The organism is Bacillus paralicheniformis (assembly GCF_002993925.1).
Classification (GTDB): Bacteria; Bacillota; Bacilli; order Bacillales; family Bacillaceae; genus Bacillus; species Bacillus paralicheniformis.
Window position 1 is genome coordinate 4,283,423 of the sequence record NZ_CP023665.1, and the last position, 57,671, is coordinate 4,341,093.

The following is a 57,671-nucleotide window of genomic DNA, read 5'->3' on the forward strand; positions in this document are numbered from 1 at the left end:
TTCCATTTTCAACAGTCATCGTCTCGTCGATAGAACGGTCATCTGTGTAGACGCGCTGAAATACAAAGCCTTGCTGTGGGTCAAGTTCATGGTAGTATGTTTCTTCTAAAAAGGACTCTTCAGGCAGGTTGTCTTGATCATGCTTGTGCGGCGGATAGCTGGACCAGTTTCCGCTTTCAGTGTAGACTTCGACGACTAAAAGGCTGTTCGCTGAAGGATCTGAATCCGGAAGTATGTTATGAACGGTTCGTTTATTGCTGAATTTCCCGCGGTTTTCAATACCGTTGTCTTCAGCTTTGATCAGTTTCGTCGGCAGCTGATTTTCAGAAGGGGAATAGCACAGGGCAACTCTTGCCTCTGTAACCGCGGTAATGCCGAACTTGCGGTCATTTGACACATACACGCTGTCGGTCGGCTTTCTTTCGAAAACGCTTTCTCTCGTGCCGATATTTTCAAATGTCTGTTCATGATCGGTTACGGTAATCTTTCCGGTAAGCGCGACGATGCAGCATTCTTGTTTGCTCAGCGATTCTTCATAGCTGGATCCCGGTGCGAGATCAAGGACTTTAAACTCGACATAACTGAGATCCGAATTCGATTTTTTCACTTCGTGTACAAGCTTCACGCCTTGTGACAGCTCATTCGCCTGCGGCTTGCGCAACAAATGACTCATGGATAAAGCCTCCTTTTCAAACTTGAAACATGATCCGAACAGCGCGGGAACCGCGCCGCTCGGTTTTTTCACAATTAATTGAAGTCAGGCGCCGGATATCTTGCAGTGACGACCTTTTTGCGCGTATAGAAATCGACGCTGTCTTTTCCGTTCGCATGCAATGTGCCAAAGAACGAAGACTTCCATCCTGAGAACGGGAAGAATGCCATCGGAGCCGGTACGCCCAAGTTGATGCCGAGCATTCCCGCATCAATGTTTTCACGGAAATAGCGGATCGCATTCGAATTCGATGTGAACAAACATGCGCCGTTTGCAAATTCGGATTGGTTGGCGATGTCAACCGCTTCTTTCAAGTTCTTCACACGGATGACTGACAATACGGGAGCAAAAATCTCGTCTTTCCAGATCGTCATATCAGTTGTGACATTGTCAAAGATTGTCGGGCCGACGAAATAGCCTTCATCTGTCACATTTTCACGTCCGTCGCAGACAAGTCTCGCACCCTCTTCAACTCCTTTTTGTATATAGCCGAGTGTGCGTTTCTTGTTGTCTTCGCGAATAACAGGTCCGAGGAATACACCGTCGTCTAGTCCGTTTCCGATTTTGACTTCAGATGCTTTCTGAACCAATTTCTCCATGAATTCATCTGCGATCCCTTCTTCAACCGTCACTACTGCACATGCCATACAGCGTTCGCCGGCAGATCCGAAAGCAGCGCCGATAATATTTGTTACCGTGTCTTCAAGATTGGCATCGTTCAGAACGATGGTGTGGTTTTTAGCGCCTGTCAGCGATTGAACGCGTTTCAGGTTTTCGCTTCCTTTTTTATAGACATATTCTCCGACCGGTTTTGAACCGACGAATGAAATCGCTTTAATTTCCGGGTGTTCGAGAATGCCGTTTACTACATCATGAGCACCGTATACGACATTGAAGACCCCTTTAGGAAGTCCGGCTTTTTCAAACAGTTCAACAAGCTTTTCCGTCAGGAGCGGCGTCCGCTCGGAAGGTTTCAGAATAAATGTGTTTCCTAACGCAATGGCCATCGGGAACATCCAGCACGGTACCATCATCGGGAAGTTAAATGGGGCAATTCCGCCGACGACTCCGATCGGGTAACGGTAGTTCGCCGCTTCAACATCGGTTGCAATTGAAGCAAGTGAATCTCCCATCATCAGGGATGGCGCTCCAGCTGCAAACTCGACATTCTCGATGCCGCGTCCAACTTCGCCCAACGCTTCTTTCGTGTTTTTTCCGTTTTCAATCGTGATGAGGTGGGCGAGCTCCTCTTTATGCTGAGTCAAAAGCTGCTGAAAGTTAAATAGAATTCTTGCCCGGCGCGGAACGGCCACTTTTGACCATGTCTTAAACGCTTCAGCCGCTGTTTGCGCTGCGTATTCGATATCCTCGCGCGTCGAAATCGGCACCTGGCAAAGCACTTCTTTCGTCGCAGGATTGACTACATCTTCGTATTTGTCGGTTTTGCTTTCAACCCATTCTCCATTAATATAGTTTCTTAACTTTCTGATTTCTGCCATTCTTATAACCTCCTTGAATATTAAACATCTCCTGGTACAGATGGGGCAGGTTCCAGCCATTATGTATGAATGCCGAACGGCTCTTCAGTGCATAACGGATTTTCGCAAAAAACAGGAATTAAACGCTTACAAAAGAAATTAATGAATAGAACGATGATTTTATCAAAAGAACCGCAACGCAATAAAACGTTTACACTCAGAAATTTCTCAACTTTATCACGTTTTGGTCACTTCTTGGTTATATTCTAATCCGGTCTTACCCATAAGTCAATCAAAATCATTAAATTTTTCTTTTGTAAGATTTATAGAAAACCTTAAAATGATTTAGAAAAACATTGTATAATAAAAAGAAACAGGACAAATCTTGCAAAAAATAGCCACCAATGTTATCATTTTTTAAGCAATTATTGGTTAACTTTTGGGTTTATTATATATATTTATCCAAATATACTAGAAGGAGATACTTGGTATGAAGTTAATGCGGATCAAAGAAATGGAAGAATATATTTTGACCAATGGCACCGTTTCACTTGATGAGCTTTGCCAGGTCTTTAATGTTTCCAAAAACACGGTCAGACGCGACATTAACAAGCTGACCGAGAAAGGAGTCATAAAAAAAGTCTACGGCGGCGTAACGGCGATCGAAAAAACGGCCTTAATCCCATTTGAAAACAGAACCATTCAAAACAAGGATGCCAAGATGAAAATCGCGCACTACGCTTCACGCTTTATTGAAGACCATGACCTGATCTTTATCGATTCCGGCACAACGACCCAATCCATATTGGAAACTCTTGATCCAAATAAAAATGTAACCGTTTTAACGAACAGCCTCGACATTATCAACGCTGCTGCCGCGATGCAAAATATAAACTTGATCATCATCGGCAGCAACTACAAACGGAAAACGCAGTCCTTCGTCGGCATGGATGATCCGGGAACATTGGATAAATATAATATTAATAAAGCTTTCATGTCGGCAACAGGAGCAACACTTACCCATGGACTGACAAACTCCGATCTGCTCGAATATGAAATTAAAAAGAAAATATCCGAAAAAGCAAAACAAGTATACTTGCTGGCCGACCATTCCAAATTCGGGAAGTCGACCTTGCTGACGTACGCGCCGTTTGACAGATTGCACGCGATCGTCACATCTCAGGCGCTGGATGAGGAATATCACGAGTACTGTAAAGAGCGCAACATTGAAATCCATTTGGCAAAACATGTATAGTTGAAGTGGACACCCTTGACCGGCTGTATCCAAACGGCCGGCCAAGTTTATTGATCAACATATCATTTCAGGAGGGGAATCCAATGAAAAAAGTTAAAGTTGGCAAATCAGATTTGCACGTATTCCCGATTGGTTTGGGAACCAATGCCGTCGGAGGACATAACCTTTATCCGAATCTCAATGAAGAAACGGGAAAAGAATTGGTGCGGGAAGCGATCAGAAACGGCGTCACATTTTTAGATACCGCCTACATATACGGCATCGGCCGTTCCGAAGAATTAATCGGCGAAGTCCTCAAAGAATTCAACCGCGAGGATGTCGTGATTGCGACAAAAGCCGCCCATAAGAAAGAAGGCGACGATTTTGTCTTTGACAACTCCCCTGCATTTTTGAAAAAGTCCGTTGAAGAAAGTCTGAAGCGTCTGCAAACTGACTACATCGACCTTTTCTATATCCATTTCCCTGATGAGAACACGCCGAAAGACGAAGCGGTTCAAGCGCTCCATGAACTGAAGCAGGAAGGCAAAATCAGAGCGATCGGGGTATCCAACTTTTCGCTTGAGCAGCTGAAAGAAGCGAACAAAGACGGATTGGTGGATGTGCTCCAAGGCGAATACAACTTGCTGAACAGGGAAGCTGAGACGACATTCTTCCCGTATACACAGGAGCATAACATCTCATTTGTTCCTTACTTCCCGCTTGTCTCCGGATTGCTCGCCGGAAAATACAGCGAAGATACAACGTTCCCGGAAGGCGACCTGAGAAGAGAAATGGAAAACTTCCAAGGCGAACGCTTCAAAGAAAACATTAGAAAAGTGAACCAGCTTGCGCCGATCGCGGAAAAACACAATGTTGACATCGCCCATATCGTGTTGGCCTGGTACTTGGCAAGACCTGAAATCGATGTGTTGATCCCGGGCGCCAAACGCGCTGATCAGCTGATCGACAATCTCAAAACGGCAGAAGTCAATCTGTCTCAAGAGGACATTGATTTCATCGACCGGCTGTTCGCCCGCTAAATAATCAGGAAACCTATCTTAAAAGATAGGTTTCTTTATTTTTAAAATCATATTGACAGCGCTTCCATTTTTGGTATGATAGGAAAGAAGTTAATACAAGTGACGGAGAATGGGAGATTCACAATAAGGCCCTCTTGTGCCAGGGGTTTTTTTGTGGATCTCTCTTTTTATTCGTCACATAAGGAGGCGAATAAAACCGGAAACCAACATTTTGCATACCGACTTGAAAGGGGAAATCATTTGATGAAAAAACTTGTCCGCAGCATCTTCCTTATAACAGCTGCAATCGTTGCCGCCGGTTTTGGACTCAGCGGGCATGCGGAGGCCGCAAGCCATTCCCAGCCGCAGCTCAATCCGAGTCAGCTATTAAATGTCGCACACCGCGGCGCATCGGGTCATGCTCCCGAACATACGCTTTTGGCTTATAAGCTTGGGCAAAAAATGAAAGGCGATTACATAGAAATCGATCTTCAAATGACAAAAGACGGACATTTGGTCGCCATGCACGATGAGACATTGGATCGCACGACCAATGGTACGGGTTTTGTCAAAGACTATACGCTGAAAGAAATCAAACAGCTTGATGCAGGCTCCTGGTTTAACGAAGCATATCCTGAGCGGGCAAAAACGGAGTACGTTGGGCTGAAAGTGCCTACCCTGGAAGAAATCATCCAAACATTCGGGAGAAGCGCGCGCTACTATATCGAAACAAAATCACCGGAAGACTATGATCATATGGAAGAAAAGCTCCTGGACATTCTGAAGCAATACAAACTGACCGGGGCAAACATTCATTCAAGCAAAGTCATCATTCAATCTTTTAGTCCTGAAAGCTTACAAATCATTCATAACGCTAATCCAAACATTCCGCTTGTGCAATTATTATGGTACGACAAACCGGCTGCCATTACTGACGCCGAATTAAAACAATATCAATCTTACAGCGTCGGACTCGGCATGAACTTTGACCGCATTGATCGGGCATACGTGCAAAAAATTCGAAGCACCGGCATGCTGGTCCATCCTTATACCGTGAATGAAAAAGAAGATATGAAGCGGCTGCTCGATTGGGGAGCGACCGGAATGTTCACCAACTTTCCGGACCGGCTGCGCGATGTTTTGCGTGAAAAGAAGTAAATGAATAAAGAAGGGGTATACCATGTTAAAACTGTTTAAACCAGCACCGCCGATTGAGCGGATGCCGGACGATCAAATTGATTCGGAATATAAGAAATTCAGACTGCAAGTTTTTCTCGGCATCTTCATCGGTTATGCGGCATACTATTTAATTCGCAAAAATTTCTCGCTTGCCATGCCTTATTTAATCGAAGAGGGATTTTCAAAGTCGGCGCTCGGCTTTGCCTTATCCGCTCTATCCATCTCTTACGGGCTGAGCAAGTTCGTGATGGCCACGATATCAGACCGGAGCAATCCGCGGATGTTCCTGCCCGCCGGTTTGATCCTTTCCGCTGTCATCAGCTTGTTGATGGGATTTGTTCCTTTCTTCACCTCATCAATCGCCATTATGTTTATCATGCTGTTCTTAAACGGCTGGTTCCAAGGCATGGGATGGCCGCCGTCAGGACGCGTCCTTGTCCACTGGTTCAGCGTCAGCGAAAGGGGAAATAAAACAGCCATATGGAATGTCGCCCACAATGTCGGCGGGGGACTGATGGCGCCTATAGCCGTTGCCGGCGTCGCCATCTTCTCAGGCATTACGGGATCTGCTACAGGCTATGAAGGCGTATTTATTTTGCCCGCCTTGGTCGCCATCGCCGTTGCCGTCATTTCTTACTGGCTGATCCGGGATACGCCGCAGTCTGTCGGACTGCCTCCAATCGAGGAATACCGCAACGATTATTCAAGCAAGTCGAAGAAAACATTTGAAACGGAATTATCAACGAAAGAAATCCTCTTTAAATATGTATTAAATAATAAATGGGTGTGGGCGATCGCACTTGCCAACATTTTCGTGTACTTCGTCCGCTACGGCGTTCTGGATTGGGCGCCAACCTATTTAAGCGAAGAAAAAGGCTTTGATATGAGCAAATCAAGTGTCGCTTATTTTCTGTATGAATGGGCGGGGATTCCGGGGACATTGCTTTGCGGCTGGATCTCTGACAAATGGTTTAAAGGGCGCCGCGGACCGGCAGGCTTTGTCTTTATGGTTGGTGTTTTGATCGCGGTGCTTGTATACTGGTTCAATCCAGCCGGCAATCCGATGATCGACATGGCATCATTGATCGCGATCGGATTCCTCATTTACGGTCCAGTTATGCTGATCGGTCTTCAGGCACTTGACTTTGTTCCGAAAAAAGCGGCAGGTACGGCTGCAGGATTGACGGGTCTGTTCGGATACCTGGGCGGAACCTTGACGGCAAATGCGCTGATGGGTGTTATCGTCGATGCATCCGGCTGGAATGCGGGCTTTACGCTCTTAACCGCTTCATGTGCAATCGCAGCACTCATCTTTGCGATGACATGGAATGTGCGGGGACAGGAAGTTGTGAAACATTAACATCAAAAAAAGATACATCTCGCCTAAAGCTGAGATGTATCTTTTTTATTTTTATGCCATCACTTTGCATATATCATTCGTAAATTCAACGGGGTCTTCGATTGGCAAGCCTTCTATCAGCAGCGCCTGGTTGTACAGGATGCCGGTGTACAGCTTGAATTTATCTTTGTCGTTTTCAAAAGCATCCTGCAGTGTTTTGAAGACTTCGTGATTTGTATTGATTTCCAATGCTTTATCAGCCTTTACGTGCTGGTTGTCAGGCATTGCGTTTAAGATTTTCTCCATCTCGATGGTGACTTCTCCGTCAGCGGCAAGGCATACAGAGTGTGTCTTCAGCCGTTTTGACGCCCTTACGCTTTTCACTTTTCCATCCAGGGTCTTTTTCATCTCTTCAAAAAGGTCTTTGTATTGGCTGTCGTCCCCGTCTGATTGATTTTGCTCATCATCGTTTTCGATTCCGAGGTCGCCGCTGGATACCGACTTGAATTCTTTTTCTTGATAATTCGCCAGCATTTTGATGGCGAACTCATCGATGTCCTCGGTGAAATAAAGGATTTCATACCCTTTTTCCGAAACCAGCTCGGTTTGAGGAAGCTTTTCAATTCGGTCATACGAGTCGCCTGACGCATAGTAAATGTATTTTTGATCTTCAGGCATTCTGGATACATATTCATCAAGGGTGACCAGCTTTTTCTCTTTTGATGAATAGAAAAGCAGCAGGTCTTTCAGCATATCTTTATGAGCTCCAAAATCATTGTATACCCCAAATTTAAGCTGTCTGCCAAACGATTGATAAAAAGACTCGTATTTTTCTCTGTCATTTTTCAGCAAGCTTTTCAGCTCATTCTTGATTTTTTTGCTGATGTTTTTGGCAATCAGCTTCAGCTGCCTGTCATGCTGGAGCATCTCCCTCGAAATGTTGAGCGATAAGTCTTCTGAATCGACCATTCCTTTGACAAAGCTGAAGTGGTCAGGCAGCAGGTCCGGACACTTTTCCATGATCAGCACACCGTTCGAATACAGTTCAAGACCCTTCTCAAATTCCTTCGTGTAGTAGTTGAACGGAATATTTTCAGGGATGAATAAAATCGCATGATATCTCACTGCGCCGTCCACGCTTGTATGGACGTGAGCGAGCGGCTTGTCAAAACCGTAACGCTTTTCCGTATAAAACGCCTCGTAATCTTCATCTTTCAGTTCGCTTTTGTTTTTTCGCCAAATCGGCACCATGCTGTTGACTGTCTGTTCTTCCTGAACTTCTTCAAATTCATTTTCAGCGTCTTCTTTCGGCTTGTTAACGGTGACATCCATCTTGATCGGATAGCGGATGAAATCAGAATATGTTTTGATGATCGCTTTTAAGCGATGAACATCCAAGTATTCATCATAGTTTTCGTCGTCTGTATTTTCTTTCAGCTTCAAAATGACATCGGTTCCCGCTGATTCTTTCGCAGCCGGTTCGATCGTATAGCCGTCGGCCCCCGCTGATTCCCATTGATACGCTTCATCGCTGCCATGGGCTTTTGTCATGACGGTGACGGTGTCCGCAACCATAAAAGCGGCGTAGAAACCGACGCCGAACTGGCCGATAATATCGTGCCCGTCTTTTAATTCGTTTTCTTGTTTAAACGCAAGCGAGCCGCTCTTGGCAATGGTTCCAAGATGTTCTTCAAGCTCTTCTTTCGTCATGCCGATCCCGGTGTCCGCAATCGTCAGCGTTCTGTTTTCTTTGTCTGCGGAGATTTTTATGTAGTAATCATCTTTGTTAAACGTCAGTGAATCGTCTGTCAGCGCTTTGTAGTAGATTTTATCGATGGCATCGCTCGCATTGGATATCAGCTCCCTTAAAAAGACTTCCTTTTGGGAATAAATCGAGTTGATCATGATGTCCAGCAATCTCTTGGATTCTGCTTTAAATTCTTTTTTAGCCATCTGTCTCTCTCCTCTTTTGCTCATATGATATACATATATCGTTCGATTCTGTTCACAAATTAAATAACACACTGCCTGCACGATGTCAATTCATATGGCAGCGGTTTGACAACCGGCACTCCGCTTCATATAATGTGTGGTGAAGGTAAATTTGACCAAAACGAGGTGGAAAGGAATGAAAATCTTATCAACTGTTCTTAAAAGAGAATTGGCTTAAAGACGGGAGAAGTCTGCCCTTTTTTAGACAAGCCATCTCGGGAACAGTTTGATATGATTTGACATCCTTTCTTGCTGTATTTTAAATATGTAGCGGGTAAGGTGTAGTTTGCCTTACCCGTTTTTTTTGCCGGACAGGATAGCGAGGCTTCACGCTGTTCTCTTTTGATGGCTTGTTTTTTCAAAAAAAATAAGCCTGAAGGAGAGAATCACCATGAGTATTGTTCATGTCACGAATCTGACCCATATATATGGAGACCGTATTATCTTTCAAGACGCCGGGTTCCGCCTGCTGAAAGGCGAACACGCCGGCCTTGTCGGTGCAAACGGAGCCGGAAAATCGACATTGCTGCGGATTTTGACAGGCAGCCTTCTGCCCGATCACGGAAACATTGAATGGCAGCCAAACATTCGGGCCGGCTTTCTTGAACAGCATGCCAAGCTGACGAAAGGCACAACCATCCTTCAGTACATGGAGCAAGCGTACGACCGGCTGTTTGAAATCGAAAAGCAACTGAATCGGCTTGCCGAAAAAATGGCCGACGCCGAAGACAATCTGGAGGCCATTTTGAAAAGATACGGAGAGCTCCAATCCGAACTGGAGAGTTCAGGATTTTACCAAATCGGAACGAAAATTGAGGATGCCGCTCAAGGCCTCGGCTTTACGGAAATCGGGCTTGATCAGGATGTCGCGGCTTTAAGCGGCGGGCAGCGTACGAAGCTCCTGTTGGCCAAACTGCTGCTTGAAGAACCTGATGTGCTCCTGTTGGATGAGCCGACCAACTATTTGGATGCGGCCCATATTGAGTGGCTGACGGGGTATTTGAAAAACTATAAGCACGCCTTTCTCGTGATCTCACATGACGAACACTTCTTAAATGAGATCACGACGGTGACATTCCATCTGGAGCATCAAACGATCAAACGGTACTCCGGCAGCTATCAATATTTTCTGAAGGAATATGTGCAAAGCAGGGCACAGGCTGAAGCCGCATACGCCAAACAACACAGGGAAATTAAAAAGCTAGAGGGGTTTATCGACCGGAACAGGGTCCGAAAGGCGAAGCAGGCCAAAAGCAGGGCGAAAGCATTAAGCAAAATCAAGCGAATCGAAAAACCGACAGATTCTTATGTCCCCAGCTTTTCATTTAAAACGGGGCGAAATCCGGCGATGACCGTACTCAAAACGGAAAATCTTGAGGCGGGCTACACCGTTCCATTATTTAAGCCTCTTTCTCTGACCGTAAAACGGGGCGATAAAATCGCCATTACCGGAGAAAACGGCGCCGGAAAATCGACGCTCATTAAAACGTTGCTCGGTGATCTCAAGCCTCTTAGCGGCACCGTCACAGCAGGACAGCATTTACAGGCGGCCTATTTCAGACAGGAAAGTCCGGCTTCTCATCATACACCGCTTGAAAAATTGCGGGCGTTCTTTCCTGATCTATCGGAAAAAGACATCAGGCAGACGCTCGCGATATCCGGTTTGACGCCAAAGCATATCAGCCAGCCCCTTGCTACGCTAAGCGGCGGTGAACAGGCAAAGGTCCGGCTGGCGGAACTGATGCTTTCAAACAGCAATCTGCTTGTTCTTGATGAACCGACAAACCATCTTGACACATCGGCAAAGCGTGCGTTAAAGCAAGCGCTCTGCGACTACAAGGGAACGATTTTGCTCGTTTCCCATGAACCGTCTTTTTATGAAGACTGGGTGACTCATATTTGGCGGATTGAAGCATGGCGCCGCAAATAGGTAAAAGCCGGCCTTTCGAAGGGCCGGCTTTTTCATTTGGACAATACAAGCTCATGAATGGCGTGAGCAACGCCGTTTTCGTTATTCGTACGCGTTTCATAATCGGCCGAAGCTTTTACCTCAGGGATCGCATTCCCCATGGCGACTCCGCATCCAGCCCATTCGATCATCGACATGTCGTTTCCGTTGTCTCCAATACAGATCACTTCTTCTTGCGCGATGCCTAATATGTCGGCAAGCTGCTGAACGGCATTTCCTTTACTTGCCGCAGGGTGAAGAATTTCATAAAAGAACGGCGAGCTTTTCACCATTGTATAACGTTCCTTGACGTCTTCCGGTATTGCTGCGATCGTCCGATCCAGCTTTTCCGGTTCATCAATGTACATCGCCTTTGGCGCGAGAAGGTCTTTCGGGATTTCTTCGATCGTCCGAAACCGGAGCGGCACTTTGGTGACGTATGATTCGTGAACAGTATACGGGCTGATTTCCCGGTTTGGCGTATATAAATAAGCAGAATCAAAAAAATGCATCGGCGTATCAAGCTTTTGGCTAAGCTCATATAACGATTTTACATCATGATAGCCCAGCGTCAGCTCTGACACGACTTCCTGAGTGTGCGTATTTTGAACGAGCGCTCCGTTATAGGCGATGACATAATCGCCGTCTTCATTTAGATTCAGTTCTTCCAGATAGCGGCTTACACCGCCGAGAGGACGGCCCGTGCAGAGAACGATTTTGACGCCTTGCTTTTTTGCAGCATACAGGGCATTCCGAACTTCCTCTGTTACTTCATGAAGATCATTCAACAATGTTCCATCCATATCTATCGCGATTAGTTTGTACATTTTACACTCTCCCTGATCAGAATCGAGCCCTAACATCGTACTTATGACCCATACCTTCTTTATTGTATCACAGCTTTTCCCCGTCATTTTCGTCTGATGCCCACGGAAAAAACGCCTTACAGCAAATAAGGCGTTTTTCGAGCCGTTTGGCCTGCTTAAAATATTTCCTGCAGAATCGGATCTTCATCAAGGATGCGAAGCGCTTTTTCGCGATAGCCGGCTTCATGCAAGTACGTATAGCGGTTCGGCTTGACAGTGTGCGACAAATTGATCGCTTCGCGAAACTCATCTTTGTTCAGATTCAGCGTTTTCACATATTGAAAAAAGCCTGTTCTCGTAAACACCTTTTCAATCCGCTCAGCCCGATGATCCTGTACATGAGCCATGATGTAGGTGGCTACCCCGACTTGAATGCCGTGCATCTGCGGTTTTTCCGCAATTTTGTCCAACGCATGGGAAATCAGGTGCTCAGAACCGCTGATCGGCGCGCTGTTTCCGCTGATTTCCGTGGCGATGCCTCCCATTGTCAAAGAGCTGACAAGCTCTTTTAAAAAGATCGGCTGTTTAATATCCTGCATCGGTGTACGGACAAAGCTGTTGACCGCTTTCTTGCTGAGCATCGACGCAAACGCATTTACATCGCTGGCCCCTTGCCGCTCTTCAAACTCCCAATCATAAAGTGCCGTAATATTGGACATCAAATCGCCGATCCCCGCCAAAATAAAGTGCTCCGGCGCTTTTTGAATGATACTCAAATCAGCTATGATTCCATACGGAACCCTTGCCGGCACGGTTGTTTTTTTTCCTTCGACTTGAAGCGAGCAATTGCTGCTCGCAAACCCGTCATTGGATGCCGACGTCGGAATGCTGATGAACGGGGTCCGCTTGGAAAAAGCGATGTATTTTCCGCAATCGACAACATACCCGCCGCCCATGGCAATGATGACATCGTAATTCCCGATTGAAAATGCCTGCTTCAAAAGCTCCTGTATGTCCAGGTTGGACGGCAGCAAAACAGCTTCTACTTTGACATGTTGAAAGGCGGCTTTTAATGAGTGCTCATACTGCTGATAGGAAAAATCGTCAAAAAACATGATCGCCTTGTCAAACTGATGCTTTCTCAATATCTCATCCAATCGGCCAAGCACGCCTTCACTAATGTCCAAAACCGCGGGAATGGCTATGCTGGTAACCTGGCGCGGCATTAGACGATCCGCCCTTTTTCTTTAAGATACTGTTCAATGTCTTCAAATGTTTCAACGGCTACAAATGGCACCCCCTGCTGACGAAGCAAATCCTGGAGCGCATCCTTTGCAAATGTTACATCCGCAAATTTAGCCGGGTGGGAATCCGGTTCACTGTCACCTGCAAAATAAATCGTCTCGTACTCTTCTTTCAGCTTCTGAATGACCTTTGATTTATCAATCCCATAGCGCTCAGAGTAATGCCAATGATTCTCATCAATGTCCAAATGAACATTGTCTTCTTTAAAAAAGCCTTTATTTGAAAAGACCTCAACGTCTGTAATCCCGTATTTCTTTAAAATATAATGAATGTAATAATCCGTGCCGGCGCTTAAAATGTAGAAATCGCCGCCGTTTTTCTGGACATGCTGAATGAAGTCTGGCACATATTCATCAATTGGTATGGAATGAATGTCATCAATGATTTTTTGCTCGCTTTGATGAATTGAAGCAAAAACGGTTCCCAAAAACTCGATATCTTTTAATTCTCCGGCCTTCCACTTCTTGAACAATTCACGGCCTTCCGGAAAATATTTATCAATGACCATCCAGTAAAAATCCTGTTTGGAAATCGTCCCATCAAAGTCTGATACAAATGCCCATTTCTTCATACTGCATACCTCTTTTCTATGGTATTTTAAAAGATTAGATTCATTATACAAAAAGTTTGTGAAACATTGAACATAATATTATTTCTTTTTTGTGTACTTTCGTTCACAAGCTGAATCATCTGCCTCTCTGAAAAGAGACATATATGATCATTCTTGATCTGTACGCTGTTTACCTTTTTCCGTCACGGCAAATTTGCGCTTCATCGTTTTAATGTTTTCCGCCTTGCGAAACCTGAGCGCAGACCAATCTTCATCTATTGCAATTTGCCGAACCGGTTCATAGCCTTGGTCCGCAAGCAGTCCGGCTACTGTGTCGCGGCTGCAGTCCGATCCTTTGTAGACTTTCGAAGATTTTTTCGGGTAGCAAAGCCAAAACAGTCCGTCTTCCGCCAGATGACGCTCAGCCTCTTTAGCTAAAGCCTGCAACTTTGCGTTGGTCGCTGCGAATACCTGAACAAAATCGTACCGGTCAGCTTCGGCCTGATGATCGACATGGCCTTGAAATTCAGCCATGATGCCGCTGTATGCCTCTGGCGGATTCACGATCAGTACAGGCTGTCCATTATCCTTGAACTGCAGTTTTTTGATCACCGGGTTCGTTTCTGCCATACTTCATCAATCCTTTTTCTGTTTATAGTAACAAATTAACCAAAACAGCACTAATCATACTTAGCAAAAAAAGTGATAGACGAAAGAGGGATTCATTTGCTATATTTACATTGATAATGCGAATCATTATCACTTAGATAATTTCATATGCTTTATATCAACAGGAGGGTCAAGTGAAAAAGAACTTATTGATAATCGGTTTAGTTATGCTGTTGTGTATCGTGGTCAGCGCCTGCGGAAGCGGCAATGCGTCAAACGGCAACAAAGAAAAAGCGGCTGAAGAAACGACAAGAACATATCAATCAACGCGTGGAAAAGTAGACATTCCAACACATCCAAAGCGCATCGTGACAGACTTTTATGCCGGTGAACTGTTCACGGTCGGCGCCAATGTCGTCGGCTCCGGCTCGTGGTCTTTCTCCAATCCGTTTTTAAAAGACCGCATGAAAGATGTGACAGATTTAGGCGACCCAATTAATGTGGAAAAAGTCATGAAACTGAAGCCTGATTTAATTGTTGTCATGAACGATGAAAATTACGACAAACTGTCCAAAATCGCACCGACCGTTGTGATTCCTTATAATACGGCGAAAAATGTTCAGGAAACCGTTAAGATGTTTGGCGACATTGCAGGAGCTAAAGAAGAAGCTGAACAATTCCTCGCCGATTTCGAACAGAAATCGAAATCAGCAAGGAAAAAAATCGCTCAAGTCGTCGACAAAAAGGCTACTTTCGGTATTTATGAAAACACAGAAAAAGGACAATTCTGGGTGTTCAATGACAACGGCGGCCGCGGAGGCCAAGCCGTGTACAACGCGCTCGGCTTAAAAGCGCCTGAAAAGATTCAAAAGGACATCTTCAAAAAAGGCGACATCAAAGAACTATCCTTGGAAGTCGTACCTGAATATGCTGCCGACTACATGTTTGTAACAGACTATAACCCGAACGGCGACAGCAAGACGCTGGACAAGCTCAAGCAGTCTTCCATTTGGAAAAACCTTGACGCCGTCAAAAACAATCGTGTCTTTATCAACGACTTTGACACGTTCTACCCATACGATCCGATCTCTGTCAGCAAACAGGTTGATTTGATTACGGAAATGCTGGTGAAGCGTGAGAAAGAGAATAAGTAAAAAAGCTGGAATTTCCAGCTTTTTTTATTGTTTTCTTTCTTGAATGTTTGAAATCTTAAAAGCAAATTGAAAGATAAAAAAGAAAGGAATGTAGAAAAGAAAAAACATCAATATTTGAAATGATAACCCTTCCAAAGTAAATGGATAAGAAATGTCATGAAACAGAAAAGATAATGCCATCCAAACGACAAAGGCAAACAACCCGGCTTTAAAGCCAAGTCCCCTCTTTTTTCTCAACAGACCTTTGCTCACAAGCCTAATAGAATAATAGCCGCTGCCAATGAAAAAAAGAATGATCAGTAACAGATTGCTCGGTATCTCGTATGAGGTCGTGATAAAGATGGAAATAAAGATGAGTGAAAGAAGAAGCACAAACCCTTCATATCCAACTTTTCTTTCCTGCTCAGCCTTTTGATTTTCACTCATTACGTTCGCCTCCTCTCTACTATTTCCATTTAAACCAACAGAAACCATGTTAATAAACATCCATGAAAACAATGATTTAACACGCATGCCCCCCGCTGTTTCACGTGAAACAAAAAACACAGCGAAAAATAGATATTTTGGAATCAATTGCGTAAAATGAAAATAATGACAAAAAAGGGAGGGATCATGATGGGAATCAAAAAGGTTGGACAAATTGGGGTACCGGTTCAAGACCTGGAACGGGCTGTGGCATTTTATCAGGATGTATTAGGCTTGTCCCTTTTATTTCAGACAGATCGTATGGCTTTCTTTGAGTGCGGCGGGTTGCGGCTTCTTCTCAGTCTCCCGGAAAAAGATGAATTTGCTCATGCAAGCTCCGTCATCTATTTTCAAGTTGAAGATTTGCCGGCAGTATATAATGAAATCGCTACAAAAGGCGTTTCTTTTCCAATAGAGCCGCATGTGGCGGCGAAAATCGAGCAAACGGAAACCTGGATGGCCTTCTTTAAAGATACCGAAGGAAATACCCTCGCTTTGATGAGTGAAATGCAAGTCTAAAAAACAAAAAAACAGCTGAGCACCTCAGCTGTTTTTCACATCATCACAAGCCGATTGACACGTACGATTTAATTCACAGGCGGCGCATTTTCCTTTCCGGCTTCGTCTGACAAATTTAATAAGCGTCCATGCCGCATAACCGAAGATGAGCGCTCCGATCGTGATATTAAACAACATGCCGTCACATCCTTCCTATGATAACCCAAGCAATCGTCCGCCCTGATAAATCAAGAACGCGATCGCATACGCAATGGCCAGTCCGTAAACAATGGACAGGAACATCCACTTTTTCGAGTTTGTTTCTTTTTTAATCACCGCGACTGTCGCGAGGCATGGTACGTATAAAAGAACGAAAGCCATAAATCCGTAAGCGGCCAGCGGTGTAAATTGCTCAGCCATCATGCCTTGCAGCTGGGCTTCAGGTACGAAATAGATGATGCTCATCGAAGCAACGACAACTTCCTTCGCCAGAAAACCGGTTAATAGTGATGCCGCTGCCTGCCATGTGCCGAACCCCAGCGGCATCAACAACGGTGCGAGCACTCCGCCAATCATTGCTAAAAAGCTGTCATCCATCTCAACGCCCGTTCCACCGGGCCCTGTATACGATAAAAGCCAAATGAGGACAGAACCGCCAAAAATGTAAGTCCCGGCTTTGCGGACGAAACCTTTGCCCTTTTCCCATGTTGCCCGCCACAATGTACGCGCTTGAGGCAAACGATAAGGCGGCAGTTCAATCACGAAAAACGACTTTTCTTCTTTGAGCTTGGATGAGGATAAAAACTTCGCCAGCACCAGCGCCGCAGCAATGCCCAGCACATACAAGGTCAGGACGACGAAAGCCTGATGAGCCGCAAAAAAAGCCCCTGCAAACAAAGCATAAACCGGAAGTCTTGCCGAACAGGACATAAATGGCGTCAGCATAATCGTCAAAAGTCTTTCCTTAGGCTGCTCTACAGTTCGTGCAGCCATGACGCCCGGAACATTGCAGCCGAAGCCGATGATCAGCGGTATAAAGGCTTTACCGTTTAAACCGATCGCCTCCATCAGACGGTCCATCACCATGGCCACACGCGCCATGTACCCGGAATCTTCGAGCACCGAAATGAAGAAAAACAGAATAAAAATCTGCGGGACGAAAACGAGGACACCGCCGACACCGGCAATGATCCCATCGAGAATGAGCGCCTCGATAAACGGGCTGGCTCCCATTGCCGACAGTGCCGAAGCCGTCCATTCCGTCAGCGGTCCGCCGATGAAACCGTCCAGTGTATCAGACAATGGAACACCAAGCCAGTCAAACGTCAGCATGAACATGAGATACATGAACAACAAAAAAATCGGAATGCCAAGCACCGGATGCGTAACGATCTGATCCACGCGTTCAGTCAGCGTCTGTTTTCGATCTGACTGATATTCAACAGAGGATGACATGATGCGGTCAATCCATCGTTCTCTCTCATTGTAAATATGCTGATGCAGCGATTTTGCGGATTGTTCCTGAAGAAGGCGTTTTTCTGTCTCCTCGTAAATTTCCTTTAACCGTTCGCTGTCGGCCGCGTCTTCCAGCTGCTCTTTCATTTTCGAGTTGCCTTCCAAATATTGAAGAGCCATCCACCGTTTTAAAACGCCGGGACGTTCCGGTATGATCGACTCGATCCTGCCAATCGCTTCTTCTACTGTGCTTCCGTAATTGATGACGAGCGGCTTTGTTCTCTTTTCTTTTTCAAGAAGCAAATGCCGGCTCAGTTCATCACACCCTTTGCCGCTGCGAGCAATCACAGGAATCACCGGAACATCTAGCGCTGCAGACAACTTTTGATGATCAATGAAGACGCCTCGCTGTCCTGCGACATCGATCATATTTAAACCGATTGTGAGCGGATGACCAAATTCGAGGAGTTGCACAGTTAAGTGCAAATTCCGCTTTAATTGGGATGCATCGACAATATTCAATATGTCTGAAAATGATTCGTTGAGCAGGAAGTCAGTGACGACCCCTTCATCGCGGGACAGCGGGCTCAATGTATAAACGCCCGGGAGATCGACCATCATTCCTTGTTTATGGCGGAGCAGTCCCACCTTTTTCTCAACGGTCACCCCACTCCAGTTGCCGACATACTCATAGGAGCCTGTCAGCGCGTTAAACAATGACGTTTTCCCCGTATTCGGATTTCCGAAAAGGGCAATCTGCCGGCTGTTCATAGCTTTTCAATCCTGATCTTTTTTGCTTCTTCAAGCCGTATGCCGAGGCACTGTCCGCCTGACTCAAACATGAACGGTCCGCCAAACGGCAATTTCCGCTGCACGCAAATTTCAGCTTCTTCTTTCATCCCGAGCTGTATGAGCCTGCGCTGAACAAGTTCATTCACTTCTGAAAAATCTATGATTCTTGCTCTCTCTTTTTGTTTTAATTCAGCTAAAACCATTGTTGAGGCCTCCACATTATGAAAATGATAATCGTTATCATAATATGATTATAGGCAATAAGCCACCTTCCATTTAAAAGAAGATGTGTCAAAACCGGAACATTTTTGCGAGAATATAAAAAAGCGAAAAGCTCCGGCGGTGCAACCTGCCGTTCTGGCTTTTCGCTCTATCAATCTAAGTCGTTAACCGGCATGATGGCTCACTTTTTGCTCGATTCTCCTCTTTTTCGGCACGTAAATTTTTCCGACAAACATATAGCCGTACTTCAATTTATTGACGGCCCAAGATATGAAAACCGCAACGCCTGTAGAGATCGAAAACAAGAGCAAAACAGCCGAAACCGTACCGATGCTTTCAAAGCTCATTAAAATGACCAATCCGAAAATCAGGATAAAAGCGTGCAATAAATAAATAGAAAAAGAATAGTTGCTGATCATCATGATCAGCTTCGGCACCGACTTCAGTTTTGAAAACAGGTGAAAGCATAAGAAAATGATGCTTGTTGAATAAAGCAGGATATCCGGACGCTTTGACGTCACTTCGATGTCTTGTCCGAAGTAGGAAACCGCTACAATGAAACATCCGGTCACAGCAGCCGCTGCATATACCGCATGCCTGTATCGTTCCAGCAATGCCAAAAAGCGCTCGTAATTTTTGCCGCAATAATAGGCCAAACAAAAATAAAAGAGCCAGCCGGGAAACGGCACCCATGAAAAAGGAAACGGCGCCTCTTCCTGTACAACCGGAGGTTGAATGAACGTGAAATAGCTCAAATAAGCCGCTGTGACCGCAAAAGAAATCGAAAGCACCCATTTAGGCGACGCCTTTTGCAAAAATGAATGGAAGCACATGTGCAACAAGTAAAATTGAAAGATGACGAGGATGAAATAACCGATGAAATTCCCCAGGAAAATATTCGCCAACAGTTTTTTTAAAATGACCGATGCATGAAATTGCTGCATCATCAGACCAGCGGTCATAAAAGCATCCAAAACAGCGATAAATAGAAAAGGGATGAAAATCGTTTTAAACCGCTTTTTTAAAAACCCTTCCGGAACGCCGCCAGGGTAAGCATGCGCGAGCAAAAATTCGGAAATAAAAATAAACGCAGGCGTACTGAACATCAGGAGCGTTCTGAAAGATTCAACAACCCGGAAAACCGTATCTCCAAGCATGTCCGCCCGCACCATGAGCACCATCGATATCGCATGAAGCAAAACAACGCTTAAGCAGGAAATAAAGCGAATAACAAATATTTCTTTTACCTGCAAATCGATCACTCCTCTTTCAAATTTGAAATAATATCAAATTAACATAATCATCCAAATGAAGAAAGAGGCAAAATACATAGGTATGTTTATCCCAAATTTTCCGGCTGCAAGTATAAAAAAAGATTAGACACGTAGTCTAATCTTTTTTAAATCGCCGCTTTTATCTGTTTTGTATAGTAGAAGCGGACAATGAAGTAATATATAACCTGGATGGCGAAGAACACGCCGAGCACCATTGCAGATTCCTTGAAGAGGTTGTACTGAAAGGCATGCGATAAAGCGGTCAGCGCCACAGCTCCATGGACAAGGGCAACAGCGATAGGCGCGAAGAACAGAATGCCGATCTGCCTGTTCAGCACTTTATGCAGTTCCCGGTCTGTTAAGCCCATTTTGGCAATCGATTTGAATTTCTGCTTATCATCGTCCAAATCAGTGTACAAGCGGAAGTAGAGAAAACTTCCTGCTGAAACGAAGAAGACGATTCCGATAAACAGTCCAACAAATAATACCGGGCCATACCCTTTGCTTATATCATATACCTCATAATCTACAGCCGCGAAATAAATCCGATCCAGTTTCTTTTGCAGAACCTCCCCGGCTTTCACTAAAGCCATGCCGTCAGATTCTTTTGCCTGCCAGGCATAGAACCGGTTTTCGCTTTTCGGTTTTTTCAACTGTGCGAAATCTTTGTCTGTCACAATATAATAACTGTTTTCAGATAACGCTTTTGAACGGACCGTTTTGTCAGCCTGCAGCTTTTGTCCGGTTGCAAGAGGGATTGATGAAGGGAGCGGCTGGTCGTCTTCTCCCTCTAGGCCAACCTTGACATCATACTCGGCAGCTGCGGCTTTCCCTTCTTCAAGCTTGACGTGGTCGGCCCCGACCAGATCGGCAAACTTGTTATAGTCAGATTCTTTCACAATCAGCATGTCATGGCCATCGACATCGAAATATTGAAGGACGGCTGATGCTTTGTCTGTTTTGATATTTCGTTCTTTTAGCGTGTCGTTGATGAAAGCCACGTCTTGTTCGGTGTCTTTGTTTGTTTTCGGCGGTTTATACGAGAACGTATGCGGGTTCATATCTTTAATTCCGTTTGTCAGCAGAGTTTGGAAACCATACAGCGTCCCAATCGCACTGAACGCGACAGTAGAGATAATGGCCACCATAAAAAACGTCCGCGCATTGTCTTTCATCCGGTAAGACAGATCAGAAAACAAAATCATATTCGTTTTCCGCCAAAACAGGCTTTCCCGTTTTTTGAGCCTGCGGATCACATAAACACTCAGCTGCGTAAACAGCAGATATGTGCCGATAATGACAACAATCGTCACCGGAACCATCGCCACAAGAACGCCTATTTTCTTGACAATCAAAGCGGTGTAATAGCCTCCGGTAAGCAGAACAGCTGCAACCACTGTAAGCAAGGCAGATGCTTTCGGCTCCCCTTTGGAGATTTTGTTTCCTTTTAGCAGAACAATCAGCTTCTCGCTCCTGAGCACAAATGACACAAGAAAAGAAATAAATAAGAACAGGCCGTTAAAAGAAATAAACGTCACAATGATCGCCATCAACGGAAAATAAAAATCGAGCTTGTTATCAATAATCAGCACATTTTCCGCTGTGAGCAGTATCAATTTGGCGAAGACAAGTCCGAGCACAATCCCGCCGATTGTCGCAAAAAGCCCAATCAGCATATTTTCAAGAAATACCATCATGCGAATTTGGCGCATAGACATCCCTTGGATCATTAAAACGCCGAATTCCTTTTTTCTCGATTGAAGAAACGAACTCATTGAGTACAGCACAAAGAAGAAAGAAAAGACAAAGATAATGCCGCTGGAGACTAACAGGCCAATGGAAACATGCTGCCCGATGCCGGAGGTCAAAGAATCACTTGTCATCACCGGGTGGAAAGCAAAGATCGCGAATGCGAAAAAAACCATCACTGTAAACATGCTGCTGAGAAAATAAGCGGCATACAGCCTTTTGTTGCGAATGACGTTGTTAAACGCGAACTGACGAAAGGTCATTTGCATCCCCTCCCAACAAAGACAGTGTATCGAGAATCTTTTGGAAAAACGCTTGGCGGTTATCGCCGCGGTTGATCTCCGAATACAGCTTTCCATCCTTAATAAAGACGACCCGGTTGCAATAGCTTGCCGCCTGAGGGTCATGCGTGACAAGCATCATGGTCGCTTTTTCGTTGCGGTTGATCGATTCAAGCATTTCCATCACATCTTTGGATGACTTTGAATCAAGGTTGCCTGTCGGCTCATCGGCAAGCAGAAGCTTCGGCGAATGAATCATCGCTCTCGCTACAGCGGCGCGCTGGGCCTGACCGCCCGAAATCTCATATGTGCGCTTTTTCATAATGTGGGTAATTCCAAGCTTTTCAGCTAAATCGTTTGCCCTCCGCTTCATTTCCCTGACCTTTTCACCGTCAAGCGTCAAAGGAAGTACGATATTTTCTTCAACGGTTAATGTCGGCAGAAGATTAAAGTCCTGAAACACAAATCCCAGCTCTCTGCGGCGAAATTTAGCCAATTTTTCTTTTTTGAGAACATGCGGGTTTTGGCCGCTGATCAATATTTCGCCCGTCGTCGGTTCATCGATCGTTGCAATCATATTTAATAGGGTCGTTTTTCCGCTTCCGGACGGCCCCATGATGCCGACGAATTCACCTTTATCAATCGTTAGGTTAATATCCGTTAACGCGCGATACGCAATTTTTCCTTCGTAAATCTTACTGGCTTGTTTGACCTGAAGCATCACAAGATCCCCTTTCACCTTTAACTTTTGATCTGTGATCAGTTTACCTAAATTTCTTGTTGATGAACTATCGATTCTTCTTTCACTTTCATTACATCGATGTAAGGTTTTGTGTAGCCGTGAAAATCAGCCGGATTGTCGTGCCTTGCCCTTCTTGTGAGTCAAGTTCGATTCGGTGTCCAAGCTGGTCAGCCGCCGCTTTTGCCAAATAGAGACCCATTCCGGTTGATTCTCTGAAACGGCGTCCGTTTTCTCCTGTGAAAAACGGGTCGAATACCCGCTTTTGATCTGTATCCGGGATGCCGGCGCCGAAATCTGTCACTTCCAATACCGCTTCCGAATCGTTTTCACCAATAGAAATAATAACCGTATTGCTTTTTCCCGCTGAGTATTTGACCGCATTGTTGACAAATTGGGAAATGATGAAAAACAGCCACTTTTCATCTGTTTCGACTGTGATGCCTTTTTTGACTTCCTTGAACTTAGGATAAACTTGACTGCGAATATAGAAGCGCTTGTTTTCACGATTGACCTCGTGAACGATATCCGCCAATGCGACCGGTTTTATCCGGAAATCCTGCTCGATCGTCCGCAATCTGGCCATATAGAGAATCGTATTGAGGCCCGTTTTCATCCGTTCGGTCTCCTCGCGGATGCTTGATGATTCCGGTTCATCCAAATTTTGAGCCGTCAGTTCGATGACCGACAGCGGCGTCTTCATTTGGTGCACCCATTGATCCATGAAGGTCAAATGCTCTTTTTGTCCAAGCTCCAGCTTCTTTAATTCTTGACGGTATTGCCTGTACTGGCTTTTCAGCAGCTGTTCAAGCGCTTCTGAAAGAGGGGATTGGGGCTGATTCGATTGCCTGAAGGTGTCATCTAATGATTCCAGCCCGCTCGTCATCCGTTTGTAGAACTTCCGGCGCGTATAGTAATGGTAGAAAAGATAGCAGACAAGAAAGAAAAAGCCGAGAAAAACGGCATAAAAAGCCGGCCTGATGTGCTGATACCCATCAAGCCAGTACACCGACAGCATCGTGATAAACTGCAGCACTTGCACGGCAATCAACAAATAGTGTTCTTTGAAAAAAAGCTTCATTCCTCTCCCGCCTTCACCCAGGATATATTCAAGCGGTAGCCTGCGCCCCGCACTGTTTCTACCGCATCTTCAATTCCGAGCTCCTGAAACTTTTTTCTGACGCGTGTAATGTTGACATTAAGCGTGTTTTCATCCACATAGGCCTGATCATCCCACAGTTTGGCCAGCAAATCTTCCCGTCCGGAAATCCTCGGGTGGCGTTCCATTAAGCTTTCGATAATATCGGCTTCTTTTTTCGTCAAAGCAGCCGTTTGACCGCCGAATGTCAGTTCAAGTCTTTCCGGATACAGCCGCAGTCCTTCTTTTTCGAGAAGCCGTTCCTCCGCTTTTGCTGCATACTCCCCGTAAGCTCTGCGAAGCTGGCTGCGTATTTTTGCCATCACGATTTCGGCGTGAAACGGCTTGGTGATAAAGTCATCCCCGCCGTTTTCCAATGCCATGACCTGATCCATTTCGCCCGTCCGCGCCGAAATAAACAAGACAGGGCAAATCGATTCCTGGCGGATTTGCCGGCACCAGTAATAGCCGTCAAAGCTCGGCAAATTAATATCAAGCAGAACAAGATCAGGCGCCGTGCTTCTGAACTCATCGATGACACGGTCAAAGTCTTTCACGACATGAACGTTGTATCCATATTTGACAATATGCGATTTTAACAGATCGGCAATCTTCGGGTCGTCTTCTACAATCATCACTTTTTGCATCTCGGTCTCTCCTTTTGTTTGGATATATTATGACACGAAGCTGTCTGATAAACAAAAGCCGCCGCGATTCGTCCTACCTTACAATCATGTAATTGTACTGTAATATGAATCAATTTCTTCTCCTTGCGCCTTTTTTATAAAATAATACCATTCACAAACTGAATGAAAGAGGAGAAGGTATATGAAGACACGGGCAGGCGGCCTGATTGCCGCGGTTCTGATCACCGTTGCCGGCGTTTTTATTGCCGGCGTTTTTATCCTGCAGAAAGCGACAGGGGGCCTTGTGCCGCTGGCCGATCATTTCATACAAGGCCAGGGAAAGCCTGAGGCTTATTATCTCAAAGCCGAAGATCATGCAGAAAAGCTGAATAACGGAAAGTACAACTACACATTAACCGGATATGACGCGAGCGGACACAAACAGCAGATTGAAGCAGAGGCGGACGAAAAACTGCGTCCCGGCGCTTTCATCAAAGTATGGGCGTACGGAACGAAAGCCGGAAGCTTGACTGAAGTACACGAAGAGGAAATCCCCGAGGGCGCTATAGCCGCCATGAAAACCAATTAAAACCCCATCGCCTGATGGGGTTTTCTGCTTAATATTTAAATCGATTGATGACGGTTTGAAGTTCTTCAGCCAATTGAGACAGCGATTCTGCTGCATAAGAGATTTCTTCCATCGAAGCCAGCTGCTCCTGAGTTGAGGAAGCAACCGCTTTTGTGCCAGCCGACGTTTCCTGTGATCCGGAAGCTAATGTTTGAATGGTGTTTTGAACCATTTCGACACCTGATGTCAGTTGCTGAGTAGAAGCTGCGACTTCTTGGATTTGAGAAGCAACCTGTTCCACCAAGTTCAAAATTTCGTTGAAATTGCCGGTTGTCTCCTGGGACAGAGCGATTCCGGAGCTGACATTTTCTTGAACGACTTTAATATTATTCACCGTTTCTACCGATTCATTTTGGATCGTTGTGACCAATGATTGAATATGGTTCGCCGATTTATTCGTTTCGTCCGCCAATTTCCGGACCTCTTCCGCCACGACGGCAAACCCTTTTCCTTGTTCTCCCGCTCTTGCTGCTTCAATTGCCGCGTTTAGCGCCAGCAAATTCGTCTGCTCCGAAATATCGGTGATAAGCGAAGAAATGTTGCTGATTTCCGCCGTGCTGGACACGAGCGCCTCGAGGCCGCTGCCGGCTGAGTCGACGGATTTATCAATGAAGTTCATTTGCTCGAGCATTTTATGAACGGATTCGGAGCCGATTTCGGCTTTGTCTCTCATCGAAGACGACAGATCCGCTATGCTGCCTGTATTGGAGGCAACGGATGATAAACGGTCCAGCAATTCATGAATCGATTCCGAGCTCTTTTCTGTCATTTCGCTTTGCGTCATATTGCTGTCAGCAATCGCCTGCATCTCTTCCGAAATCAGTTCGGAGGTCGATTTCGATTCCTCCGCGCTTGCCGACAACTGTTCAGAGGATGCGGCGACTTGCTCAGACGAACTGCTGATCTGCTTCACAATTTGCGTCAGCGACTGAACAAAAGCATTGAAAGAATTTGCAAGCTGGCCGAACTCGTCTTTATTTTTGACGATCACTTTCTTGGTTAAGTCCGCCTCACCGTGGGCGATGTCCCCAAGCTGCTGATTCAGGCTTCTCAACGGTACCAGAATAGACTTCAAGAGCAGCAGACTCAAGACAATTCCAACTATGGCTGATACTGCTGTGACAGTGATGATGACCCATTCGCTCATCGTCCCGTTGGCGCTGATCTCTGCTTTCAGATCTTCAACCTCTTGTTCCAGGCTTTCGACCAGCTGGTTGACAGACGGATCGAGGACTTCTTTTCTTAATGTTCTTTCCTCTCCGAAATGAATCGATTCAGCTTTTTTAGAGCTTGAAGCGTAAGACTGTATAACTTGTTGATTTAAACCCCAATAAGCCTTAAAATTTTCTTTAATTTCTTCGACGTTCGCTTTGTATGTGTCTTCCCGGATCAGTTTTCCTGCGCGGTCAAGACTCTTTAAAACATCGTCGGCCTTGTCCTTCATTCCTTCACTGTATTCATTATCTCCGGTCATAATAAGGCCTCTTTCGTCATTCGACAAACCGGTCAGACGATATTGAATATGCTTAATCTCTTTTTGAAATTCCATCTTGTCCTTAAGTTCTTCATTCTTTTTCACCGTAGAAGAAATCATAAAAACAGAGGAACCTCCGATTCCAATAATGGAAACGACTAAAATTGATATAATTCCCAGCAGTTTTGTTTTTACTTTCATGATGGTGATCCTTTCTCCTTTATGTCATCAATGATAAAATGCAATTTTCAAATTAAAGATCTTCTTCATTTCATAGTATCGACATTTTTCGTCAAAATTTGAGATCTTGTATGATTGTAAACAAAGAAAAAGCTCTGCCTGGAAGGCAGAGCTTTTAATTGATTAATGAATTGGTTTACTTGGCGGACCCGCCGATTTGGTATGTTCATAGAAGTGATGAAAATAATCATTTGTCTCTGCTTTGATAACTTTCCAAAGCAGCAGGATGGCGATCAGGTTTGGAATCATCATCAGTGCATTCGCCATATCGGCAAATGCCCAGACGGTGACGAGGTTGGCGACCGTCCCGATGCCGCAGGCGAGGATGTAGACCAGCCTGTAGCCCGCAATTCCTTTGGAACCGGCCAAATACTCGAAGCATTTTTCTCCGTAAACATACCAGCCGACAATTGTAGAGAACCCAAAGAAAATCACCGACAGCGACACAATATATTCGCCAGCCGCGCCGAGTACTGAGGCAAATGCCGCGCTCGTCAATGCCCCGCCTTCAAGGCTGGCATTATGGGCCACGCCGGATATCAAGCCGCCAGACGGATCCCAGAAACCGGTAATAATAAGGGTTAAACCGGTCATCGTACACACCACGATCGTAACGATAAATGTCCCGGTCATTGCGACGAGCGCCTGTTTTACCGGATGATCTGCACGCGCATTTCCGGCGATTAGCGCAGCCGTCCCAAGGCCTGCTTCGTTTGAAAAAATGCCGCGGGACACCCCGTTCCGAACGGCTTCAGATACGGCAATTCCAAGGAAACCGCCGGCTGCTGCCACAGGGTGGAAAGCATAATAGAAAATCAGCTCAAAAGCCGGAATAATCTTGTCATAATTCAAAATCAGAATCAAGATCGCCCCGCCCATATAAAGAAAAGCCATGATCGGCACAAAGAAGCTGGCAACCGTGCTGATCCGCTGGATGCCGCCGAAGATGATGACGCTGACAAGAATGACGAGAATCAGCCCTGTCACCCAGTTTTCGATACCGAAGCTGTTCTTTGTAATATCGGCAATCGTATTGGATTGGACGCTGTTGCCTATCCCCAAAGCGGCAAAAGCTCCAAACAGCGCAAAAGCGATGGCGAGTCCTTTAAATCTGCGTCCGAGTCCGCGTTCGATATAATACATCGGCCCGCTTGAATATTCCCCTTTTTCATTTTTTACGCGGAATTTAACAGCAAGCAAGGCTTCCGCGTATTTCGTTGCCATGCCCAACAGCCCGACAACCCACATCCAGAAGATCGAACCCGGTCCGCCGAGTGTCAATGCCGTCGCGACACCTGCGATATTTCCGTTTCCGATCGTGGCGGCAAGCGCTGTCATTAAAGCTTTAAAATGGCTCACATCCCCTTCGGCAGCTGCGTCTTTGCTGTCTTCCTTGCCAAATCCGATCTTAAACGCATAGATCAGGCGGCGAAATTGCAGTCCTTTTAAAACAAACGTTAAAAATAAGCCTGTCCCAAATAATAAAATTAAACTGGGCGGCCCCCATAATACCTTATTAATCTTGCCTAGTATTTCTAAGATATCCATATGACTCACTCCCAACAAAGATAACGCTTTCATAGCTGCAAGAGATATTCTATCACAACGAAATATGGTTATGTTTGTGAAACGACACAAAATGTAATCGCTTACATTTGTTTTTTTAACAAAACTATTTTTTAAAGAAAAAAATTTTAATAGATAACTCCTCATATCAATCCTTTCACTTCATTCAACGTTCACCAATTTGTTAAATTTCACAAAAAAGCGCTTACATTTTTAATTTTACACACGATGCTCTTGCCGGTTCAGAGATTTATACTAGCGGTAGAATCATATTTCATTTGAGGGGGACGACATCATGATCATTGGAATTCCGAAAGAAATTAAAAACAATGAGAACCGTGTAGCCATTACGCCGGCCGGAGTAGTCGCGCTTAAAAAAAGCGGTCATCAAGTTTTAATCGAACAGGGAGCCGGACTTGGAAGCGGCTTTGAGGATGCTGACTACAAAGCAGCCGGGGCAGACATTTTGGTTGAAGCGAAGGATGTATGGGCAAAAGCGGATATGGTCATGAAGGTGAAAGAGCCGATCAGCTCTGAATACGGCTATTTCCGAAAAGGACTTGTTTTATTTACGTATCTGCACTTAGCAGCAGAGCCTGAGCTTGCGAAAGCGCTTGTGGACAGCGGCGTCACAGCCATCGCCTACGAAACGGTCGAAGTGAACCGGACGCTTCCGCTCCTGACTCCAATGAGTGAAGTCGCCGGACGCATGGCTTCACAGATCGGCGCGCAATTTCTTGAGAAATCAAAAGGCGGCAAAGGCATCCTGTTATCAGGCGTACCCGGGGTAAAACGCGGCAAGGTTACGATCATCGGCGGCGGAGTAGTCGGTACGAACGCTGCCAAAATCGCAGTCGGACTTGGCGCTGACGTCACTTTGATCGATTTGAGCGCTGAGCGCCTCCGCCAGCTCGATGACCAGTTCGGCAAAGACATTCAAACGCTTATGTCCAACCCGCTCAACATTGCGGAAGCCGTAAAAGACTCTGACCTTGTCATCGGCGCCGTCTTAATCCCTGGTGCAAAAGCGCCGAAACTTGTCACAGAAGAGATGATTCAGTCGATGTCCCCAGGCTCAGTTGTTGTAGACGTGGCGATTGACCAGGGCGGCATTATTGAAACGGTTGATAAGATCACTACGCATGACGATCCGACTTATACGAAGCACGGCGTTGTCCATTATGCAGTCGCCAATATGCCGGGAGCCGTTCCCCGTACTTCAACGATCGGCTTAACAAACGTCACTATGCCTTACGCTTTGCAAATCGCAAATAAAGGCGTTGAACAAGCAGTCGCCGAAAATCAGGCGCTCGCTCTCGGCGTCAACGTTGCAAACGGAAGCATTACCTACAAGGCCGTCGCGCGCGACCTTGGATATGAATACGTATCTGTAGAAGATGCATTTCAAACGGTAACCGCTGGTTAAGCGGACCCTATCTTTCTGTCAATTGAATGAAAACATTTTAATTACGCTTTCTGACTGTCCTTTCACGAAAAAAAGCCGGATATCATCCGGCCTTTTTTCATTCTGCTTTAAACCGCTTTCCGGCAAACGGCGTTCGCCTTCATCCAAGAAATCGGCTGCAAGTCAATTTTTGAATGGTGTTCCCGTATCAACATACTTAAATACATTCAGAGACGGCAATGGACGTCCTTTAAAATCAAACAATGCCTGATTGTCTACGGCGCTGCCGCCAAACCACTTTCCTGCGTCTTCCGGGTCGTATTCAGCGGCATAGCTTGTGGCCCAGCCTGATCCGTATGTCTCCCAAAGCGCTTTATTTTTCTCAAGCTGGCGTGCCGGTCCTACTGGAATCCATGCCGGTTCCCAATAGAAAACGCCGATTCCGGCTTCTCCTACATCGCTGACCGCTTGAATCACATCACGGACCGCGTTCGCCTGTCCTTGAACGGTGACCGGGTAATTGAGCGTTTGACCGTTTTTAGGGGCTGTATTTTCGTGTCCGTCTCCGTCTTCAGCCGTATACGTATAAGATGTCTCGGCTACCATGACCTTTTTGCCGTACGTATCCGCGACGGATGTCAGGACGGATGTTAGATTCTTCAGTGTGCCATGCCAAAATGGATAATACGAGCTTGCAAATACATCATAGTCGACATGGTGCCGGTGAAGCGTCTCGGCAATCCAAGCGTACCTGCCTGACGTCTCCGGATTGGTAAAATGCAAGGCGACTAAAATATTCGAATCCGTCTCCCGGACCGCTCGGCTCCCCGCATTGAATAATTGGCTTATCTTCGCCCAGTCCGTTTCACCGGCAAGACCCCCGTTTGTTTCGTTTCCGACCTGCACCATGCCGACGTTGATGCCCGCTGCTTTCATCGCTTCAAGGCTTTGTTTTGTATATCGGTAAAGCGTCGTTTTTTTATCTTCAAAGTTTAGGTTTGCCCATGCTTTTGGCGCTTTCTGTTTCGCCGGGTCCGCCCAGAAATCGGAATAGTGGAAATCCGCCAGCAGCTTCATTCCGTTGGCAGTGGCCCGTTTTCCGATCTGAATCGCTTTTTTCAGATCATTATTGCCCCCTCCATAGCCATTGCCGTTGGCATCATAGGGATCATTCCAGATGCGCACCCGGACATAATTGACGCCTGCTTCCTTCAGCGTTTTGAATATATCCTGTTTCTTTCCGGATTCATTGTAAAAGGCGACGCCGCTCTCTTCCAAAGCGATGATACTCGAAACATCAACCCCTTTTATAAAATCCTTGTGAAGCCCTGAAACCTTTTCGACAAAAAGGCCGCTTTCTGCCGCCTTGGAACCTCTGACGGCTTCCGCCGGACCGCCGGTTCCAAGTGCGCCCAAAACAAAAATCAGCACCACAAAAACAGCCACCACGTTTTTCATGAAACTCGCTTCTCCCCTTTCATGATTGACACACGCCAAACAGAAAACGCTTTCATTATTTTTTTAAGAGAAACACCCACATTAAAGCGGATGTCCCCCGGGCTTATTTTTTTGTTTTTACCGCTATTCTGGCTTCATATTTTTCCAATGTGATTTCGCCGGTCAGCGTTTCTCCGGTCATCATATCTTTAACGGCCGACTCCAACACGACGGGCTGGCGTTTTTCTGTGAAATTCATGATGAAAATATAATCATTTTCTTCATCCTGTCTGACTTGAACGGAGACGCCAGGCTGATGTTTCACATCAAAAGCCGGTTGAATCGATAGCTCTTTGATCAATGTTTCATAAAAATCCCGATGAAATTGACTGCTTAAGCGCGCACCGATATAGTACGTCTTCCCCTGTTTGTATGAATGGCTTGTAACAGCCGGCGTGTCCGCATAAAAATCGTCCTCATAGAATCCCACGGGATCTGCCGTATCCAGCTTCAGCACGGTCGCATAATCTTTCAGCTCATAGGACCGGTTTTGATAACGGACCCTATTTTTGTCGCCCGGATAGAGCGTATCGGTTTCAACAGGTTCCATGCCAAACATCTCTTGCAGATCTTGCGGCCATCCGCCTAAATAGGTCAGGTCAGATTCGTTGACGATTCCGCTAATATACGTCATCACCAATGTGCCCCCGTTTGCAGCAAAGGCTTTTAAACGCGCGATTGTTTCTTCACTTGCTAAGTAAAGCATCGGAACGATCAGCAGCCGGTACGGCGAAAAATCCTGTTCCTTCGTAATCACGTCGACTGGAATATCACGCTCCCAAAACGCGCGGTAGTGCTCGTGCAAGGTTTGGGGATACCGCTTGGTTTTCATCCCGAATCCTTGTGCATCTTCGAGCGCCCAATGGGTTTCCCAATCATAGAGGATCGCGACATTCGCGGGCCTTGTCGTTCCGACGACTTCAGACAGTTCATCAAGGGTTTGCCCCATTTTTGCCACTTCTTTAAATACGCGGTTCTCGGAACAATTGTCATGGCTGACAACCGCACCGTGAAATTTTTCCGATGAGCCGCGGGATTTCCGCCATTGAAAATAGAGAATGCTGTCAGATCCGTGGGCGATCATCTGCATAGAAGACAAGAGATGCATCCCCGGCCGTTTCGCTTTATTAAAATTGTGCCAATTGACAGCGCTTGGCGTCGATTCCATTAAAAGAAACGGCTGCTGTTTCAGGCTGCGGTACAAATCATTGATAAAGCCGACTTTCATGGCCAAATCAGCTGTGCTTTCCCAATCATTGTGCCAGGCGGGATACGCGTCCCAGCTGATCACGTCCAGATGCTTGGCAAACTTGCTGTAGTCCAGCCCTTGAAATGGAATGAGATCATGCGTGTCAGCCATAAAGTTGGTCGTAATCGGAATATTCGGCGTGATTTCCTTCAACGGAACGATTTCATTTTGAAAGAAAGAGATCGTCTGATCAGTGACGAAGCGGCGCCAGTCCAAATTCAAGCCGTGCACCGCATTTTCACCGATCGGAGACGGCGATTCAATCTGTGACCAATCGTTGAAGGTATGGCTCCAAAAAGGCGTCCACCATGCATCATTCAAAGATTTAAGATCATTGTTGTACTTCTTTTTCAGCCAGTCTCTAAAAGCGTGCTGGCATTGATGACAATGGCATTCTCCTCCGTATTCGTTGGAGACATGCCACATCAAAAGGGCAGGATGGCTGCCGTACCTTTCAGCCAGCAAGCGGTTGATCTTTCTCGTTTTTTCACGGTATACGTATGAAGTGAAGCAATGATTGTGCCTTCCGCCATGCAGCTGTTTGACACGTTCCGCATTGACGCGCAGCACTTCCGGATATTTTTGCGACAGCCAAGCAGGACGGGCGCCGCTCGGTGTCGCCATTATAATCCGTCCGCCGTTCCGGTGAATGTTCTCAAACATATCATCCAGCCATTCAAACGTATAGACGCCTTCCTCCGGCTCAAGAGCGCTCCATGAAAAAATCCCCACTGAAAATGTATTCGTATGGGCAAGCTTCATCAGCTTGATATCATCTGCAAGAATATCCGGACGGTCAAGCCATTGATCCGGATTGTAGTCTCCCCCGTGAAGCATGTATTTTGCTTGTGTCGTATAAATTTTTGGCATAATACTCTCCTTTTTTAGACCATATTCTTCTCGGACTATCCTTTCGTTCCGCCTGCCGTCAACCCTGATACAAAGTTCTTTTGCAGCATGATAAAGATGACGGCTACCGGAATGCTGATCAAAATGGCGCCGGCGGCAAACGTCGTATAGCTGGCTCCCATGACTTCATTGACTAAATTGTATAAACCGATCGGCAATGTATACGACTCCGTCGTCCGCAATATGGTCGAAGACAAAACGAAATCCCCGAGCGGTCCGGTGAATCCGTTCATGGCGACGACCGCGATCATCGGTTTGGATAGCGGCATAATAATCTGCAGAAAAATCCTTGTATTGCTAGCGCCGTCAATCTTAGCGCTCTCATCCAAATCGATGGGAATGGAATCCATATACCCCTTCATCAAATACGTGTTCATCGGTATAAGCCCGCCGATGTACAGCAAAATCAGCAGCCAATGGCTGTTCATCATTCCGAGCATCTGCGCTAAAACGAAGAGCGCAACCAAAGCCGAAAATTGAGGAATCATTTGCAGCAGCATGAATAAAACTAAAGCGTTTTTTCTACCTTTAAAACGAAACCGTGAAAAAGCATAAGCTGTAAAAGAAACACTGATGATTGATCCGATCATCGTAAAGATGCTGATTTTAAGCGAGTTTATATACCATTGCCCGTATTGAAGGCTCTCTTTTCCTGCAAATAATTCTCTATAGTGATCCAATGTCGGATTTGCCGGAATGATAGAAGTACTGACCAAACTGTTGCCGGGATTAAAGCTGGCTCCCACCGTCCAAAGCAGAGGATATATGATAACGGCTGTCATAAAAACCAACAGAGAATAGGTCAGAAGGAGCCGAAAGAATCTTCTTTTCTTCATATGTTAAGCCCCCTCTTTGAAAGAATTTGTCCGTCTGAACTGCCACAGCGCGATCGAGATGACAAAGACCGACAGCAGGATCGTCAATGCGGCGGCTAAAGAGTACTGGCTCGACTGCATCGTCAATTTGTAAATCCAGGACACCAGAATGTCGGTTCCTCCCGCTGTTGACCCGGGAACAGCCGGACCGCCTCCATTGAATAGATAGATAATGTTGAAGTTATTAAAGTTAAAAGTGAATTGCGTGATGATAATCGGCGCCATTGCGATTAAAATCAGCGGCATTGTGATATGCCTGAATTTCGAAAACGCGGACGCGCCGTCAATTGTCGCCGCTTCATACAGGTCGTCCGGAATCGACTGCAGAACACCGGTCGTCACAATAAACACATAAGGAAAACCGAGCCACCCCTGCATGAGGATAAGCGCCAGCTTCGTCCAATTGGCATTCGTCATCCAAGGAATCGGATCGATGCCGAATGCGGCGAGGATTTGATGATTGAATGCACCGAAGCTGTCATTAAAGAGGCCGGCAAACACAAGAATGGTAACAAAGCCGGGCACGGCCCAAGGCAAAACCAGAATCGTCCGGAAAAATTTCTTGAAGCGGACTTCCTTCTGATTGACGACAACCGCCAACAAAATTCCCAACCCGACTTGGAGCGTGGAAGCGACAAGCGTCCAGACAATGGTCCAAGCTAAAACATCCAAAAAGGTCGACCGCCAAATATCAACGGTGAAAATTTCAGAAAACGTTTTAAGCCCTACCCAATCGACAAGGTGGGCAGGCGGAGAATGGTAGAGGTTATAATTTGTAAAAGCTAATGCAAAGCTGAACAAAATCGGAAAAACAACGGCGAAAATCAAAATGAACAGTGATGGTCCGCTGATGAGATACGGATATCCCTGAGCCATTAAATTATGATATTGTTCCTTGAGTGAACTGAGCTCCTTTTGTTCATCGCGCCGCTTTCCGTTTTGGTAGGCATCCCGCAAATTGGCGTAATAGACAGCCAGCCCAAAACCGGTGACAATCACGGCGATGATGCCTTCTGCCAATAGAAAAATCGAGTTATCGCGCGGCACTTCGGTTCCAAGCGTAAACAGGCCCCACAGCCCCATATTCAGCAAATCGCCAAAAACCGCAAAGAACGAGACGCCTAAAAGAAGGAATAACAGACCCTTTATCCATTGTTTATTGTAGAATTGGCCCAAACCGGGAATGATTGATAATAGTAAAGCTTTTTTGCGATGCTGCACCTTCTCTTTCACCTCTTTATATGGACGTCCTGATCATAAATGGCGCCAAACTTAAGACAAGTTTGACACCAATGCTGCGGCTTATTTGCTGCCGCTGTGCTTCGCTTTGATCTGTCCTTGTATCGTTTCCGCGGCTTGATCAAGCGCTTTTTTCGGTTCCGCTTTTCCGGTTGCGATCGTTTGCAGAGCCGCATCCGCCGGCGTCCATACTTCATTCATCTCAGGAATATTCGGCGTCAACTCTGAGTACTGAGATTGCTCGGCAACAGCTTGAGCCGCTTCGCTTTTTGTGACGGCAGGATCATCCGCCAGTTCTTTGACAGCGGGAACTTCTTTTGTGATCTCATATCTCTTCTTTGAGTTTTCTTTATTGGCGAGAAAGACGGCTAATTCTTCCGCTAGATCGGCATTCTTCGAATAAGCGCTTACATTGTAGCTCTTCACGCCGACAAAAGAACTCATATGTTTGCCGTTGGACAGCTTAGGCAGCTTGGCAACCCCGTAGTCGATGCCCGCTTTTTTGAACGGTTCCAGATTCCACGGACCAGAAATGATCGCTGCTGCTTTTCCTTCCGTAAACAGCGATTCCAGCACATTGATGCCTTGCTCCCCAATAATTCCGGCAGGGAACAGCCCTTCTTGATAAAACTTCTGAATGTACTCGGCTCCTTCAACTGCACCTTTGTTATTCAAGCCGAGATCAGCCGGATCATAAGTGCCGTCTGCATGGCTCTTAAAAATGTAGCCGCCGTATCCTCCCATGACGCTCTGTGCATAATAAATCTGGTCAAACAGCGCCAGGAAGCCGAATTTTTTGCCGTCAGCCGTTTTTTTCGAATACTCATACCATTCATCCAGCGTTTTCGGCAGTTCTTTTTCAGAAATCAAATCTTTATTATAGTAGAGCATCGTCGTTTCGACCGCTTTCGGCAGGCCGTAGACCTTACCGTTTGTCACCTGGGATCTCATTGCCGGTTCCGTATAGATCGATTGGATCTCTTTGTCCACCTTTAATTCCTTGATCAAACCTTCCGTTACCGCTGTTCCGATTTGATCTCCAGGCATCGTTAACACATCAGGCCCCGTTCCTGCCGGTCCATCCATCCGCAAATCTTCGATCTGCTTTGCGTAAGGCTTTTCCACGACTTTGACAGATACGCCGTGCTCTTTTTCAAACTGGGCAACGGCATCTTTAATGCCTTCGCTTTTTTCTTTATCTTCCCAGACCACGAGTTCCTTTTGCTTCGAGCCTGATGCTTCATTGCTGCTCTCTTTAGGTCCGCAGGCAGTTAAAGACAAACTGAGAGCAATCACACTGCTGATTCCAACATATTTTTTCATATTCATCATTTGTCTCATTCCTTTTATTGGATTGAAAGCGTTTCACAAAAACAATATAGCATGTCTAAGAAAAAGTGTAAACAATTATTTTACTGACTATAGTAAAATATTTTACGAAAAAGGCGCGGCTTATGAACAGCCCGCGCCTTTTTTTAATTGGTGCTTTTCCTGACCACCAGTTCTGCACCGATATATAGCGTTTTTACAGCTTTTCTCTTTTCAAGTATTTGTTCAAGAAGCAATTCAATGGCGTTTTTGCAAAGTTCTTTAATATCGATATGGAATGTCGTCAGCGGCGGAGATACGTATTTCGCCACACTGATGTTGTTGATGCTGATGACGCTCACCCTGCCCGGGATGGCGACCCCTTTTTCATTTAAAGCCTGAAGGCAGCCTACGGCGATCGGATCCGCCGCTGTAAAGAAGGCCGTCGGCAGCTTTTCGCCCAATGTTTCAACCGCTTTATCCATCAGATGGTAGCCGTTTTCCACCGAAAATCCCCTGCGGCAAAAAATAAAGCCTTCCTCCAAGAGCCCTTTTTCCCTCATATAATCGCGAAACGTTCGTTCCCTTACATCCATTTCGTCTTCATCGGTATTGGGATTGTGGTACGTGCCTCCGATAAAGCCGATCTTTTCATGCCCTTTTTCGATAAGAAAGTCCACCGTTTTCCTCGTCATCTGCTTTAAGTCCGGCCTGACTGAATCAAAATGATTCGGATCCGGCGTCGAATCGATAAATACTCCGTGAGGCGTCATCTGCCTTAACCGGGTTAATTCATCATCTGAAAATGATCCGACCGCAATGAATCCTTCAATGTTTTCGGGGATGGCGTCAATACCCCCCGAAATTTTATACGTCGTCAGTTCAACGTTGAATTGCTTTGCGAGCTTCTCGATTTCCAGCCTCATCGTTTTAAAATACACGTCTTCGAGTTCCTCTTTATCCGTCAGCCAGTACAGAAACGCGATGTTTTTTACCAGTGTTCTGATCGTTTTTTTGCGGTAGTTCAGGCTTTCCGCCACTTCAAATATTTTCTCCCGCGTCTCATCGGGTACGGACAGGCTTTCGTCGTTATTTAATACGCGGGAAACCGTCGAGATGGAATACCCCGCCTTTTCTGCAACATCTTTTATCGTCGCCACGATTGCAAAACCTCCATGAACATCTTTCATATTTTTTAGTAAAATATTTTACTAATTTAACGTTGATTTTTGTAAAAGTCAAGTGCTGATTGCCCTATCCCCGCCAATAAGGATTTTACATGAAAACGTTTCATTTGAAAAAACACTTTTTATTGCACCAATTGAAAACCCGTAGTAAACTGGGGTTAAACTTAATTAAATTAATTTATTAAGTCTGCACGTCAAACGAATGGGAGGATATATGAATACTGCAGCCGCTTTATCAAACGACTTTCGCTCTATTTTTAAGACAGAACAGACACCGCGAACCTTTTTTGCTCCGGGAAGAATCAACTTAATCGGCGAACACACGGATTATAATGGAGGGCATGTTTTCCCCGCTTCGATTTCATTTGGCACCTATGCCCTTGGCGTGAAACGAGATGATCAAATGATCCGTTTCTATTCAAAGAACTTCCCTGACAAAGGCATAATTGAATGCAGCTTGAGCGATTTAGCCTTTGACCGGTCTGACGGCTGGGCCAACTATCCGAAAGGAATGTTCCTTTTGATGAAAGCGGCAGGCCACCAAATCGTTCACGGCGCCGATATTTTGTATTACGGAAATATTCCGCACGGGGCGGGCCTCTCTTCTTCCGCATCGATTGAACTTGCGACAGGCGTTCTTTTAAAAGGGCTTTATGGTTTGCAGACAGACACGATCTCCATGGTTAAGCTCGGACAAAAAGTCGAAAACGAATACATCGGCGTAGGCAGCGGCATTATGGACCAATTTGCGATCGGCATGGGGAAAAAGGATCACGCGATTTTGTTAGACTGCCAAACACTTCATTACACATACGCTCCCTTCGTATTGAAGGAACACGATGTGATCATCATCAATACAAACAAACAGCGGACGCTGGCCGGATCTAAATATAATGAAAGGCGTGCCCAATGCGAAGAGGCGCTCCGCGATCTGCAGCAGGAGTTACCGATTGCAAGCCTGGGCGAAATGACGGCGGAAGCATTTGAAGCTCATCAGCACCTCATCCGAGATGAAATTAATCGAAAACGCGCCAAGCATGCGGTGTACGAAAATGCCCGGACGCTGAAAGCGCTGGAAAAACTTCGCGGGGACGACCTCGCCGGGTTCGGCAAGCTGATGAATGAATCTCATATGTCTTTAAGGGATGATTATGAAGTGACAGGGCTGGAGCTTGATACCATTGTCCAGGCGGCTTGGGAACAAGACGGCGTCCTGGGTGCACGCATGACCGGCGCCGGGTTCGGCGGCTGTGCGATTGCGATTGTAGAAAAAGACCGGACAGACAGCTTTAAAGAACGCGTGAATGCCGTCTACCGCGAAACGGTTGGCTATGATGCCGCATTTTATACTGCGGCGATAGGCGACGGCGCCAAAGAAATATAGAAAGGGGAATGGATATGAGTGTGTTGGTTTTGGGCGGTGCCGGCTATATCGGTTCACACGCCGTGTATCAATTATTGGACAGGGGCGAAACCGTCGTTGTCGTTGACAACCTTGAGACCGGCCAAAGACAGGCCGTACATCCTGCGGCAGTCTTTTATGAAGGGGATGTGCGCGATCGCGACTTCCTCCGCACTGTTTTCGAAAAGGAACGTATTGAAGAAGTGATCCACTTCGCCGCCAGTTCACTTGTCGGCGAATCAATGAAAGATCCGCTTAAATACTACGACAACAATGTATCCGGGACACAGGTTTTGCTTCAGACGATGCTTGAGCACGATGTGAAAAAAATCGTATTCTCCTCGACGGCGGCCGTCTACGGAGAGCCTGAATCGGTGCCGATCACAGAAGACATGCCGACGAGGCCGACAAGCACCTACGGGGAAACGAAACTGATCATGGAGAAGCTCATGAAGCGGACTGAAGAAGCCCATGGAGTCAGCTTTGTGTCTCTCAGGTACTTTAATGTCGCAGGAGCAAGGGAAACGGGAGAGATCGGAGAAGACCATCATCCGGAAACACACCTGGTCCCCATCATCCTGCAAACCGCTCTCGGACAAAGACCGCATATTACGATTTTTGGGGATGACTATGATACGCCCGACGGCACGTGCATCCGCGACTATGTTCATGTCGAAGACCTGATTGACGCTCATCTGTCGGCTTTGGACTATTTAAGAGAAGGCGGCAAAAGCGATATATTCAACCTCGGCAGCAGCGAAGGATTTTCGGTGAAAGAAATGATTGATGCGGCGAGAAAGGTCACCGGCAAAGACATTCCCGCCGAGATCGGCAAGCGCAGAGCCGGCGACCCGAGCATCCTGATTGCCGGCTCTGACAAAGCAAAGCAGGTCCTAGGCTGGAGGCCTTCGCGCACTTCTGTAGCAAAGATCATTGAAGACGCCTGGAAGTGGCATTCATCACATCCAAACGGGTACAGGAAGGAAGTGTCAACATGATTGAACAAGACATAGCCGGACTCATTCAAAAAGCGCTTGAAACAGGGTTAATCGAACCGGATGACGTGAACTACGCACGCAACCAAGTGATAAACCTGCTGGGTCTGGACTCGTTTCCCGAAGAAGCCCCTGCGGCTTCCGGCGACTCCATCCCCGACCTTTTGGAAAGACTCGCCGCTTATGCAATTGAACACGGCGTCATAACCGACGACGCAGACGCGAAAGACATGCTGGCGGCAAATGTGATGAATTGCTTTGTTGCAAGACCTTCTGTCATCAATGCCGTGTTTCAGCAAAAATACGAGCAATCGCCGCTGGAGGCGACCGCCTATTTTTATCAGCTCAGCAAAAACAGCAACTATATCCAGACAAAACGAATTGAAAGAAATATTTCGTATCAGGCAGATACACCTTACGGCACAATGGATATTACGATCAATTTGTCAAAGCCGGAAAAAGACCCTGAGCAAATCAAACGGGAGCGCGCCGCTGCAAAACGAGCACGCAGCTATCCGACGTGCCTGCTGTGCAAAGAAAACGAAGGGTATGCAGGACGAATCGGGTATCCCGCCCGGGCGAACCACAGGATTATTAAAGTCCCGCTCGCCGGAGAAAACTGGTATTTTCAATATTCTCCATATGCTTACTATAACGAGCACAGCATTTTATTTTCTGAGCAGCATCGGCCGATGAAAATTGATAAGCTTGCCTTTCACAGGCTGCTTGTTTTTACAGAGCTGTTTCCGCATTATTTTATCGGATCGAATGCCGATTTGCCGATCGTCGGCGGGTCTATTTTAAGCCATGACCATTATCAAGCCGGACGATATGAGTTTGCGATGACGCGCGCAGAAGACGCGTTCTCCTTTCAAATCAAACAGCATCCGGACATCGAAGCCTCTGTTTTAAAATGGCCGATGTCTGTCATCCGCTTGAAAGGAACGGCGATCAACAGCCTTGTCGATGCGGCGGATCATATTTTTCAGACTTGGAAAAACTACTCGGATCAACAAGCGGATATTACGGCTTTTACTGATGAAACGCCTCATAACACGATTACGCCTATTGCAAGAAACATGAGCGGTGTTTTTGAAATCGACCTTGTGCTCAGAAACAACCGGACATCTGCCGAGCATCCATACGGCATATTCCACCCGCATGCTGACGTTCACCATATTAAGAAAGAAAATATCGGCTTAATCGAAGTGATGGGCCTGGCCGTTCTTCCTCCCCGCTTAAAGACCGAACTGGCAGGTGTCCAAGAATTCCTGCTCGGTCAGTCAGATGCCGTTGAAGCGCATCACCGGGAATGGGCCGAACAGCTCAAAACCGAATACGGAGAGCCGTCCGGGCCGAAGCATGCTGAATCAATTGTACGAAAAGAACTTGGCCGGAAATTTGTTAAAGCCCTTGAGGATGCCGGGGTATTCAAAAACCGCGAAGCTTTCATGCGCTTCATCCACACGGTCAATCGTCAGGGGTAAGGCTTCACCGGTGTTAAAACAGGCGAAAAAAAGGCTTATTTTAACACCGGATCAAACAGCTCCGCCAACAGCAATGAAACGGCTCCGTAAAGCGTCGCTTCATCGCCGAGCTTCGTTATCGTTACCTCTGTCTGCCTCGCTTCGGCTGTTAAGGCTTTCTGCTGTATCGTTTCTCGTATCGTCGGCAATATGAACCTCCCGCCTTTCATCACTCCGCCGCCCAGCACGATTTTGCCCGGATTGACAAGATGAATGAAGTTGGTCAGCCCGATTCCGATCATCACACCGGTTTCCCGAAAGAGTTCGATACACGTTTGGCAGCCGTTCTCGGCCATTTCAAACAAATCTTTGGCTGTCAGGCTATCCGGACTTTCTTTTAACCGTTTGTTTCCCCGCTTGGCAATCGCTTTACCGCTCACAATCGTCTGCAGGCAGCCCCGGTTGCCGCACTCGCACTTTTCTCCATTAATATCAATGATCATATGGCCCAGTTCCCCTGCGATTCCTTCCGCTCCATGGTACAGTTTTCCGTTGATGACAATCCCCGCACCGACACCGTGGCCGACGTTTACGGCCGCCATACTGCCTGCATCATCGCGGCCGCCGAACCACGATTCGCCAAGCGCCATCGCCCTGGCATCGTTTTCAACTCTGACCGTTAAGTTGAATTCTTGTTCCAGCACATCTTTAATGGGAATATTGGTTAGGTTTAAAATCGGGGCGATGCGTGACATTCCCGTTTCAGCATCGACGACCCCGTGCATTGCGATGCCGATCCCGATGATCTTTTCCTGATTGACATCGGCCCGTCCCAAAATCGCATAAACATTTTCTTTTAAAACATCAATGAACGTCTCGTTTGTCAGCGGTTTTTTCAGCAGGCTGGATGTCCGCTGCAGTATCCCTCCGGCTAAATCGGTTAAGATGCACTCCACCGTCTCAGGCCCGGCATCAATGCCAATGACATAATAGGCACCTGTGTTGATGTGCAGCATTGTCGGCTTCCTTCCGCCGCTCGAATGGCCGAGCGTGCTTTCTTTCACGAGCCCTTGTTCGATCAACTCTTTGACAATGCTTGAGACCGTGGGAGGGGTAATCTTTGTTTCCTTGGCGATCTCGGCTCTCGAAATCGGCTCTGAAGTTCTGATTTTATTAAGAATGATCGATTTGTTCACCGATTTCATTAATTGAAATGTACCGCGTTGCATGTGAAATCCTCCATTTACACCATATCGTAGGTTTTATTGTACCACGGTTAATTAATTAAATTAACAAACGAAAACAAGAAGGCTTGCGTTCAAAAATATAATCAGTTATACTGACTATATTGTTTGGTGATTATTTTAGGTGGTGATGATTTTTGAAACAGTTAAGTCAATTTTACGGATTTTTGCTAGGAAAGGTTCTTCAGCAAATGGAGGATCAATTTGCTGATGTTCTCGCTCCGTATAGCTTGAATGCCAGGCAATTCGGAGTACTTGTATTTATTGAAGAAAACCCTTTTTCTTCTCAAAAACTGATTTCTGAACAACTGCAGATCGACCGTACGACAATGGTGAGCCATGTTGACCATTTAGAAGCTTCAGGCTTTGTGGAAAGGACAAAAAACGCAAGTGATCGCAGGGCATACAGCCTAATCCTTACTGAAAAAGGCAGCGATGTACTGTCATCATGCAAACAGGTTTTAGTACAGACAGAATATGAGGTTTTATCCCCTCTGACTGACAATGAAAAAAAATTATTTAAAGATTTGCTTTTAAAAGTATGGAAAAAGTATAAAAACTAGGAGGCATACCCTATGAATTCACTCGATTTTTTTAATGCACGTTTAGAAGCCACCATTAGCCCAATGGATTATTTTAAATCTTCAAAGAATCACCCTGAAAAATATTTTTTAATAGATGTAAGAAACGGGCCAAGCGAAGTCAGGAGTTTGACGATAAAAGGTGCTCAAGCGATACCTGAACACGATCTCCCTCATCGATTAGAAGATATTCCAAAAGATAAAGAAATCATTGTGTACTGCTGGGATGTCTGGTGCAATACGGCAGCTAAAGCAGCTAAATTTTTATTAGAAAAAGGCTATCAAGTGAAAGAGCTGACCGGAGGGATCGCGGCATGGAGAGAAATGAATTTTCCTGTGTCAGCATGCACCGAAGGGAATACTGACAAGGATGATTGCGGATGCTGAATGGAATGAAAAGAAGGTATTGGATCGGCGTAGCTTCGCGCGATCACGTCTTGAAAGGTGTATCCGGAGGCTTCGCCCAACTTTGCCACGGAAAAGAGGCGCCTTTAAAAAGAATGAATCCCGATGATTGGATCATTTATTACTCGCCAAAACAAAATCTCAAAGATGATGCGCCCTATCAAAAGTTTACAGCTGTAGGGGAAGTGAGTGATAACAGAGTTTACAAGGTTCATGCGGGAGAAGGATTCTCACCTTACAGAAGGAAGATCAACTTTTTAAAATGCCGGGAAACGCCGATCCACCCATTCATTCCCAACCTCTCTTTCATCAAAAACAAACGGCACTGGGGTTATTCCTTTCGATTTGGGCACATAGAAATTAGCGAACATGACTTCAAACTCATCGTTAAACAAATGGTCAAAATATAAAGGGCAGCTGCTCCCTTTATATTTTTTTGCTTTAGTGGAGTATTTCGAGGGCATTGGCAAAACAAATCGTTTTATAAATGGAAAAAATTTTTCGGAAAATTTGAAATGAAAGTGTTTGCATAATCAAAATAATCGCGTTATCATACTTGTATACAAGTATACTCGTATAACTAGGAAGGTGAGTGTATGAGCCAATCTAAAAATCTTTTATATCCGGAGAAGTGGCTTTCAAGAGCTTCAACAGGTGTTCGCGTCGCATGCGAGCTGAGAATGCGCATTATTTCCGGCTTGATTGAAAGCGGTACCATTTTATCTGAAAATAAATTGGCTGCGGAATTCTCGGTGAGCCGGTCTCCCATCCGCGAGGCTTTAAAAATACTGGCATCGGAAAAAATCATCCGTTTGGAACGGATGGGCGCCGTTGTCATCGGTTTAACCGAAAAAGAAATTGGAGAAATTTATGATGTGCGTCTGGTGATGGAAACATTCGTATTCGAACGGCTTGGACGGGCCAATGTCGACGAACTGGTAACAGACCTCAGCAAAATATTGGAGATGATGAAAGTCTCCATCAAATACAAAGATGCCGACGAGTTCTCATTTCAAGACGTCTTATTTCACGAAACGATTGTCCGCTCCATCAATCATTCTTACATTTTGATGATATGGAACAATCTCAAACCTGTGATGGAAAGCTTTATTCTTTTATCCATGCGGGCCCGCTTAAAAGAAAAATACGAAGACTTTGAACGAATTCTCGATAACCATGAACTTTATATCAAAGCGATCAAAACGAAAGACAGGGATCTGATGCTTAAATCCCTCCATCAAAATTTCGATGACGTGCAAGGTAAAGTTGAAGATCTGTGGCTGTCGCAACAAATGCTGGCGAAAGGGGCCGAACAAGAAAATGACTAGTTATATGTTAGGCATAGATATCGGTACGACAAGCACGAAAGCGGTTTTATTCAGTGAAAAAGGGGACGTGATCCAAAAGGAAAGCATCGGCTACGCGCTTTACACCCCGGACATCTCGACCGCTGAGCAAAACCCGGATGAGATTTTTCAGGCCGTCATCCAGTCAACGGCGAAAATCATGCAGCAGCATCCTGACAAACAGCCGTCATTCATTTCATTCAGCAGCGCGATGCACAGCGTGATTGCGATGGACGAAAACGACAAGCCGCTCACCTCCTGCATCACTTGGGCAGACAACAGAAGCGAAGGCTGGGCTCATAAAATCAAAGAAGAAATGAACGGGCACAATGTCTATAAACGGACGGGAACGCCGATTCATCCGATGGCGCCGCTAAGCAAAATCACATGGATTGTAAACGAGCATCCTGAAATCGCTGTCAAAGCAAAAAAATATATCGGAATCAAAGAATATATTTTTAAAAAGTTATTTGATCAATATGTCGTCGATTACTCCTTAGCTTCGGCGATGGGAATGATGAATCTCAAAACATTGGCCTGGGACGAAGAAGCACTGGCCATTGCAGGCATCACACCTGACCACCTATCAAAGCTCGTTCCGACAACAGCCATTTTCCATCACTGCAATCCGGAACTGGCGGCGATGATGGGAATTGATCCGCAAACGCCATTTGTCATCGGTGCCAGCGACGGCGTGCTTTCCAACCTCGGCGTCAACGCGATTAAAAAAGGCGAAATCGCCGTCACTATTGGGACAAGCGGTGCGATTCGCACGATTATCGATAAACCACAAACCGATGAAAAAGGCAGAATCTTTTGCTATGCCTTAACTGAGAATCATTGGGTCATCGGCGGGCCAGTCAACAACGGCGGGATCGTCCTTCGCTGGATTAGAGATGAATTTGCATCATCAGAAATCGAAACGGCAAAACGTCTCGGCATTGATCCGTACGATGTCTTGACCAAAATTGCCGAACGCGTCAGGCCGGGTGCCGACGGACTGCTGTTCCATCCATACCTCGCAGGCGAACGGGCGCCGCTCTGGAATCCGGATGTGCGCGGTTCATTCTTCGGCCTCACCATGTCGCATAAAAAAGAACACATGATTCGCGCGGCATTGGAAGGGGTTATTTACAATCTGTACACCGTCTTCCTGGCGTTGACAGAATGCATGGACGGTCCAGTTGCCCGAATTCAGGCGACCGGAGGTTTCGCAAGGTCTGACGTATGGAGGCAAATGATGGCCGATATTTTCGAATCGGAAGTCGTCGTGCCGGAAAGCTATGAAAGCTCTTGTCTCGGAGCCTGCATTTTGGGGCTGTACGCGACAGGGAAAATCGATTCATTCGATGTCGTCTCCGACATGATCGGAAGCACGCACAGACACGCGCCGAAAGAAGAATCGGCCAAAGAATACAGAAAATTAATGCCGCTTTTTATCAACTTATCTCGAGCACTTGAAAACGAATATACACAAATTGCAAATTATCAAAGAAGCTTATCCAGCAAAAAATAGGGGAGAATTGGAGGCGTTATCATGCCATTACTGATCGTAGCAATCGGGATTGTCGCATTATTGCTTTTGATTATGGGGTTAAAACTGAATACGTTTGTTTCCTTGATTATCGTATCGTTCGGGGTTGCATTGGCGCTTGGAATGCCGCTTGACGACATCGTCAAAACGATTGAAGAAGGCCTTGGCGGAACGCTCGGCCATATCGCATTGATCTTCGGGCTCGGCGCCATGCTGGGCAGGCTGATCGCGGATTCAGGGGGCGCTCAGCGCATTGCGATGACCCTCGTCAACAAATTCGGAGAGAAAAACATCCAATGGGCGGTCGTCATCGCCTCCTTTATCATCGGGGTTGCATTATTCTTCGAAGTCGGATTGGTATTATTGATTCCAATTGTATTCGCCATTTCAAGAGAATTGAAGATATCTATTTTATACCTTGGAATTCCAATGACGGCGGCCTTATCCGTCACACACGGCTTCCTGCCCCCGCATCCGGGACCGACGGCTATCGCGGGAGAGCTCGGCGCCAATATCGGGGAAGTGCTGCTCTACGGTATCATTGTTGCAATTCCAACCGTTCTTTTAGCCGGACCTTTATTTACGAAACTGGCGAAAAAAATCGTCCCGCAATCATTTGAGAAAATGGGCAGCATCGCTTCACTCGGTGAGCAGAAAACGTTCAAGCTTGAAGAGACGCCCGGCTTCGGCATCAGCGTCTTCACAGCTATGCTTCCGGTCATTATCATGTCTATTTCGACTGTTATTACGCTTATTCAAGAAACGATGGGCCTTGCAGACAACAGCCTGCTGGCAGCGGTTCGTTTAATCGGGAATGCCTCGACTTCGATGGTCATCTCCCTGTTGGTCGCGATCTATACGATGGGGATCGCCAGAAAGATCCCGATCAAACAAGTGATGGATTCCTGTTCAACCGCCATTACACAAATCGGAATGATGCTCTTGATCATCGGGGGCGGCGGCGCCTTCAAACAAGTCTTGATCAATGGCGGAGTAGGCGACTATGTAGCTGAATTATTCAAAGGAACAGCCATGTCGCCGATCTTGCTCGCCTGGGTCATCGCCGCAATTCTGCGCATCTCCTTAGGATCCGCGACAGTTGCTGCATTAAGCACAACCGGACTCGTTCTTCCGATGCTCGGACAAAGCGATGTCAATCTTGCGCTGGTTGTGCTTGCAACAGGGGCCGGAAGTGTAATCGCTTCCCATGTCAATGACGCAGGCTTCTGGATGTTCAAAGAGTATTTCGGACTAAGCATGAAAGAAACATTTGCCACCTGGACACTGCTTGAAACCATTATCGCGGTGGCCGGATTAGGATTTACTTTATTGTTAAGCCTATTTGTATAAAAAAGTCTTAAATGAAGGAGCAGGTATTACATGCGCAATACAATCGGTGTCATAGGTCTGGGAGTCATGGGGAGCAATATCGCCCTGAACATGGCAAACAAAGGCGAACAAGTCGCCGTCTATAACTACACAAGGGATTTAACCGATCAACTCGTCCAAAAAACGGGAGGCCAAACAGTCAAGCCGTACTATGAACTTGAAGATTTCGTACAGTCTTTAGAAAAACCGAGAAAAATCTTTCTTATGGTCACAGCAGGCAAACCGGTTGATTCTGTTATCGACTCGCTCGTTCCTCTGCTTGAAGAAGGGGATGTCATCATGGACGGCGGCAACTCCCACTACGAAGATACGGAACGAAGATATGACAGTTTGAAAGCGAAAGGTATCGGCTACTTGGGAATCGGCATTTCCGGCGGCGAAGTCGGCGCTTTAAAAGGCCCATCCATTATGCCCGGCGGAGATCGGGACGTCTACGAAAAAGCAGCTCCGATTCTCACAAAAATCGCCGCCCAAGTAGAAGGATATCCATGCTGTGTCTACATCGGTCCAAAAGGCGCGGGGCATTTTGTCAAAATGGTGCACAACGGCATCGAATACGCAGACATGCAGCTTATCGCTGAAGCGTATACATTTTTAAGAGAAAAGCTTCTTTTGCCGATAGATGAAATCGCTGACATTTTCGACACGTGGAATCAAGGAGAGCTGAAAAGCTATTTAATCGAAATCACGGCAGAGATCCTGAGGAAAAAGGATGAGCGAACGGGCGCTCCGCTCATCGACGTCATCCTCGACAAAACCGGCCAAAAAGGCACGGGCAAATGGACGAGCCTGCAGGCCATCGACAACGGCATTCCATCATCGATTATCACGGAATCCCTGTTTGCCCGTTACCTGTCATCATTAAAAGACGAACGGACAGCTGCCGAAAACGTATTGGCCGGCCCTGAAACAGAAGAACGGCCCCTGGATCAGAACGTGTGGATCGACCGCGTCAGACAGGCGTTATACATGGGGAAAGTCTGCGCCTATGCCCAAGGCTTCGCTCAATATAAAATGACGTCTGACCTGAACGGATGGAACCTGCCGTTAAAGGACATCGCCCTCATCTTCCGCGGCGGCTGCATCATCCGCGCACAATTTTTAAATCTCATCAGCGAAGCTTTCGACAAACAGCCGGACCTGTCCAACCTGCTGGTCGCACCTGACTTCGCTGAAAAACTAAAAGAATACCAGTCCGGCTTGCGAAAGGTCGTCTGCGAAGGCATCAGCTCAGGCATCTCATTCCCGTGCCTGAGCACCGCCCTCTCCTATTACGACGGCTACCGGACGGGCCGCTCAAACGCAAACCTGCTGCAGGCGCAGCGCGATTATTTCGGCGCTCACACGTATGAGCGGACGGATATGGAAGGCGTGTTTCATACGGACTGGTATTAAAAGCTGCACCCCAGACCTCGGGGTGCATTCTTATTTTACTCAAGAATGAATTTCATACTTTGTTCAACATTTCACAAACTCATACTTCAAATTCGTGATATGATAAATTCAGCCACAGAAAAGGAGGACTGATACCAAAATAAACCAGATATCCGCTTCAGGGATAAAATTTTTTAACTCCACTTGTGAAATGTTTCACAAACAATGTCCGCATCATTCATCCCTGAACATCCTGTTGTAATCAAATTCCTATTCATTCACTGGAGGGTTTACAATGGCAATCGAAGAAAAGGAAATGAAACAAAAGCAAAATGCCTCAACCATGGTTGATCAGCTAGTCGAAAAAGGCCTAAAGGCATTGGAAGAATTCCGCAGCTTTGATCAGAAGCAGATTGATGAGATCGTCAAACAGATGGCGCTTGCCGGCCTTGATCAGCACATGCCTCTCGCCAAACTTGCCGTCGAAGAAACGAAGCGCGGCGTTTATGAAGATAAAATCATTAAAAACATGTTTGCCACAGAGTATGTCTACCATCATATCAAATACGATAAAACAGTGGGCATCATCAATGAAAACGAACACGACGGAGTCATTGAAATCGCGGAGCCTGTCGGTGTCATCGCCGGCGTGACGCCGGTGACCAACCCTACTTCCACTACAATGTTCAAGTCCCTGATAGCGATCAAAACAAGAAACCCTATCGTGTTTGCTTTCCATCCATCGGCCCAAAAATGCAGCCGCGAAGCGGCGAGAATCCTTCGGAACGCAGCCGTCAAAGCAGGAGCACCAGACAACTGTATCCAATGGATTGAAACGCCTTCGCTGAATGCAACTCAAGCCTTAATGACCCACCCGAACGTTTCCCTGATCCTCGCAACAGGGGGCGCCGGCATGGTGAAATCAGCGTACAGCTCCGGAAAACCGGCCCTTGGTGTCGGACCTGGAAACGTTCCGTGCTACATCGAGAAGTCTGCCAACCTGAAGCAAGCCGTCAATGATCTGATCTTATCCAAAACATTTGACAACGGCATGATTTGCGCATCAGAGCAGGCCGTCATCATAGACAAAGACATCTACTCAGACGTCAAAGTCGAAATGACAAGAAACAACTGCTATTTCTTAAATGAAACCGAAAAATCAAAGGTCGAGAAATTGGTCATCAATGAAAATACTTGCGCGGTAAACGCTGATATCGTCGGCATGCCGGCATTCAAAATCGCTGAAATGGCCGGTGTCAAAGTGCCTCAAGATACAAAAATCCTCATCGCCGAATTAGAAGGCGTAGGTCCGGATTACCCGCTTTCCAGGGAAAAACTGAGCCCTGTTTTAGCGTGCTACAAAGTCAGCGGAATTCAAGAGGGATTAAAACGCGCCGAAGACATGCTCGCGTTCGGTGGAACCGGCCACTCGGCGGTAATTCATACGAACGATCAAGAAGCCGTTAAAGAATTCGGATTACGGATGAAAGCCGGGCGGATCATCGTCAATGCACCGTCGTCACAAGGGGCGATCGGCGACATTTACAACGCCTATATGCCTTCTTTAACACTCGGATGCGGCACATATGGCGGAAACTCCGTCTCGTCAAACGTTGGAGCTGTTCATTTAATCAACACGAAAAAAGTGGCGAAAAGGAATGTCAATATGCAGTGGTTTAAAGTTCCTCCAAAAATCTATTTTGAAAAACACGCAACCCAATATTTAGCGAAAATGCCTGACATCTCAAAAGCGTTGATTGTGACTGATCCGGGGATGGTGAAACTCGGATATGTAGACCGCGTCCTACACTACTTAAGAAGGCGCCCGGATTACGTTCATTGTGAAATTTTTTCTGATGTCGAGCCTGATCCTTCAATCGAAACGGTGATGAACGGCGTCGACATGATGGCCAAATTCCAGCCGGATGTCATCATCGCCCTCGGCGGAGGTTCTGCAATGGATGCCGCAAAAGGAATGTGGTTGTTCTATGAGCACCCGGATGCTGAATTCTTTGGATTAAAGCAAAAATTCCTGGACATCCGCAAGCGCATTGTCAAATACCCGAAACTGGGCGAAAAAGCAAAATTCGTCGCGATCCCGACGACATCAGGCACAGGCTCTGAAGTCACTTCATTCTCTGTCATTACAGACAAAGAAACGAATACGAAGTATCCGCTGGCCGACTATGAATTAACGCCGGACGTCGCGATCATTGACCCGCAATTTGTCATGACCGTGCCGAAACATATTACGGCTGACACAGGAATGGACGTATTAACACACGCAATTGAATCATACGTATCGTGCATGGCTAACGACTATACAGACGGCTTGGCCATGAAGGCCATCCAGCTGATCTTCGAATACCTGCCTAGAGCATACAAAAACGGCAGCGACGAGCTGGCCCGCGAAAAAGTGCATAATGCATCAACGATTGCCGGAATGGCGTTTTCCAATGCCTTCCTTGGCATCAACCACAGCTTAGCCCATAAGCTTGGCGCGGAGTTTCACATCGCTCATGGACGGGCAAACGCCATCCTTCTGCCGCACGTGATCCGCTATAATGCAGAAAAGCCGAAAAAGTTCACGGCATTTCCTAAATACAGCCACTTCATAGCCGATCAGCGCTACGCGGAGATTGCCAGAACGCTCGGCCTGCCTGCAAAAACAACTGCAGAAGGCGTTGAAAGCCTGATCCAGGAGATTATCTCGCTCGCCAAAGAGCTTAAAATTCCGATGAGCATTAAACAAAACGGCGTGGATGCTGCCGCATTCGAAAGCAAAGTGGATCTCATGGCCGAACGCGCCTTTGAAGATCAGTGTACGACAGCCAATCCGAAGCTGCCGCTCGTTTCGGAGCTTGCTGAGATTTACCGTTCCGCATATAAAGGAGTTTAGCCAAAGAAGCCGTCATTCCGACGGCTTTTCGTTTTCAATTAGGACTCTTCATTCTCACTACTCTACCATTTGTGCCAATCATACTATATGAAAGTTACGAAACTCCAACTCTTTTCTTTAGCTGAAATACTTAACAAAAAATTAATGGGCTTTCCCCTTGACAAAAAATATTTATTACTTGATAATTTGTATATAATTATAATAATTACAGAGAAATAAAGTTTACAATTTTTATTTCTCTTAAACTACATTCAGGAGGACGATATTATGTCTCTAATCGGAAAAGAAGTACAACCATTCGCAGCGAAAGCTTACAAAAACGGTGAGTTTATCGATGTTACACACGAAGATCTAAAAGGCCAATGGAGCATTTTCTGCTTCTATCCAGCAGATTTCTCATTTGTTTGCCCGACTGAGCTTGAAGACCTTCAAAACGAATATGCTGCCCTAAAAGAACTTGGTGTCGAAGTATACTCTGTTTCTACAGACACTCACTTCGTACATAAAGGATGGCATGATAGCTCTGAGAAAATCGGCAAAATCACTTACGCGATGATCGGCGACCCGTCTCAAACGATCTCCCGCAACTTTGAAGTGCTGAACGAAGAAGAAGGTCTTGCTGACCGCGGAACATTCATCATCGATCCGGACGGTGTGATCCAAGCTGTTGAAATCAACGCAGGCGGTATCGGCCGTGATGCAAGCACCCTGATCAACAAAGTAAAAGCGGCTCAATACGTCCGCCAAAACCCAGGCGAAGTTTGCCCGGCTAAATGGGAAGAAGGTTCTGAAACACTGACACCAAGCCTTGACCTAGTAGGCAAAATCTAAGGAGTGCATTCAATTGGTACTTGAAGCAAATATCAAAGCACAATTAAACCAATACATGCAGATGATTGAAAATGACATCGTCCTTAAAGTCAGTACAGGCGATGACAGTGTCTCTAAGGATATGCTGGCTCTTGTAGAAGAGCTGGCTTCCATGTCATCAAAAATCACTGTTGAAAAGGCGCAGCTCGACAGAACGCCAAGCTTCAGCGTCAATCGTGCCGGAGAAGAAACAGGCGTCACATTCGCCGGAGTTCCGCTCGGTCACGAATTCACATCTTTGGTGCTGGCACTCTTGCAAGTAAGCGGCCGACCGCCGAAAGTCGATCAAAAAATCATCGATCAAATCAAGAACATCAGCGGCGAATACCGCTTCGAATCTTATATCAGCCTCACATGCCACAACTGCCCGGACGTTGTGCAGGCATTGAACATGATGAGCGTGCTCAACCCGAACATCACGCACACGATGATCGATGGTGCGGCATACAAGTCAGAAGTCGAAAGCAAAAACATTATGGCTGTGCCGACCGTATACTTGAACGGCGAATCCTTTGGAAGCGGCCGAATGACGCTTGAAGAAATTCTTGCGAAAATGGGCAGCGGCACAGATGCATCTGAGCTTTCTGATAAAGATCCGTTCGATGTACTCGTTGTCGGAGGCGGACCTGCCGGTGCAAGCGCAGCAATCTATGCGGCGCGCAAAGGCATCCGCACAGGAATCGTTGCCGAACGCTTCGGCGGCCAAGTCCTTGACACGATGAGCATCGAGAACTTCATCAGCGTGAAGCGCACCGAAGGGCCGAAGCTTGCGGCAAGCCTTGAAGAACACGTGAAGGATTACGAGATCGACGTCATGAACCTGCAACGCGCAAAAGGTCTCGAGAAAAAAGATCTTTTCCATCTTGAACTCGAAAACGGCGCTGTTCTGAAAAGCAAAACCGTCATTCTGTCAACTGGCGCACGCTGGCGCAATATCGGCGTACCTGGCGAACAAGAGTTCAAAAACAAAGGTGTCGCATACTGCCCTCACTGTGACGGACCGTTGTTTGAAGGCAAAGACGTCGCCGTCATCGGCGGCGGGAACTCCGGTATCGAAGCAGCGATTGACCTTGCAGGTATCGTCAACCACGTGACTGTTCTTGAGTTCGCACCGGAGCTGAAAGCAGACGAAGTTCTGCAAAAACGTCTCTACAGTCTCCCTAACGTGACTGTCGTGAAAAACGCCCAAACAAAAGAAATCACGGGTGATGAAAACGTAAACGGCATCACTTACGTTGACCGTGAAACAGGAGAAGAAAAACACGTCGAGCTCCAAGGCGTCTTCGTCCAAATCGGTCTTGTGCCGAACACGGAATGGCTCCCTGAAACCGTCGAACGCAACCGCATCGGCGAAATCGCAGTCGACAAACGCGGCGAAACAACCATCCCTGGCCTATTCGCTGCCGGCGACTGCACAGACGGACCATATAACCAAATCATTATTTCGATGGGATCGGGGGCAAATGCCGCATTAGGGGCGTTTGATTATTTGATCCGGAACTAACACGAAAGGCGCTATGCTGCTTAAACGGCAGTATGGCGCTTTTTTATGTTATAACCCATATAAATAGGACTTCACATCATGGCCGACAAACGCTTTCCATATGATCAAATTGTACGGATAGGACCAAGCGGGATATTGCGATTGTCCATTCATGTATGAATTGTATTCCATGACTCCATTCCTCTCGTTCTCATGTCTACATTAAATATAAACCTATAAAAGGAAACGGTTAATCAAAAATAAAGACGGCATACTGCATGCAGTACACCGTCTTTTTCAAGAGATTTAATTTGACTCATCATGTTCTTTTTGTCCTGTTTTTTTCATCCAAAATAAAATAAACAATACAATAAACCATAGAGGAGTCAGCAGCAAGGCCGGGCGAGTCGCATCCGCATACAGCATAATCATGAGAATGACCGCAAACATCGCCAGGACAACATAATTGATAAACGGCGCGAATGGCGCTTTGAATGTTGATGCTGCGTGTAAGTGCGGACGGGTTTTCCTGTATCTAATATGGCTGACAAGAATCACACCCCACACCCATATGAAACAAATCGCGCTGATGGTTGTCACGATCCCAAAGGCTTGTTCCGGTATCAGTTTGCTTAATAGCGCTCCTGCTGACAGGACAATGGTTGATACCCATAACGCGTGACTCGGCACATGGTTTTTATTCAGCTTCGCAAAATTGGCCGGGCCCTGTTTCGTTTTACTTAAATTGTACAGAATCCGGCTTGTTGAAAACATCCCGCTGTTACAAGCAGACGCGGCTGACGTTAATACAACAAAATTAATGATTCCCGCGGCAAGCGGGATGCCGACTAAGCTGAAGGTTTTCACAAAAGGACTTTCCGCTGCATTCAGTTCCATCCAAGGGTTAATACATAATAAGACGATAAGCGCGCCGACGTAGAAAAATAAAATCCGTAAAGGAATTTTATTAATAGCCGATGGAATATTTTTTTTCGGGTTCGACGTTTCCGCCGCCGATACACCTACTAATTCCACACCGACATATGCAAAGATCACCATTTGGAAAGAAAGCAAAAAGCCTGAAAATCCGTTTGGAAACAAACCGCCATGCTCCCAAAGGTTGGTAACCGAAACCGTTCCTGTATGCGTCTTAAACCCGATCACCAGCAAAATAACACCGATGACAATTAACGCAAGAATCGTGATCACCTTTATTAAAGCGAACCAAAATTCCAATTCTCCAAAAAGCTTGACAGTCAACAGATTGAGCCCTAATAAAATGAGTAAACAGATAAGTGCAGGGACCCACTGCGGAATATCAAACCAATATTTCACATAGACACCGACGGCAATCACATCCGCCATAGCCGTCATAATCCAGCAAAACCAATAGGTCCACCCGGTGACAAACGCCGCACGCGGCCCCAGATACTCCTCGGCAATATCGGTTAACGATTGATAACCCGCTTTAGATAACAGCAATTCTCCCAGCGCCCGCATCACGAAAAAAAGCGCAATACCTACAATGAAATACGCAAAGATGATAGAAGGACCCGCCAATTGAATCGCCTTACCGGAGCCTAAAAACAACCCGGTGCCAATCGTCCCGCCAATAGCGATAAGCTGTACGTGCCGATTGGATAAGTCCCTCTTTAATTCCCGCTGTTCCACATCAAACTCCTCCTTACCTCTCTAGTGAACGACGAGCAGTAAAAAAGCCCATAAAAAAAAGAGATTGGATGTCCTCCAATCTCGCGGTCATAAGAATATCAAAATATATTTGTGCCGCTGACAATCATCAGCACGACAAATACATATTCGGTACTCTTCTGTCCTTTTGCCTGAGATTGTGAACCCTTCGGCGCCGCAGAATTCCGCGGTCTCTCCAGAAGCTGCTCCTGCTGTAGTGCGACCCACAGCAATCATAGCTTGCATGTATTGAGTTTTTCGATAGAGATGATTACTATCGGATAACTTTTAATTTTAATAGAGGTTGAGTGATTTGTCAATGGTCCTATTTATAGTTAACGCTAGTATTCTTAAACTCACCTATACTAGCGACAATATTTTCACCTGGTTTATAAATCAGCTTCTATTACGGAATCCTTTCGAAAATTGGGGTTTAACTGGCACTGCTCATGGGCAGAATAAGCATAATCTCTCTTGTAAACCTTCTAATACTTCTTCTGGTACTTCCCTGACCTTGATATCTTCACCTAGGAAAAGCAGCCAATTTGTTATTTCGGACAATTCTTCGGAATGATTCACATTGATAAAAGTCTTTAGAATGGCTGCGGTTTGATAAGGATTCGTATAGGAAATTGAAATTTTTAAAGGATGATATTTTTTGAATTGGGCAATCGCCTGTGGACCAAGTTCAAGGACAAGGTTGATTACTTCTTCCTGCTTACCTAGTTTCTCTAAAATCTTTTTCTTACTTATTCTTTTTTTCACAGCGTATGGTTTGACATTGGTAAGATTGTCCACAGGGAAAATCCTCCTCCTTTCATCCTTTAAGTCAAAGCCTTCAATCAGCCAAAGG

49 protein-coding genes, 1 pseudogene and 1 riboswitch (2 of these 51 running past the window's edge) are annotated in these 57,671 nt (G+C 46.1%); of the genes and pseudogenes, 22 read left to right on the top strand and 28 right to left on the bottom strand.

What is annotated here, in order from left to right; all coding sequences use genetic code 11:
• Positions 1–673, bottom strand: the 5' portion of a protein-coding gene (gene iolB, locus CP943_RS21820) for a 5-deoxy-glucuronate isomerase (protein WP_020453546.1). The gene continues 143 nt to the left of window position 1, outside the view; 673 of the gene's 816 nt are visible here — the first part of the coding sequence; it begins with the start codon at positions 671–673; its stop codon lies beyond the left edge, outside the window.
• 74 nt (positions 674–747) lie between these two features.
• The gene (gene iolA, locus CP943_RS21825) at positions 748–2,211 is read right to left on the bottom strand and encodes a methylmalonate-semialdehyde dehydrogenase (protein WP_020453547.1); all 1,464 of its coding nucleotides are present in this window, start codon (positions 2,209–2,211) and stop codon (positions 748–750) included.
• A 469-nt stretch (positions 2,212–2,680) separates the two neighbouring features.
• Between iolA and CP943_RS21830 the strand changes: the two genes are divergently transcribed.
• The 4 genes from CP943_RS21830 (at position 2,681) to glpT (ending at position 6,982) form a co-directional block, all read left to right on the top strand.
• A complete protein-coding gene (locus CP943_RS21830; protein ID WP_025810534.1) occupies positions 2,681–3,445 on the top strand; it encodes a DeoR/GlpR family DNA-binding transcription regulator in 765 nt (254 codons plus the stop codon).
• Positions 3,446–3,528: 83 nt separating this feature from the next.
• Positions 3,529–4,464: an aldo/keto reductase gene (locus CP943_RS21835; RefSeq protein WP_011198461.1), complete on the top strand. Its 936-nt coding sequence runs from the start codon at positions 3,529–3,531 to the stop codon at positions 4,462–4,464.
• Between the two features lie 243 nt (positions 4,465–4,707).
• Entirely contained in the window at positions 4,708–5,601 is an 894-nt protein-coding gene (locus CP943_RS21840; RefSeq protein WP_020453550.1) for a glycerophosphodiester phosphodiesterase, read from the top strand.
• A gap of 22 nt (positions 5,602–5,623) precedes the next feature.
• Positions 5,624–6,982, top strand: a complete 1,359-nt coding sequence (gene glpT, locus CP943_RS21845; protein WP_020453551.1) for a glycerol-3-phosphate transporter — start codon at positions 5,624–5,626, stop codon at positions 6,980–6,982.
• A 51-nt stretch (positions 6,983–7,033) separates the two neighbouring features.
• On the opposite strand, the gene htpG is transcribed toward glpT, so the two are convergent.
• Positions 7,034–8,914 carry a molecular chaperone HtpG gene (gene htpG / locus CP943_RS21850; protein ID WP_023856871.1) on the bottom strand — a complete coding sequence of 627 codons (1,881 nt, stop codon included), beginning with the start codon at positions 8,912–8,914 and terminating at the stop codon, positions 7,034–7,036.
• Between the two features lie 430 nt (positions 8,915–9,344).
• Between htpG and CP943_RS21855 the strand changes: the two genes are divergently transcribed.
• Positions 9,345–10,883: an ABC-F family ATP-binding cassette domain-containing protein gene (locus tag CP943_RS21855; RefSeq protein ID WP_105981329.1), complete on the top strand. Its 1,539-nt coding sequence runs from the start codon at positions 9,345–9,347 to the stop codon at positions 10,881–10,883.
• 32 nt (positions 10,884–10,915) lie between these two features.
• Here the strand turns inward: CP943_RS21855 and yidA are convergent, their stop codons facing one another.
• The 4 genes from yidA to CP943_RS21875 form a co-directional block, all read right to left on the bottom strand.
• Positions 10,916–11,728, bottom strand: a complete 813-nt coding sequence (yidA, locus tag CP943_RS21860) for a sugar-phosphatase (protein ID WP_095323584.1) — start codon at positions 11,726–11,728, stop codon at positions 10,916–10,918.
• Positions 11,729–11,883: 155 nt separating this feature from the next.
• Positions 11,884–12,933: an iron-containing alcohol dehydrogenase family protein gene (locus CP943_RS21865; protein WP_105981330.1), complete on the bottom strand. Its 1,050-nt coding sequence runs from the start codon at positions 12,931–12,933 to the stop codon at positions 11,884–11,886.
• Complete coding sequence (locus tag CP943_RS21870; RefSeq protein WP_039073080.1) at positions 12,933–13,583, bottom strand: MtnX-like HAD-IB family phosphatase; 651 nt, start codon at positions 13,581–13,583, stop codon at positions 12,933–12,935. Before CP943_RS21870 ends, CP943_RS21865 begins: the two co-directional genes overlap by 1 nt.
• A 147-nt stretch (positions 13,584–13,730) precedes the next feature.
• Complete coding sequence (locus tag CP943_RS21875; RefSeq protein ID WP_020453557.1) at positions 13,731–14,192, bottom strand: hypothetical protein; 462 nt, start codon at positions 14,190–14,192, stop codon at positions 13,731–13,733.
• A 173-nt stretch (positions 14,193–14,365) separates the two neighbouring features.
• Between CP943_RS21875 and CP943_RS21880 the strand changes: the two genes are divergently transcribed.
• Complete coding sequence (locus tag CP943_RS21880; protein WP_020453558.1) at positions 14,366–15,325, top strand: iron-hydroxamate ABC transporter substrate-binding protein; 960 nt, start codon at positions 14,366–14,368, stop codon at positions 15,323–15,325.
• Positions 15,326–15,349: 24 nt separating this feature from the next.
• Here CP943_RS21880 and CP943_RS21885 read toward each other — a convergent pair whose 3' ends face one another.
• Positions 15,350–15,751, bottom strand: coding sequence for a hypothetical protein (locus CP943_RS21885; protein WP_026580384.1), 402 nt, complete (start codon positions 15,749–15,751; stop codon positions 15,350–15,352).
• Between the two features lie 189 nt (positions 15,752–15,940).
• Here CP943_RS21885 and CP943_RS21890 point away from each other — a divergent pair, with 189 nt between their 5' ends.
• On the top strand, positions 15,941–16,309 hold the full coding sequence (locus CP943_RS21890; RefSeq protein ID WP_101561280.1) for a VOC family protein: 369 nt from the start codon (positions 15,941–15,943) through the stop codon (positions 16,307–16,309).
• A 24-nt stretch (positions 16,310–16,333) separates the two neighbouring features.
• On the opposite strand, the gene CP943_RS21895 is transcribed toward CP943_RS21890, so the two are convergent.
• The 8 genes from CP943_RS21895 to CP943_RS21930 form a co-directional block, all read right to left on the bottom strand.
• Positions 16,334–16,486 carry a FeoB-associated Cys-rich membrane protein gene (locus CP943_RS21895; protein WP_026580385.1) on the bottom strand — a complete coding sequence of 51 codons (153 nt, stop codon included), beginning with the start codon at positions 16,484–16,486 and terminating at the stop codon, positions 16,334–16,336.
• A gap of 15 nt (positions 16,487–16,501) precedes the next feature.
• A complete protein-coding gene (feoB, locus tag CP943_RS21900) occupies positions 16,502–18,514 on the bottom strand; it encodes a ferrous iron transport protein B (protein ID WP_020453561.1) in 2,013 nt (670 codons plus the stop codon).
• Complete coding sequence (locus CP943_RS21905; RefSeq protein WP_020453562.1) at positions 18,511–18,738, bottom strand: FeoA family protein; 228 nt, start codon at positions 18,736–18,738, stop codon at positions 18,511–18,513. The genes feoB and CP943_RS21905 overlap by 4 nt, the downstream gene beginning before the upstream one ends.
• 183 nt (positions 18,739–18,921) lie before the next feature.
• Positions 18,922–20,010 carry an acyltransferase family protein gene (locus CP943_RS21910; protein ID WP_026580386.1) on the bottom strand — a complete coding sequence of 363 codons (1,089 nt, stop codon included), beginning with the start codon at positions 20,008–20,010 and terminating at the stop codon, positions 18,922–18,924.
• Positions 20,011–20,156: 146 nt separating this feature from the next.
• Positions 20,157–22,043: an FtsX-like permease family protein gene (locus CP943_RS21915; protein WP_020453564.1), complete on the bottom strand. Its 1,887-nt coding sequence runs from the start codon at positions 22,041–22,043 to the stop codon at positions 20,157–20,159.
• On the bottom strand, positions 22,018–22,782 hold the full coding sequence (locus CP943_RS21920; RefSeq protein WP_020453565.1) for an ABC transporter ATP-binding protein: 765 nt from the start codon (positions 22,780–22,782) through the stop codon (positions 22,018–22,020). Before CP943_RS21920 ends, CP943_RS21915 begins: the two co-directional genes overlap by 26 nt.
• A 91-nt stretch (positions 22,783–22,873) precedes the next feature.
• Positions 22,874–23,881 carry a sensor histidine kinase gene (locus CP943_RS21925; RefSeq protein WP_020453566.1) on the bottom strand — a complete coding sequence of 336 codons (1,008 nt, stop codon included), beginning with the start codon at positions 23,879–23,881 and terminating at the stop codon, positions 22,874–22,876.
• Positions 23,878–24,585 carry a response regulator transcription factor gene (locus CP943_RS21930; protein WP_020453567.1) on the bottom strand — a complete coding sequence of 236 codons (708 nt, stop codon included), beginning with the start codon at positions 24,583–24,585 and terminating at the stop codon, positions 23,878–23,880. The genes CP943_RS21925 and CP943_RS21930 overlap by 4 nt, the downstream gene beginning before the upstream one ends.
• 181 nt (positions 24,586–24,766) lie before the next feature.
• Here CP943_RS21930 and CP943_RS21935 point away from each other — a divergent pair, with 181 nt between their 5' ends.
• Positions 24,767–25,153, top strand: a complete 387-nt coding sequence (locus CP943_RS21935) for a YxeA family protein (protein WP_026580387.1) — start codon at positions 24,767–24,769, stop codon at positions 25,151–25,153.
• Between the two features lie 28 nt (positions 25,154–25,181).
• Here the strand turns inward: CP943_RS21935 and CP943_RS21940 are convergent, their stop codons facing one another.
• Positions 25,182–26,867, bottom strand: coding sequence for a methyl-accepting chemotaxis protein (locus tag CP943_RS21940; protein WP_026580388.1), 1,686 nt, complete (start codon positions 26,865–26,867; stop codon positions 25,182–25,184).
• Positions 26,868–27,029: 162 nt separating this feature from the next.
• Positions 27,030–28,454 (bottom strand): alanine/glycine:cation symporter family protein, encoded by a 1,425-nt coding sequence (locus CP943_RS21945; protein WP_026580389.1) that lies wholly within the window; start codon positions 28,452–28,454, stop codon positions 27,030–27,032.
• Positions 28,455–28,767: 313 nt separating this feature from the next.
• Between CP943_RS21945 and ald the strand changes: the two genes are divergently transcribed.
• A complete protein-coding gene (gene ald, locus CP943_RS21950) occupies positions 28,768–29,898 on the top strand; it encodes an alanine dehydrogenase (protein ID WP_020453571.1) in 1,131 nt (376 codons plus the stop codon).
• A 162-nt stretch (positions 29,899–30,060) separates the two neighbouring features.
• On the opposite strand, the gene CP943_RS21955 is transcribed toward ald, so the two are convergent.
• The 6 genes from CP943_RS21955 to CP943_RS21980 all read right to left on the bottom strand — a co-directional run bounded on the left by CP943_RS21955 (position 30,061) and on the right by CP943_RS21980 (position 38,114).
• Positions 30,061–31,335: an arabinogalactan endo-beta-1,4-galactanase gene (locus CP943_RS21955; protein WP_105981331.1), complete on the bottom strand. Its 1,275-nt coding sequence runs from the start codon at positions 31,333–31,335 to the stop codon at positions 30,061–30,063.
• A 103-nt stretch (positions 31,336–31,438) separates the two neighbouring features.
• Complete coding sequence (locus CP943_RS21960) at positions 31,439–33,493, bottom strand: beta-galactosidase GanA (RefSeq protein ID WP_105981332.1); 2,055 nt, start codon at positions 33,491–33,493, stop codon at positions 31,439–31,441.
• A gap of 35 nt (positions 33,494–33,528) precedes the next feature.
• Complete coding sequence (locus tag CP943_RS21965; protein WP_105981333.1) at positions 33,529–34,368, bottom strand: galactooligosaccharide ABC transporter permease GanQ; 840 nt, start codon at positions 34,366–34,368, stop codon at positions 33,529–33,531.
• Positions 34,369–34,371: 3 nt separating this feature from the next.
• Positions 34,372–35,628: a galactooligosaccharide ABC transporter permease GanP gene (locus tag CP943_RS21970; RefSeq protein WP_025810524.1), complete on the bottom strand. Its 1,257-nt coding sequence runs from the start codon at positions 35,626–35,628 to the stop codon at positions 34,372–34,374.
• Between the two features lie 81 nt (positions 35,629–35,709).
• Entirely contained in the window at positions 35,710–36,978 is a 1,269-nt protein-coding gene (locus CP943_RS21975; RefSeq protein WP_035400404.1) for an arabinogalactan oligomer ABC transporter substrate-binding protein GanS, read from the bottom strand.
• Between the two features lie 143 nt (positions 36,979–37,121).
• Complete coding sequence (locus CP943_RS21980; RefSeq protein WP_020453577.1) at positions 37,122–38,114, bottom strand: galactan degradation operon transcriptional regulator GanR; 993 nt, start codon at positions 38,112–38,114, stop codon at positions 37,122–37,124.
• Positions 38,115–38,355: 241 nt separating this feature from the next.
• On the opposite strand from CP943_RS21980, the gene CP943_RS21985 reads away from it, so the two are divergent.
• The 3 genes from CP943_RS21985 to galT are packed head-to-tail and all read left to right on the top strand — an operon-like array spanning position 38,356 to position 42,025.
• Positions 38,356–39,525, top strand: coding sequence for a galactokinase (locus CP943_RS21985; RefSeq protein ID WP_026580393.1), 1,170 nt, complete (start codon positions 38,356–38,358; stop codon positions 39,523–39,525).
• 14 nt (positions 39,526–39,539) lie between these two features.
• Positions 39,540–40,541 carry a UDP-glucose 4-epimerase GalE gene (galE, locus tag CP943_RS21990; protein ID WP_025810522.1) on the top strand — a complete coding sequence of 334 codons (1,002 nt, stop codon included), beginning with the start codon at positions 39,540–39,542 and terminating at the stop codon, positions 40,539–40,541.
• On the top strand, positions 40,538–42,025 hold the full coding sequence (gene galT, locus CP943_RS21995; protein ID WP_026580394.1) for a UDP-glucose--hexose-1-phosphate uridylyltransferase: 1,488 nt from the start codon (positions 40,538–40,540) through the stop codon (positions 42,023–42,025). The genes galE and galT overlap by 4 nt, the downstream gene beginning before the upstream one ends.
• A gap of 35 nt (positions 42,026–42,060) precedes the next feature.
• Here the strand turns inward: galT and CP943_RS22000 are convergent, their stop codons facing one another.
• On the bottom strand, positions 42,061–43,233 hold the full coding sequence (locus CP943_RS22000; RefSeq protein ID WP_026580395.1) for an ROK family transcriptional regulator: 1,173 nt from the start codon (positions 43,231–43,233) through the stop codon (positions 42,061–42,063).
• Positions 43,234–43,439: 206 nt separating this feature from the next.
• Here CP943_RS22000 and CP943_RS22005 point away from each other — a divergent pair, with 206 nt between their 5' ends.
• From CP943_RS22005 to ahpF, 10 genes are all read left to right on the top strand, one after another.
• Positions 43,440–43,811 carry a MarR family winged helix-turn-helix transcriptional regulator gene (locus tag CP943_RS22005; protein ID WP_228119609.1) on the top strand — a complete coding sequence of 124 codons (372 nt, stop codon included), beginning with the start codon at positions 43,440–43,442 and terminating at the stop codon, positions 43,809–43,811.
• A 12-nt stretch (positions 43,812–43,823) separates the two neighbouring features.
• Positions 43,824–44,216: a rhodanese-like domain-containing protein gene (locus CP943_RS22010; protein ID WP_025810520.1), complete on the top strand. Its 393-nt coding sequence runs from the start codon at positions 43,824–43,826 to the stop codon at positions 44,214–44,216.
• Positions 44,210–44,644: an EVE domain-containing protein gene (locus CP943_RS22015; RefSeq protein WP_020453584.1), complete on the top strand. Its 435-nt coding sequence runs from the start codon at positions 44,210–44,212 to the stop codon at positions 44,642–44,644. The genes CP943_RS22010 and CP943_RS22015 overlap by 7 nt, the downstream gene beginning before the upstream one ends.
• A gap of 186 nt (positions 44,645–44,830) precedes the next feature.
• Complete coding sequence (locus CP943_RS22020; protein WP_020453585.1) at positions 44,831–45,562, top strand: GntR family transcriptional regulator; 732 nt, start codon at positions 44,831–44,833, stop codon at positions 45,560–45,562.
• Positions 45,555–47,096: a gluconokinase gene (gene gntK / locus CP943_RS22025; RefSeq protein ID WP_020453586.1), complete on the top strand. Its 1,542-nt coding sequence runs from the start codon at positions 45,555–45,557 to the stop codon at positions 47,094–47,096. Before CP943_RS22020 ends, gntK begins: the two co-directional genes overlap by 8 nt.
• A 21-nt stretch (positions 47,097–47,117) precedes the next feature.
• Positions 47,118–48,464, top strand: coding sequence for a GntP family permease (locus CP943_RS22030; RefSeq protein ID WP_023856844.1), 1,347 nt, complete (start codon positions 47,118–47,120; stop codon positions 48,462–48,464).
• Between the two features lie 30 nt (positions 48,465–48,494).
• Positions 48,495–49,898, top strand: a complete 1,404-nt coding sequence (gnd, locus tag CP943_RS22035) for a decarboxylating NADP(+)-dependent phosphogluconate dehydrogenase (RefSeq protein ID WP_105981334.1) — start codon at positions 48,495–48,497, stop codon at positions 49,896–49,898.
• A gap of 274 nt (positions 49,899–50,172) precedes the next feature.
• Entirely contained in the window at positions 50,173–52,776 is a 2,604-nt protein-coding gene (gene adhE, locus CP943_RS22040; protein ID WP_105981335.1) for a bifunctional acetaldehyde-CoA/alcohol dehydrogenase, read from the top strand.
• 267 nt (positions 52,777–53,043) lie between these two features.
• Complete coding sequence (gene ahpC, locus CP943_RS22045; protein ID WP_020453590.1) at positions 53,044–53,607, top strand: alkyl hydroperoxide reductase subunit C; 564 nt, start codon at positions 53,044–53,046, stop codon at positions 53,605–53,607.
• 13 nt (positions 53,608–53,620) lie between these two features.
• Positions 53,621–55,150: an alkyl hydroperoxide reductase subunit F gene (gene ahpF / locus CP943_RS22050; protein ID WP_020453591.1), complete on the top strand. Its 1,530-nt coding sequence runs from the start codon at positions 53,621–53,623 to the stop codon at positions 55,148–55,150.
• A gap of 48 nt (positions 55,151–55,198) precedes the next feature.
• On the opposite strand, the gene CP943_RS22875 is transcribed toward ahpF, so the two are convergent.
• The 3 genes and pseudogenes from CP943_RS22875 to CP943_RS22060 all read right to left on the bottom strand — a co-directional run.
• Entirely contained in the window at positions 55,199–55,321 is a 123-nt protein-coding gene (locus tag CP943_RS22875; protein WP_257419524.1) for a hypothetical protein, read from the bottom strand.
• A 114-nt stretch (positions 55,322–55,435) separates the two neighbouring features.
• Complete coding sequence (locus tag CP943_RS22055) at positions 55,436–56,800, bottom strand: amino acid permease (RefSeq protein ID WP_020453592.1); 1,365 nt, start codon at positions 56,798–56,800, stop codon at positions 55,436–55,438.
• Positions 56,801–56,948: 148 nt separating this feature from the next.
• Positions 56,949–57,028, bottom strand: a riboswitch (glycine riboswitch).
• Positions 57,029–57,265: 237 nt separating this feature from the next.
• Positions 57,266–57,671: pseudogene (locus tag CP943_RS22060) on the bottom strand (helix-turn-helix transcriptional regulator) (it continues 556 nt past the right edge of the window).

Excerpts from the sequence above, each read along its gene's own strand:
- CP943_RS21855 (WP_105981329.1), top strand. The coding sequence starts at position 9,345 with ATGAGTATTGTTCATGTCACGAATCTGACCCATATATATGGAGACCGT.
- CP943_RS21930 (WP_020453567.1), bottom strand. The coding sequence starts at position 24,585 with ATGCAAAAAGTGATGATTGTAGAAGACGACCCGAAGATTGCCGATCTG.
- adhE (WP_105981335.1), top strand. The coding sequence starts at position 50,173 with ATGGCAATCGAAGAAAAGGAAATGAAACAAAAGCAAAATGCCTCAACC.
- galE (WP_025810522.1), top strand. The coding sequence starts at position 39,540 with ATGAGTGTGTTGGTTTTGGGCGGTGCCGGCTATATCGGTTCACACGCC.
- CP943_RS21835 (WP_011198461.1), top strand. The coding sequence starts at position 3,529 with ATGAAAAAAGTTAAAGTTGGCAAATCAGATTTGCACGTATTCCCGATT.
- CP943_RS21940 (WP_026580388.1), bottom strand. The coding sequence starts at position 26,867 with ATGAAAGTAAAAACAAAACTGCTGGGAATTATATCAATTTTAGTCGTT.
- CP943_RS22875 (WP_257419524.1), bottom strand. The coding sequence starts at position 55,321 with ATGGAATACAATTCATACATGAATGGACAATCGCAATATCCCGCTTGG.
- CP943_RS22015 (WP_020453584.1), top strand. The coding sequence starts at position 44,210 with ATGCTGAATGGAATGAAAAGAAGGTATTGGATCGGCGTAGCTTCGCGC.
- CP943_RS21830 (WP_025810534.1), top strand. The coding sequence starts at position 2,681 with ATGAAGTTAATGCGGATCAAAGAAATGGAAGAATATATTTTGACCAAT.
- CP943_RS22020 (WP_020453585.1), top strand. The coding sequence starts at position 44,831 with ATGAGCCAATCTAAAAATCTTTTATATCCGGAGAAGTGGCTTTCAAGA.
- CP943_RS22005 (WP_228119609.1), top strand. The coding sequence starts at position 43,440 with ATGGAGGATCAATTTGCTGATGTTCTCGCTCCGTATAGCTTGAATGCC.
- CP943_RS22010 (WP_025810520.1), top strand. The coding sequence starts at position 43,824 with ATGAATTCACTCGATTTTTTTAATGCACGTTTAGAAGCCACCATTAGC.
- CP943_RS21925 (WP_020453566.1), bottom strand. The coding sequence starts at position 23,881 with ATGAAGCTTTTTTTCAAAGAACACTATTTGTTGATTGCCGTGCAAGTG.
- htpG (WP_023856871.1), bottom strand. The coding sequence starts at position 8,914 with ATGGCTAAAAAAGAATTTAAAGCAGAATCCAAGAGATTGCTGGACATC.
- CP943_RS21905 (WP_020453562.1), bottom strand. The coding sequence starts at position 18,738 with ATGGTTTTAGCTGAATTAAAACAAAAAGAGAGAGCAAGAATCATAGAT.
- CP943_RS21865 (WP_105981330.1), bottom strand. The coding sequence starts at position 12,933 with ATGCCGCGCCAGGTTACCAGCATAGCCATTCCCGCGGTTTTGGACATT.
- glpT (WP_020453551.1), top strand. The coding sequence starts at position 5,624 with ATGTTAAAACTGTTTAAACCAGCACCGCCGATTGAGCGGATGCCGGAC.
- feoB (WP_020453561.1), bottom strand. The coding sequence starts at position 18,514 with ATGAACAGCCGGCAGATTGCCCTTTTCGGAAATCCGAATACGGGGAAA.
- CP943_RS22030 (WP_023856844.1), top strand. The coding sequence starts at position 47,118 with ATGCCATTACTGATCGTAGCAATCGGGATTGTCGCATTATTGCTTTTG.
- CP943_RS21875 (WP_020453557.1), bottom strand. The coding sequence starts at position 14,192 with ATGGCAGAAACGAACCCGGTGATCAAAAAACTGCAGTTCAAGGATAAT.
- galT (WP_026580394.1), top strand. The coding sequence starts at position 40,538 with ATGATTGAACAAGACATAGCCGGACTCATTCAAAAAGCGCTTGAAACA.
- CP943_RS21840 (WP_020453550.1), top strand. The coding sequence starts at position 4,708 with ATGAAAAAACTTGTCCGCAGCATCTTCCTTATAACAGCTGCAATCGTT.
- CP943_RS21915 (WP_020453564.1), bottom strand. The coding sequence starts at position 22,043 with ATGACCTTTCGTCAGTTCGCGTTTAACAACGTCATTCGCAACAAAAGG.
- CP943_RS21920 (WP_020453565.1), bottom strand. The coding sequence starts at position 22,782 with ATGCTTCAGGTCAAACAAGCCAGTAAGATTTACGAAGGAAAAATTGCG.
- CP943_RS21955 (WP_105981331.1), bottom strand. The coding sequence starts at position 31,335 with ATGAAAAACGTGGTGGCTGTTTTTGTGGTGCTGATTTTTGTTTTGGGC.
- CP943_RS21885 (WP_026580384.1), bottom strand. The coding sequence starts at position 15,751 with ATGAGTGAAAATCAAAAGGCTGAGCAGGAAAGAAAAGTTGGATATGAA.
- ald (WP_020453571.1), top strand. The coding sequence starts at position 28,768 with ATGATCATTGGAATTCCGAAAGAAATTAAAAACAATGAGAACCGTGTA.
- gntK (WP_020453586.1), top strand. The coding sequence starts at position 45,555 with ATGACTAGTTATATGTTAGGCATAGATATCGGTACGACAAGCACGAAA.
- iolA (WP_020453547.1), bottom strand. The coding sequence starts at position 2,211 with ATGGCAGAAATCAGAAAGTTAAGAAACTATATTAATGGAGAATGGGTT.
- CP943_RS21975 (WP_035400404.1), bottom strand. The coding sequence starts at position 36,978 with ATGATGAATATGAAAAAATATGTTGGAATCAGCAGTGTGATTGCTCTC.
- CP943_RS21935 (WP_026580387.1), top strand. The coding sequence starts at position 24,767 with ATGAAGACACGGGCAGGCGGCCTGATTGCCGCGGTTCTGATCACCGTT.
- CP943_RS21985 (WP_026580393.1), top strand. The coding sequence starts at position 38,356 with ATGAATACTGCAGCCGCTTTATCAAACGACTTTCGCTCTATTTTTAAG.
- ahpC (WP_020453590.1), top strand. The coding sequence starts at position 53,044 with ATGTCTCTAATCGGAAAAGAAGTACAACCATTCGCAGCGAAAGCTTAC.
- gnd (WP_105981334.1), top strand. The coding sequence starts at position 48,495 with ATGCGCAATACAATCGGTGTCATAGGTCTGGGAGTCATGGGGAGCAAT.
- CP943_RS22000 (WP_026580395.1), bottom strand. The coding sequence starts at position 43,233 with ATGCAACGCGGTACATTTCAATTAATGAAATCGGTGAACAAATCGATC.
- CP943_RS21945 (WP_026580389.1), bottom strand. The coding sequence starts at position 28,454 with ATGGATATCTTAGAAATACTAGGCAAGATTAATAAGGTATTATGGGGG.
- CP943_RS21960 (WP_105981332.1), bottom strand. The coding sequence starts at position 33,493 with ATGCCAAAAATTTATACGACACAAGCAAAATACATGCTTCACGGGGGA.
- CP943_RS21965 (WP_105981333.1), bottom strand. The coding sequence starts at position 34,368 with ATGAAGAAAAGAAGATTCTTTCGGCTCCTTCTGACCTATTCTCTGTTG.
- yidA (WP_095323584.1), bottom strand. The coding sequence starts at position 11,728 with ATGTACAAACTAATCGCGATAGATATGGATGGAACATTGTTGAATGAT.
- CP943_RS21890 (WP_101561280.1), top strand. The coding sequence starts at position 15,941 with ATGGGAATCAAAAAGGTTGGACAAATTGGGGTACCGGTTCAAGACCTG.
- CP943_RS21870 (WP_039073080.1), bottom strand. The coding sequence starts at position 13,583 with ATGAAGAAATGGGCATTTGTATCAGACTTTGATGGGACGATTTCCAAA.
- CP943_RS21895 (WP_026580385.1), bottom strand. The coding sequence starts at position 16,486 with ATGTTGTTTAATATCACGATCGGAGCGCTCATCTTCGGTTATGCGGCA.